Source organism: Bacillus sp. TCT6, from assembly GCF_056033845.1.
This window is the reverse complement of record NZ_JBVYHX010000001.1, coordinates 5205001-5261412: the sequence shown is the minus strand read 5'-3', so window position 1 is coordinate 5261412 and position 56412 is coordinate 5205001. Positions and strand designations below refer to the sequence as shown.

The window sequence follows — 56412 nt, the reverse complement described above, 5'->3', positions numbered from 1 at the left end:
TTTTAAATCCTCCGCTTTACGTCTACTATATGACTTTGTATCTTTGTTAGCTAAATCATAATCTCCCTCACGCGTTAAAATAACTAGTGCACCTTGTTCTTGTAAATAGTCTTGTACCTTTTTTGTAATTTCAAGCGTAATATCCTTTTCTATAATATCCTTTCCACCAACAGCCCCTCCATCTGGTCCACCATGCCCAGCATCTAATACGATTACTTTCCCTGATAAGGGTAAATTCCAAGCTCGCCACGATTTTGTGATTTGAAATTCTTGTTTGACTAAAAAAAACAAAACAACCGCAGCGAGTGCAAAAGAGATAATTCGAATTCTCTTCATACCTTTCCTCCTCCAGCTAGTCCCTCTAATTACTTATATGGGACAAGAGGAAAGTTTATGCTTGTCTTAATGAAGCTTTAATCGATATCTTCTTTCACCTTTTTCATACCCTTCTTGCCACCACAATCCTATAAACTGCTGACAAGATTCAAAAAGTAATTCCTCATCTTTCAACTTTATTTCTCGCATAGTCATACTCGTTAAAAATTGAAATAGCGTTTCAGTTAATTGTTGTTCTTCTTCTAAAGCTCTATATTTCACATCAAAAAACGATTCACCATAATAACCAAATTTACTATATCTCGCTCCTAATAAATAAGATTCTATCCCTAATTCAATACAGTAATCTTCATACTGACGATGAAGCTCTTGCATTTGAAAGGCATCACGAATATTTGAGCGCAATGTTTTTAATGATAATTCTCGCAGCATCTTCCGCTCGTATTTTAACTGCTTTTCTTTTTGTTTTTCTTGTAAGCTGACAATGACATTCATAGTACTTATAAACCTCCCTAATACGTATTAGTCTAAACTTCTAAAGAAGAAGCATACGCGAGGCCGTAGCACTAAAATATTCCAAGCTAAAAAAATTGTAAAAGAGGAATGAAACACAAAAAAACCCCAACCAAAATGGTTGGGGTTTGTAGTTCGCAAAAATTAACGTTTTGAGAACTGAGGTGCACGACGTGCGCCTTTAAGACCGTATTTTTTACGCTCTTTCATACGTGCGTCACGAGTTAATAGACCTGCACGTTTTAGTGTTAGACGGTATTCTGGATCAGCTTTTAATAAAGCGCGAGAAATACCGTGACGAATAGCACCAGCTTGACCAGTGTATCCACCACCATTTACGTTTACAAGTACATCGTAGTTACCTAAAGTTTCTGTTGCAACTAGAGGTTGTTTCACTACTTCACGTAATGCAGCAAATGGGATATAGTTTTCAAAATCACGACCGTTAATGATAACGCGTCCTTCGCCTGGAACTAGGCGTACGCGCGCTACTGAACTCTTACGACGTCCAGTGCCATAGTATTGAACCTGTGCCAAAGTAAGCCCTCCTTTAATTAATTATCCGCGAAGTTCGTAAACTTCTGGTTTTTGTGCTTGGTGTGGATGCTCTGCTCCAGCATACACGTTAAGTTTCTTAGAAACTTGACGGCCTAAGCGTCCTTTTGGAAGCATGCCTTTAATTGCAAGCTCTAACATTTGTACAGGGTAGTTTGTACGCATTTCAAGAGCTGTTCTTTGCTTAAGTCCACCTGGGTGGTTAGTGTGACGGTAGTAAATTTTATCGTTTAATTTATTACCTGTTAAATGAATTTTCTCAGCGTTAATAATAATTACATGATCACCCGTGTCAACGTGTGGTGTAAATGTAGGTTTGTTTTTACCACGTAAAATGGATGCTACTTCAGTAGATAGGCGACCTAAAGTTTGACCTTCAGCATCAACCACATACCATTTACGCTCAACTTCGTTAGCTTTTGCCATAAAAGTCGTACGCATGTGTTTCCCTCCTCGTTATCTTTTCCATAGAAAAAATCTATTGTTTATCTTAAACACGATTTCCTTCCGGGGCTAATCGTGGTTTTAGAAACAATACCATATGTTATGATATACTTTTGAGTTTCTAATGTCAAGCAAATGTTACACCAGGATTAGTTGTTATAGTTTACCTCCCATAGGTAAAGCCCATGACCTGGAGCCATCTTTCCAGCAAACTGACGATTTTGTTTCGCTAAAATCTCTGGAATGCTATCAGGATCAAGCTTTCCTTGCCCTACGTTAAGTAACGTACCAACAATAATTCTGACCATATTATATAAAAATCCATTACCTACAAAACGAAAAATTAATTCATCATCTTGCTCAATTAACTCGATTTCATAAATTGTTCGCACTTTATCTTTTTTGTCAGTTTTTGCCGAGCAAAAAGAAGTGAAATCATGCGTTCCAATAAAATAAGGAATTGCTTTTCTTATAGAATTGATTTCGAGCGGATATGGATATTGATATACGTAATTTCTACGGAATACATCCGCAGTCTTTGATAATAATACACGATAACGATATTCTTTTTTCTCAACACCGTAACGTGCATGAAATTCTTCTGTTTTTTTCTCTACTCGCCTAATAACAATATCATCTGGCAACATTGTATTTAAAGCGTTATTCCATTGCCACTCCTCAAGAGACAAAGGAGTATCAAAGTGTATTACTTGCCCTTTTGCATGAACCGTAGAATCTGTTCTACCAGACGCCTGAACACGAACAAGTTCTCCCTTATGCAATTTCTGTAATGCTTTTTCTATCTCCTGTTGAACAGTACGATGCTTCGGCTGAATTTGATAACCACAAAAATGCATACCATCATATGCAACCGTACATTTTATTCTATCCATTTCTCTATTCTCCATTACGATCGCACCCATGCCAAAATACAAGCTAAACAAAATAAGCTTACAATCGTTACTGTATCGCTTGTTTTCCAGCGTAGTTGCCTAAATTTAGTACGTCCTTCACCACTTTGATATCCACGAGCTTCCATCGCAATAGCTAAGTCCTCTGCACGCTTAAAAGCACTGATAAACAGAGGAACGAGCAGTGAGATAATAGCTTTCATTCTATCTTTTATCGGTCCACCAGCGAAATCAATACCACGTGATGCTTGTGCTTTCATTATTTTACTCGTTTCATCCATTAATGTCGGGATAAAACGAAGAGAAATTGACATCATTAATGCGATTTCATGAACAGGAACCTTTATACGCTTCAATGGCTTTAATAACGTCTCCAAACCATCTGTAATTTCAATAGGTGTCGTCGTTAACGTTAATAATGTCGTCATTAAAATAATAACGAAGAACCGTACAGAAATGTATATCCCTTGCTCTAATCCTTTTTCATGTATCGAAAACCAACCAAGCTGGAGTAGTACATCCCCCTCTTTATTTGTAAAAATATGCAGGAAAAATGTAAAAAGAAAAATCCATAAAATTGGTTTTAAGCCCGAAAGTACATAACGAATCGGCACTTTTGCAAAAAATAAAGCAATGAGTGCATATAAAAATAAAAATCCATATGAAATCGCATTATTTGCTAAGAAAACAACAAATACATATAAAAAGACAATCAGCAGCTTCGTACGTGGATCAAGTTGATGAATAAGTGAATTCCCCGGGATATATCTCCCAATAATCAACTGCTGCATGATTCATGACCACCTTTTCGTAACACCTGCACAACTTCATGAGTAAGATCCTCTAAAGATAAGGTAGCCTTTGGAATTGAAATACCAAACTTCTCTTCAATTGCACGTTTATACTTTAATGACATAGGAAGATCCACACCAATTTTCTCTAGTTCATCAGCATGTGAAAATACTTCCTCTGCACTTCCTTGCAAAAAGACCGTTCCTTTATGCATAACTACAATTTGTTCCGCATACTGAGCAGCATCTTCCATATTATGCGTTACAAGGATAACTGTAAGCCCTTTCTCCTTATGCAACTTATAAAACATCTGCATAAGTTCGTTCTGCCCTTTTGGATCTAGACCTGCTGTAGGTTCATCTAATACAAGCACTTCAGGTTCCATTGCCAGTACACCCGCTATAGCAACACGTCTCATTTGTCCACCACTTAATTCGAACGGAGAACGTGTTAACAGTTCCGGTTCTAGCCCTACAAGTTCTATTGCCTCTCTAGCCTTTTGCTTCGCTTCGTCTCCAGATACCCCGAAATTAGTAGGTCCGAAGCAAATATCTTTCTCCACAGTTTCTTCAAACAACTGATGTTCCGGGAATTGAAAGACAACCCCTACTTTTTTACGTAGTGGCTTTAGCTTTTTTTCTTTCTTTCCTGCCGAAATCAAATGTTCACCAATTTGAACTGTACCATTTGTCGGCTGCAATAAACCATTTAAATGTTGAATCATCGTCGACTTACCTGAACCAGTATGACCGATAATGGCATAATAGCCCCCACTTGGAAACGACACGTCTACATCATAAAGTGCGCGTCTTTCAAATGGAGTTTTATATTGATAACGATGTTCTACTTTTTGGAATGTAATCTCCAAAGTTCGTTCACCAAGCTTTCCATTGTAAGATGCGTATTTTGCAAAAGAATTTCATTTCTTTTTAATAATTCTGCTATTTTCACCGAAAACGGTACATCTAAGCCAATTTCTTGGAGCATATGAGAGGACTTGAAAATTTTCTCTGGAGTCCCTTCCTCTAATATTTCTCCCTTATTTAAAATAATGACACGATCTGACTGCGCCGCTTCTTCTAAATCGTGCGTAATTGATAACACGGTAATACCTTTTTGATTAACAAGTTGTCTAACCGTTTCTACTACTTCACGTCTTCCTTGAGGATCTAACATTGACGTTGCTTCATCTAATATTAAAATAGATGGCTGAAGTGCTAAAACGCCCGCTATTGCCACTCGCTGTTTTTGCCCACCAGATAAGGAATGAGGCTCATCATTAAGAAAATCTTCCATACGGACAAGTCGTAAGGCCTGTTCTAATCTTTCAATCATTTGTTCTCTTGGCATTCCGATATTCTCTAAACCAAATACAACATCATCTTGCACTGTTGTTCCAACAAATTGATTATCTGGATTTTGAAATACCATTCCAATTTGTTTTCGAACATCCCATACCGTTTCCTCTGATAAAACCATTGAATCATTTACTGTAATAGTCCCTGCTTCCGGCAAAAACAAACCATTCAATAATTTTGCAAGTGTAGACTTTCCTGAACCGTTTTGTCCAATAATAGATACCCATTCTCCCTCATATAAGGAAAATGAAACATCTTTTAATGCATACGTGGCTGCCCCAGGATATTGAAATGATATATTTCCTATCCGAAGTTTCTCTTTTTTCAATAGAAGGCACCCTTTCCTTCGCCAAGCTCGCCTATTTTTATATTTAAAAAAAAGGGCCATGACCAGTTTCTTGAAAAGAACTGTCCTGCCCTTTTAATTATCATTATACTAACTCGATAATTACCATTGGTGCTGCGTCTCCGCGACGTGGACCAATTTTTGCAATACGAGTGTATCCGCCTTGGCGCTCAGCATAGCGTGGAGCTACATCAGCGAATAATTTTTGAAGTGCATCTTGACCAGTCTCAGCGTTAGCTACTTCATTGCGAATGAAAGCTGCTGCTTGACGACGAGCATGAAGATCTCCGCGTTTACCTAAAGTGATCATTTTTTCCACTACAGAACGAAGTTCTTTTGCACGAGTTTCTGTCGTTTGGATGCGCTCGTTGATAATTAAATCAGTAGCTAAGTCACGTAACATAGCTTTACGTTGCGCACTTGTACGGCCTAATTTTCTGTATGCCATTCGTAGTTCCCTCCTTTGTTCATGGGTTTAAATCCTCAGTCGTCTTTACGTAAACCTAAACCTAATTCCTCAAGTTTATGTTTAACTTCTTCTAAGGATTTACGTCCTAAGTTACGAACTTTCATCATATCTTCTTCTGTTTTGTTCGCAAGCTCTTGTACAGTATTAATTCCTGCACGTTTTAGGCAATTATAAGAACGAACAGAAAGGTCTAGTTCTTCGATAGTCATCTCAAGAACTTTCTCTTTTTGATCTTCTTCCTTCTCGACCATAATCTCAGCATTTTGTGCTTCATCAGTTAAACCAACAAAGATATTTAAATGCTCAGTTAAGATTTTGGCACCTAAAGAGATAGCTTCTTTTGGCCCGATGCTTCCATCCGTCCATACATCAAGCGTAAGCTTATCATAATTAGCCACTTGTCCGACACGTGTCTTTTCCACTTGGTAAGTCACACGTGATACTGGAGTATAAATAGAATCAATAGGAATTACTCCTATTGGTTGATCTTCGCTTTTATTTGCATCAGCTGGCGTATACCCACGGCCACGCTTTGCAGTTAAACGCACGCGGAAATGCGCATCTTTTGCTAACGTTGCAATGTGTAAATCTGGATTTAAGATTTCTACATCACTATCGTGAGTAATATCAGCAGCTGTGACAATACCTTCGCCCTGCACATCAATTTCCAACGTCTTCTCTTCTTCAGAGTAGATTTTAAGAGCTAACTTTTTCAAGTTTAAGATGATCGTCGTAACGTCTTCTACTACGCCCTCAACTGTTGAAAATTCATGTAATACGCCATCGATTTGGATAGCAGTAACAGCGGCACCAGGGAGTGAGGATAAAAGAATACGACGTAAGGAGTTACCCAAAGTAGTACCATATCCACGCTCAAGCGGTTCAATTACGAATTTACCATATTTAGCATCTTCGTTAAGTTCAACCGTTTCGATTTTCGGCTTTTCGATTTCAATCATTAACTAAACCCTCCTTCAAAACGTCGAAACCCCGGTTAAACAAAGGTATAACCCCTGTCTAACCGAAAGTCCCCCTTAGGCAGTTCCCGATTGTGCACAACAAGCGATGTTTCTGTACGAAATTTCTCGATAATGCATCATATCCATTATAGACAAAAGGGAAAATTCTATACAGAAAAATTACACACGACGACGTTTTGGCGGACGACATCCATTATGAGGAACTGGAGTAACATCTCTAATTGCTGTTACTTCTAGACCTGCAGCTTGAAGAGCACGAATTGCAGCTTCACGACCAGCACCAGGACCTTTAACAGTAACCTCTAAAGTTTTTAAACCGTGCTCCATTGCAACTTTAGCAGCAGCTTCAGCAGCCATTTGCGCAGCGAATGGAGTAGATTTACGAGATCCACGGAAACCAAGTGCACCAGCACTAGACCAAGAAAGTGCGTTACCGTGAGTATCTGTAAGTGTTACGATTGTGTTGTTGAAAGTAGAACGAATATGAGCTATACCAGCTTCGATATTCTTTTTCACACGTTTTTTACGAGTGTTTGTTTTACGTGCCATTGTTAGTTCAACCTCCTTTACTTATTATTTCTTTTTATTTGCTACTGTACGACGTGGACCTTTACGTGTACGAGCATTGTTTTTAGAATTTTGACCACGAACTGGTAAACCACGACGGTGACGAAGACCACGGTAAGAACCGATCTCCATTAGACGTTTAATGTTAAGAGATACTTCACGACGAAGGTCTCCCTCAACTTTAATACGATCGATAACATCACGGATACGTCCTAATTCGTCTTCCGTTAAATCACGAACTCGTGTTTCTGAAGAAATACCAGCTTCAGTAAGAATTTTTTCAGCAGTTGTGCGACCAATGCCGAATACGTAAGTTAAAGAAATAACAACGCGTTTGTCTCGAGGAATATCTACACCTGCGATACGTGCCATTCTGAATGCACCTCCTTCTGATTAACCTTGTTTTTGTTTATGTTTAGGGTTTTCACAAATAACCATTACTTTTCCACGTCTACGAATAACTTTACATTTTTCGCAGATTGGTTTAACTGACGGTCTTACTTTCATGTCTCGAACCTCCTTAAAGATTACGGAGTGCTATATTATTTAAAACGGTACGTAATACGACCACGATTTAAATCGTACGGAGATAATTCTACCGTAACTTTGTCTCCTGGTAAAATACGAATGAAGTTCATACGGATTTTACCAGAAACGTGAGCCAATACGACATGCCCATTCTCTAATTCTACTTTGAACATAGCATTTGGCAACGTTTCAAGAACGGTACCTTCGACTTCAATTACATCATCTTTAGCCATTCAATAGTTCTCCCTTCTTCAAATCAGTAACATTTTACACTGCTCTGAAATCCCGGAGAGCCAGCTACTTATAAAGTGGTAAGGATTTCGTATCCTGCTTCTGTAAGAGCAATCGTGTGCTCAAAATGGGCACACCATTTACCATCTACCGTTACCACTGTCCAGTCATCAGATAGTGTTTTTACATATCGTCTTCCTTGATTCACCATCGGCTCAACACAGATGACCATTCCCGGCTTTAATCTAGGGCCTCTATTTGGTGGACCATAGTGCGGGATTTGAGGGTCCTCATGTAAGTCTTGCCCGATTCCGTGACCAACATACTCCCTAACGATCGAGAATCCATTCTCTTCAGCATGGGTTTGAACCGCATGTGAGATATTTGATAATCTCTCGCCTGGTTTTACTTGTTCTAGACCAAGATACAACGATTTTTCTGTGACATCAAGTAGCTTTTGAACAGATTCAGAAATGTTTCCAACTGGATACGTCCATGCAGAATCTCCATGGTACCCATTGTATTTCGCACCAATATCGATACTGATGATATCGCCCTCTTTGAGCTTGCGCTTTCCTGGAATTCCGTGTACAAGCTCTTCATTTACAGAAGCACATATGCTCCCCGGAAATCCGTTGTATCCTTTAAAAGATGGCGTAGCACCATATTTTTGAATCGTCTTTTCCGCTATTTGATCGAGCTCTTTCGTTGTAATTCCTGGAGTAATGTGCTGTTTCAACTCTTGATGAGTTAAAGCAACGATTCTGCCAGCTTCTCGCATGATTTCTATCTCGCGAGGAGTTTTGCAGATGATCATTACGCTAAGCCTCCGATGAGAACATCGATATCAGCAAATACTTTATTGATATCTTGCTCACCATTAATGCTTTTTAAGTAACCAAGCTCGTCGTAGAAATCAAGCAAAGGTTTTGTTTGCTTAATATTTACATCTAAACGATTTGCTACAGTTTCTTCATTGTCATCAGAACGTTGGTATAATTCGCCACCACATTTATCGCACACATCAGCTTTTGCTGGTGGATTGAATTCTAAGTGGTAAGTCGCACCGCACTCTTTACAAATGCGACGGCCTGTAAGGCGTTTTAATAACAACCCTGAATCCACATTAATGTTTAAAACATAGTCGATTTTTTTGCCAAGATCTTTCATAATCTCTTCAAGAGCTGATGCTTGTGCAACAGTTCGTGGGAAACCGTCTAGTAAGAAACCTCTTACGCAGTCTTCTTGACTTAAACGTTCACGAACAATTCCGATTGTAACTTCATCTGGAACAAGTGCACCTTTATCAATAAAAGATTTTGCTTGTAGACCCATTTCAGTTTCAGCCTTCATAGCTGCACGGAACATATCTCCTGTTGAAATGTGAGGGATGTTATACTTGGCTACAATCTGTTCGGCTTGTGTACCTTTACCAGCACCAGGAAGCCCCATTAAAATTAAGTTCATCCTTGTTCCCCCTCAGTACATGAGCATGTAGGGAAGATAGTTCTTCCCACTTACTCACTGCTTGATAAACCCTTTGTAATGGCGTTTTACCAGTTGGCTTTCTAGCTGCTTCATTGTTTCTAAAGCAACGCCGACAACGATTAACATACTCGTTCCACCAATCTGTGCAGATGGAGGAAGATTTCCCAATTTCGTAAAAATAACTGGTAAGATTGCAATCGCTGCTAGGAAAATTGATCCTACAAAGGTCAAACGATACAAGATTTTTGTTAGATATTGTTCTGTATTCTTACCCGGACGAATACCTGGAACATATCCACCTTGCTTGTTTAGATTCTCTGACATTTGCTCTGGATTAACCTGAACAAATGCATAGAAATATGTGAAGGCTACAATGAGCGCAACATATATGATCATTCCCACTGGGTGAGAATAGTTAAAGTTTGCAATAATCCACTGCGATACATCATGTTTCGGGAAGAACTGTGCAATAGTTGGAGGCGTAATTAAGAATGAAACAGCAAAAATGACTGGAATAACACCCGCACTATTTACCTTAAGCGGTAAATGTGTGTTTTGTGCTCCAGCATGATTCCCATTCCCTCCTGTTACACGCTTCGCGTATTGAATTGGGATCTTTCTAACAGCTTGTTGAATGAAAATAACACCAACAATAACTGCTAGCACAGCTAGTAAAATCAATGCAACTTTAACGATACTCATGAACAATTGATCTCCGATATTTTGAAACTGTTGTTGATACACTTGAGATATAACACTTGGGATCGCTGCAGCAATACCGCCAAAGATAAGGATGGAAATACCATTACCTACACCTTTAGCTGTAATCTGTTCGCCTAACCACATTAAAAATGCAGTACCAGCAGTCAGTACCGTAGCAATGTATAAATAAGTGCTCCAACCAGGATTCAAAATTAATTGCCCACCTACCATACCGTTAAAACCGATTGACATACCAAACCCCTGAATAAACGCAAGAACAATTGTAAAGTAACGCGTGAATTGCGTTAGTTTACGACGGCCCATTTCACCTTGCTTCGACCATTCCGAAAATTTAGGAACAACATCCATCTGCAATAATTGCACGATGATGGATGCTGTAATATACGGCATGATTCCCATCGCGAAGATGGAGAAGTTTTTCAAGGCGCCACCGCCAAATGTATTTAGGATGCCTAAAGCATTTAATTGGTCTTGTGCTTTCAGTACGTCTCCATTTGTAAATGGCACTGGGATAAACGTGCCAATCCTGAATACGATTAACATCGCTAAAGTGAATAATATTTTACGTCTTATCTCAGCAACGCGCATAAAGTTGGAGATTGTACGAAACATTAGATCACCTCAACTGATCCGCCAGCTGCTTCAATTGCTTCTTTAGCACTTGAAGAGAACTTGTGCGCTTTAACAGTTAGTTTTTTCTCTACTGCTCCGCTTGCAAGAATTTTAACACCGTCGTTTAACTTGCTGATAACGCCAGTTTCCAGCAATAATTCAGGTGTTACTTCTGTACCATCTTCAAAACGATTTAACGTTGATAAGTTTACAATAGTAAACTCTTTACGGTTAATGTTTGTGAAGCCGCGTTTTGGTAAACGACGGAATAATGGAGTTTGACCACCTTCGAAGCCAAGACGAACACCGCCACCAGAACGTGCGTTTTGTCCTTTATGACCTTTACCAGCAGTTTTACCGTTACCAGAACCGATACCACGACCGACACGGTTACGTACTTTACGAGAACCTTCTGCAGGTTTTAATTCATGAAGTTTCATTCCCAGGCACCTCCTTATATTAATGAGTTATCCTTAAGCTTCTTTTACAGTTAAAAGGTGAGAAACTTTGTTGATCATACCAAGAATAGCAGGAGTTTCTTCCTTAACTACAGTTGAATTCAACTTTTTAAGACCTAAAGCTTCTACCGTCGCACGTTGATCTTGTGGACGACCAATTACACTACGAGTGAGGGTAATTTCTAACTTTTTCGCCATTTGTTTTCCCTCCTTAACCTAGTAGCTCTTCTACAGATTTACCGCGTAATTTTGCAACATCTTCAGCGCGCTTAAGTTCGCTTAATCCGTTCACAGTAGCGCGAATCATGTTGATTGGTGTGTTAGAACCAAGAGATTTCGAAAGAATATCTTGTACACCAGCTAATTCAAGAACCGCACGAACAGGTCCACCAGCAATAACACCAGTACCCTCAGCAGCAGGTTTTAAGAATACTTCACCAGCTCCAAAGTGACCGTTGATTGTGTGTGGAATTGTTGTACCAACTAATGGTACAGCGATTAAATTTTTCTTAGCGTCTTCGATAGCTTTGCGAATTGCGTCTGGTACCTCTTGTGCTTTACCAGTACCGAATCCAACATGACCGTTTTTATCGCCAACTACAACTAGTGCAGCAAAGCGGAAACGACGACCACCCTTAACAACTTTCGCGACACGATTTATCGTAACTACACGTTCTTCAAGTTCTAATTTACTTGGGTCAATGCGATGCATCAATTTTCCCTCCTTTGACCATTAAAATTGTAATCCAGCCTCACGAGCAGCTTCAGCTAGAGCTTTAACACGGCCATGGTATAAGTAACCACCGCGATCGAATACTACTTCTTTAACGCCTTTCTCTACAGCACGCTTAGCAACTGATTCTCCAACTTTCGTAGCAGCTTCAGTATTGCTAGTACCGTTAAGAGCAAGGTCTTTATCAAGAGTAGATGCACTTACTAACGTTACACCATTCACATCATCAATAACTTGAGCGTAAATATGTTGGTTAGAACGGAACACGTTTAAACGTGGACGCTCTGCAGTACCAGTAAGTTTAGCACGTACACGTGCATGTCTTTTCTTACGAGTCGCATTTTTATCAGCTTTAGTGATCATTTTCTTGTCACTCCTTTCTCTCACCTAACGGGTTTACTTAGCAGTTTTACCTTCTTTACGACGAACAACTTCGCCTTCGTAACGAATACCTTTACCTTTGTAAGGCTCAGGAGCACGTACAGCACGGATGTTAGCAGCAAATTCGCCAACACGTTGCTTGTCGATACCTTTAATTACGATTTTAGTTGGTGCAGGTACTTCAACTTCAAGACCTGCTTCCGGAGTCATTTCTACTGGATGAGAATAACCTACGCTTAAAACAAGTTTATCTCCTTGTTTTTGAGCACGGTAACCAACACCGACTAATTCAAGTCCGCGTGCGAAACCTGCAGTTACACCTTCAACCATGTTTCCGATTAAAGCACGAGTTGTACCGTGTAATGCACGGTGTTCCTTCTGTTCAGATGGACGCTCAACTGTTAGTGTATTTTCTTCAATTTTGATAGACATATCAGCATTGAATTTACGAGTTAATTCACCTTTAGGGCCTTTTACTGTTACAGTATTGTCTTCTGCAATTGTAATAGTAACACCTGCAGGGATTTCAAGAATCTTTTTACCAATACGAGACATGTGGTCACACCTCCGTTCGTTTTAAATATATATTACCAAACGTATGCTACTACTTCTCCACCAGTTTGTAATTGACGAGCGTCTTTGTCTGTCATTACTCCCTTAGATGTAGAAACAAGAGCGATACCTAATCCGTTAAGTACACGTGGTACTTCGTCAGCTTTAGCGTAAACGCGTAAGCCAGGTTTACTGATACGTTTTAATCCAGTGATTACACGTTCATTGTTTGCACCATATTTCAGGAAAATACGAAGGATACCTTGTTTGTTATCCTCGATGTATTCTACATCACGAATGAAACCTTCACGTTTTAAAAGTTCAGCGATCTCTTTTTTGATTTTAGAAGCAGGAACCTCTAATTTCTCATGACGTACCATGTTCGCATTACGGATGCGAGTAAGCATGTCTGCAATTGGATCTGTCATCACCATGTGTTTTACCTCCTTCCCATTTGTGGGTTTTACCAACTAGCTTTTTTAACACCAGGAATTTGACCTTTATATGCAAGTTCACGGAAACAAATACGGCAAAGTTTAAATTTGCGGTATACAGAATGCGGACGACCGCAGCGTTCGCAACGTGTATACTCTTGTACTTTAAACTTAGGAGTACGCTTTTGTTTCGCTATCATAGATTTTTTAGCCACGTTTTCGCCTCCTCTACTTAGCGTTGGCTTCCATTATTTTTGGAATGGCATACCGAATTGTGTTAAAAGTTCACGAGCTTCTTCATCAGTTTTCGCTGTAGTAACGATTACGATGTCCATACCGCGTACTTTGCTTACTTTATCATAATCAATCTCAGGGAAGATAAGTTGCTCTTTAACACCTAATGTGTAGTTCCCACGACCATCGAATGATTTCTTAGAAACACCACGGAAATCACGTACACGTGGTAAAGAAACCGATACTAATTTGTCGAAGAACTCATACATTTGCTCGCCGCGTAAAGTTACTTTCGCACCGATTGGCATACCTTCACGAAGACGGAAACCAGCGATTGATTTTTTAGCACGAGTTACAACAGGTTTTTGACCTGCGATTTGTGTTAATTCTTCTACTGCATTGTCTAAAGCTTTTGAGTTAGATACCGCGTCACCAACACCAGTGTTGATTACGATCTTTTCGATTTTCGGTACTTCCATCACAGATTTATAGTTAAACTTGCTCACTAGAGCAGGAGTAATTTCCTTTTGGAACTTCTCTTTAAGGCGATTCAATGAAGTGACCTCCTTTCTTAAGAAAATTATTTATCTAATAATTCACCAGATTTTTTTGCAATACGAACTTTTTTACCATCTTCTACTTTGAAGCCTACGCGAGTAGGTTCACCTGTTTTCGGATCTAAAATCATAACGTTAGAAACGTGAATAGGTGCTTCTTTAGTAATAATTCCACCTTGTGGATTTAATTGAGATGGCTTAGAGTGTTTTTTAACGATGTTAACACCCTCAACGATAACACGGTTTTGCTTTGGGAAAGCCACAAGGATAACGCCTTGTTTTCCTTTGTCTTTACCAGTGATTACCTGTACTTTATCACCTTTTTTTACATGCATCTTAATTCTGCACCTCCTTAGCAAGGCAATACCTTAAATTATAGAACTTCTGGAGCTAAAGAAACGATCTTCATGAAGTTGCTATCACGTAATTCACGAGCTACTGGTCCGAAGATACGAGTACCACGTGGGCTCTTATCGTCTTTAATGATAACCGCTGCGTTTTCATCAAATTTGATGTAAGAACCGTCCGGACGACGAGCTCCGCTCTTCGTACGTACTACTACTGCTTTAACAACGTCACCTTTTTTAACAACGCCACCTGGTGTTGCTTGTTTTACCGTAGCAACGATAATGTCACCAATGTTAGCATATTTACGACCAGAGCCGCCTAATACTTTAATTGTTAAAAGTTCACGTGCACCAGAGTTGTCAGCAACTTTCAAACGAGATTCTTGTTGGATCATGTTATGAAACCTCCCTTCGGACTAAAAATTCCGATTCGTCTATTTAGATAATAACCGCTTCTTCAACGATTTCAACTAAACGGAAACGCTTAGTAGCAGAAAGCGGGCGAGTTTCCATGATTTTAACGATATCGCCAAGTTTCGCTTGGTTTTGCTCATCATGGGCTTTGTACTTCTTAGAATACTTAACACGTTTTCCGTACAAGGAATGAGTTTTGTAAGTTTCAACTAAAACTGTAATCGTTTTGTCCATTTTGTCAGACACTACACGACCAGTATAAACTTTGCGTTGGTTACGTTCGCTCACTATGCAAACCTCCCCTCAATTTATCGATTAATTCCGATCTCTCTTTCACGAACTACAGTTTTCATACGAGCAATTGCTTTACGCACTTCACGAATGCGAGTTGGATTCTCTAATTGTCCTGTAGCAAGTTGGAAGCGAAGATTAAACAACTCTTCCTTTAAAGCTTTAACTTTTGTTTCGATTTCGGCAGTGGTTAATTCACGAATATCATTAGTTTTCATTAGATTCACCACCATTTTCTTCACGTTTTACGAATTTACATTTCACAGGTAACTTGTGAGCTGCAAGACGTAATGCTTCGCGTGCTACCTCTTCAGATACACCCGCGATTTCGAACATAATTTTCCCAGGTTTTACTACTGCTACCCAGCCTTCTGGTGCCCCTTTACCGGAACCCATACGTACTTCTAGAGGTTTTGCAGTGTAAGGTTTAGAAGGGAAAATTTTAATCCATACTTTACCGCCACGTTTCATGTAACGAGTCATTGCACGACGAGCAGCTTCGATTTGACGGTTTGTAATCCATGAAGCAGCTTGTGCTTGTAAACCGAATTCACCGAAAGCAATTTCAGTTCCACCTTTAGCACGACCACGCATTTTACCACGATGCTCTCTACGATATTTTACGCGTTTTGGCATTAACATATTATTTTCCTCCTTCCTCAGAAGCTTTCTTTTTTGTAGGAAGGACTTCTCCACGGTAGATCCATACTTTTACGCCTAATTTACCGTATGTTGTATCAGCTTCAACTGCTGCATAGTCAATATCAGCGCGAAGTGTATGAAGTGGAACAGTTCCTTCACTGTAAGATTCTGCACGAGCGATATCAGCTCCGCCAAGACGACCAGAAACCTGTGTTTTAATACCTTTAGCACCTGCACGCATAGCACGTTGAATAACTTGCTTTTGTGCACGACGGAATGATACACGGTTTTCTAATTGACGAGCGATGTTTTCGCCTACTAATTTAGCGTTAAGATCAGCTCTCTTAACTTCTAAAATGTTGATGTGTACACGCTTGCCTGTTAATTGGTTAAGAGCTTTACGAAGTGCTTCAACTTCAGTACCACCTTTACCAATTACCATACCAGGTTTTGCAGTGTGAATTGTAACATTTACACGATTTGCTGCACGTTCGATTTCTACTTTAGCAACAGCAGAATCTTTTAAGCGTACATTAATGTACTCACGGATTTTGATGTCTTCATGTAATAATGTAGCGTAATCTTTCTCAGCGAACCAACGAGATTCCCAGTCACGGATAACACCGACACGAAGACCAATTGGATTAACCTTTTGACCCATCGATTATCCCTCCTTCTTTTCTGATACCACAACTGTGATGTGGCTTGTGCGTTTGTTAATTTGGCTTGCACGACCCATTGCACGTGGACGGAAACGTTTCAACGTTGGACCTTCGTCAACGAAGACTTTTTCAACAACTAGGTTGTTAATATCCATCTCATAATTGTGCTCTGCATTTGCGATTGCAGATTTTAAAACTTTTTCTACAACTGGAGAAGCAGTTTTTGGTGTGTGGTTAAGGATAGCAATCGCTTCACCCACTTGCTTACCTCGGATTAAGTCTACTACTAAACGAACTTTACGAGGAGCAATACGAACTGTTCTCGCTACTGCTTTAGCTTGCATTGAAGTGCCTCCTCTCATTATCTTCTAGTTTTCTTATCGTCAGCAAGGTGACCTTTATACGTACGAGTTGGTGCGAATTCACCTAACTTATGGCCAACCATATCCTCAGTGATGTACACAGGTACGTGTTTACGACCATCATATACAGCGATTGTGTGTCCGATGAACTGAGGGAAGATTGTTGAACGGCGAGACCAAGTTTTAACAACTTGTTTTTGCTCAGATGCAACTAATTTTTCCATTTTGCTCATTAAGTGATCATCGACAAATGGTCCTTTTTTTAAGCTACGAGCCATTTTGGTGCCTCCCTTCGTGATTGGCGTACGGTTCTAGAAATGAACCGTACTACAATCCCATTATTTTTTACGACGACGAACGATAAATTTGTCAGACGCTTTGTTTTTCTTACGAGTCTTGAATCCAAGAGTTGGTTTACCCCATGGAGACATTGGAGACTTACGTCCGATTGGAGAACGACCTTCACCACCACCGTGTGGGTGATCAACCGGGTTCATTACAGAACCACGAACTGTTGGGCGTTTACCTAACCAGCGAGAGCGACCTGCTTTACCGATTTTGATAAGTTCATGTTGTTCGTTACCTACTTGACCGATTGAAGCGCGACAAGCAGATAATACAAGACGTACTTCACCAGAAGTTAAACGTACAAGTACGTATTTACCTTCTTTACCAAGTACTTGAGCAGATGTACCAGCAGAACGAACTAATTGTCCGCCACGACCAGGCTTAAGCTCGATGTTATGAACAACAGTACCTACTGGAATGTTGATTAATGGTAATGCGTTACCGATTTTGATGTCAGCTTCTGGGCCAGACATAACTTCCATACCTACTTCTAATGATTTAGGAGCAAGAATGTAACGTTTTTCACCGTCAACGTAGTTAATTAATGCGATATTCGCAGAGCGGTTTGGATCGTATTCGATCGTAGCAACGCGTCCTGGAATTCCATCTTTGTTACGCTTAAAGTCGATGATACGGTATTGACGCTTATGTCCGCCACCTTGATGACGTACAGTAATTTTACCTTGGTTATTACGACCAGCCTTCTTGCTTAAAGGAGCAAGTAAAGACTTTTCGGGTCTGTCAGTCGTGATTTCAGCGAAATCATTCGTAGTCATATTACGACGACCGTTAGTAGTTGGATTATACTTTTTAATTCCCATCTCAATTTCCCTCCTTCTTTAGTAAGAATTAAACGCCTTGGAAGATTTCGATTTCTTTGCTGTCAGCAGTTAGCTTAACGATTGCTTTACGACGACGGCTAGTAAAACCAGCGTGACGACCAACGCGTTTTGCTTTCGGCTTGTAGTTCATGATGTTCACTTTTTCTACTTTAACACCAAAGATCGCTTCAAGAGCATCTTTAACTTCTGTTTTATTAGATTTAACGTCCACATCGAACGTGTATTTTTTTTCAGCCATCATTTCCATAGAACGTTCAGTGATAACTGGGCGCTTAATGATATCACGAGGATCTCTCATTATGCAAGCACCTCCTCTACTTTTTCCACTGCCGCTTTTGTCATGATTAGCTTATCATGATGAAGCACGTCTAAAACGTTTACGCCATCAGCAGTGATTACTGTTACTCCAGGGATATTGCGAGCAGATAACTCTACAGATTCGTTTGCATCAGCAGTTACGATAAGAGCTTTCTTCTCAACAGTTAATCCTTTAAGTACTGCTAGCATGTCTTTTGTTTTTGGTGCATTTAATACTAGGTCTTCAAGAACTACAATGTTGTTCTCAACTACTTTAGTAGCTAATGCAGATTTAATTGCTAAACGACGAACCTTCTTAGGAAGTTTGTACGCATAGCTTCTTGGTGTAGGTCCGAATACCGTACCACCACCACGCCATTGAGGAGAACGGATAGACCCTTGACGAGCACGTCCAGTTCCTTTTTGACGCCATGGTTTACGACCACCACCGCGAACTTCAGAACGAGTTTTTACTTTGTGTGTACCTTGACGTAAAGATGCACGTTGCATCATTACAGCTTCGAAAAGTACAGCTTCATTTGGTTCGATACCGAAAATAGCTTCAGCTAATTCGATTTCACCAACCTGTGAACCAGTTTGGTTATATACAGTAACTTTTGGCATTGGAATTCCTCCTTCCTATTGTGAATTATTTGCTAACCTTCACAGCGCCTTGAACAACTACAAGAGATTTCTTAGCACCTGGAACGTTACCTTTTACTAGTAATAAGTTGCGCTCAGTGTCAACTTGAACGATTTCTAAGTTTTGGATAGTAACTTGGTCTCCACCCATACGTCCAGCAAGTTTTTTGCCTTTGAATACACGGTTCGGAGCAACTGGGCCCATTGAACCTGGACGACGGTGATAGCGAGAACCATGAGACATAGGTCCGCGAGATTGTCCGTGGCGTTTGATAACACCTTGGAAACCTTTACCTTTAGAAATTCCTGTTACGTCAACGATTTCACCTGCAGCGAAAACTTCAACTTTTACCTCTTGACCAACCTCTAATCCGTCCACGTCTGCATCGCGGATTTCGCGAATGAAGCGCTTAGGAGTTGTAGATGCTTTAGCAGTGTGGCCTTGTTCAGGTTTGTTAGTTAACTTTTCACGTTTATCTTCAAATCCTAACTGGATTGCATTGTAGCCATCAGTTTCAGTTGTTTTCTTTTGAAGAACAACGTTTGGATTAGCAGCGATAACTGTTACTGGGATTAACTCACCGTTCTCAGCAAATACTTGAGTCATACCGATCTTTCTTCCTAAGATTCCTTTGGTCATGAGTTACACCTCCTACATTTTTAAGTTATATAATTTATAGTTTAATTTCGATATCTACACCAGACGGTAAGTCTAAACGCATTAATGAATCTACTGTTTGTGGAGTAGGACTCACGATATCGATTAAACGTTTGTGTGTGCGCATTTCGAATTGCTCACGAGAATCTTTGTACTTATGAACAGCACGAAGAATTGTGTAAATAGTCTTCTCAGTTGGTAATGGGATCGGACCAGAAACTGTTGCCCCAGAACGCTTAGCTGTTTCTACAATTTTCTCAGCTGATTGATCAAGAATACGGTGATCATAAGCTTTTAAACGGATACGAATTTTTTCTTTTGCCATTATTTTCCCTCCTTCGTTCGCCTATTTCTAAAATAGACCTTCTCCATGGAAATTTCCCCACACCATGCCATGGCAAAGCGGCCGGGTGTGTCAGCAACCTTCCACTTCATCGCAGTCAAAGACCAACATTGTCTATTATACAATGTTATTAGTCTAGATGCAAGCATCTTTTTGTTTGCATCTGCTTTTCTCTACTTTTGCTATTATACATGGCACTTTAAAGAATTTCAAGTTTTCATCTACTAGAATTCATTTTACAGTTTTTGGGTTTCGTTTTAATGTTTTTATATACTATAGAAGAAACTCGTCAAAACATAAAGATATCATCCAATTCATTATATAAACACAAACAAAACCCCCCAAGGGAAATCCCTTGGGGGGTTTTTATATCAGTTAAGATTACTCAACGATAGTAGCAACTACACCGTAACCTACTGTACGTCCACCTTCACGAATAGAGAATTTAGTTCCCTCTTCGATAGCGATTGGAGCGATAAGTTCGATAGTCATTTCGATGTTGTCACCAGGCATTACCATTTCAGTACCTTCTGGTAATTGGATGATACCAGTTACGTCAGTTGTACGGAAGTAGAACTGAGGACGGTAGTTAGCGAAGAATGGAGTGTGACGTCCACCTTCTTCTTTAGATAATACGAAAACTTCAGCTTTGAATTTAGCGTGTGCTTTTACAGAGCCAGTTTTAGCAAGAACTTGTCCACGTTGGATGTCTTCACGAGCAACCCCACGAAGAAGAGCACCGATGTTGTCTCCAGCTTGAGCTTGGTCAAGAAGTTTACGGAACATTTCTACACCAGTTACAGTTGTAGAAGCATTCTCTTCAGCAAGACCGATGATTTCTACTACGTCACCAACTTTAACGATTCCGCGCTCTACACGACCAGTTGCAACTGTACCACGACCTGTGATAGAGAATACATCCTCGATAGGCATTAAGAATGGTTTGTCAGTTTCACGTTCTGGAGTTGGGATGTAAGCATCAACTTCAGTCATTAATTCAATGATTTTTGCTTCCCAATCAGCTTCTCCTTGAAGAGCTTTAAGAGCAGAACCTTTGATTACAGGAATGTCGTCGCCTGGGAATCCGTATTCAGATAATAGGTCACGAACTTCCATTTCTACTAATTCTAATAATTCTTCGTCGTCAACCATGTCGCATTTGTTTAAGAATACAACGATGTAAGGAACACCTACTTGACGAGAAAGAAGGATGTGCTCACGTGTTTGAGGCATTGGGCCATCAGCAGCAGATACTACTAAGATACCGCCGTCCATTTGAGCAGCACCAGTGATCATGTTTTTAACATAGTCAGCGTGACCTGGGCAGTCAACGTGTGCATAGTGACGAGTTTCAGTTTCGTACTCAACGTGTGCAGTTGAGATTGTGATTCCGCGCTCTCTTTCTTCTGGAGCAGCGTCGATTTGATCGTATCCGCGTGCTTCAGCACCACCAGCTTTTGCAAGAACTGTAGTGATCGCAGCAGTTAATGTAGTTTTACCATGGTCAACGTGGCCGATTGTACCGATGTTAACATGGGGTTTAGAACGTTCGAATTTAGCTTTAGCCATTCTAAATTCCTCCTTAGTTTATATAGGTTATTTTATATTTAGACTAGAAAGCGAAACTTACGTCCCACTTTCTAAGCTTACATAAGTAGTTATACTCGAACAATTGATAAAAATCAATTATTCGCCTTTATTTTTTTTAATAATTTCTTCTGAAACAGACTTCGGTACTTCTTCATAATGATCAAATGTCATTGAGAATGTTCCGCGTCCTTGAGTGTTAGAACGTAATGCTGTCGCATAACCGAACATTTCAGAAAGCGGAACCATAGCGCGAACAACTTGTGCGTTACCGCGAGCTTCCATACCTTCTACACGTCCACGACGAGATGTTACGTCACCCATGATGTCTCCCATGTATTCTTCAGGGATTACAACTTCAACTTTCATCATTGGCTCAAGAATTACTGGGTTACATTTAGAAACCGCAGCTTTAAGTGCCATAGATGCAGCGATTTTGAACGCCATCTCAGATGAATCGACATCATGGTAAGAACCGTCAACTAATGCTGCTTTAATGTCAACTAGTGGGTAACCAGCTAGTACACCATTTTTAAGTGAGTCTTCAAGACCCGCTCCAACAGCTGGGATGTATTCACGTGGAACTACACCGCCGACGATTTTGTTTTCGAATTCAAATCCTTTACCTTCTTCGTTAGGTGCAAACTCAATCCAAACGTGACCGAATTGTCCACGTCCACCAGATTGACGAGCAAACTTACCTTCAACTTTCGCAGCAGCGCGGAAAGTTTCACGGTATGCTACCTGAGGAGCACCAACGTTTGCTTCGACTTTGAATTCACGGCGCATACGGTCAACGATGATATCAAGGTGAAGTTCACCCATACCAGCGATGATAGTTTGGCCAGTTTCTTGGTCAGTGTGAGCACGGAATGTTGGATCTTCTTCAGAAAGCTTAGATAATGCTGTACCCATTTTATCTTGGTCAGCTTTAGATTTTGGTTCGATAGCTACAGAGATAACTGGCTCTGGGAATTCCATAGACTCAAGGATAACAAGACTCTTCTCGTCACAAAGAGTATCACCAGTAGTAGTATCTTTTAAACCTACAGCAGCAGCGATATCACCAGCGTAAACTGTTGAAATCTCTTCACGGCTGTTAGCGTGCATTTGTAGGATACGTCCTACACGCTCACGCTTACCTTTAGTTGAGTTTTTCACGTATGATCCAGAGTTTAACACACCAGAGTACACACGGAAGAACGTTAACTTACCAACATAAGGGTCAGTCATGATTTTGAATGCTAGAGCTGCGAATGGTTCTTCATCGCTAGACTTACGTTCTACTTCTTCATCTGTATCCGGAAGAGTACCTTTAATAGCAGGTACATCTAATGGAGATGGTAGGTAGTCGATAACTGCGTCTAACAGGATTTGAACACCTTTGTTTTTGAATGCAGAACCACAGATTACTGGGAAGAATTCTACAGAAGTTGTAGCCTTACGGATACCAGCTTTAAGCTCTTCTACAGTGATTTCTTCACCTTCTAGGTACTTCATCATCATTTCTTCATCAAGCTCAGCTACCGCTTCAATAAGCTTTCCACGGTATTCTTCAGCTAGTTCTTTGTGCTCTTCAGGAATTTCGACACGCTCGATGTCTGTTCCTAAATCGTTACCGTACATGTAAGCACACTCTTCAACAAGATCAATGATACCATTGAACTCATCTTCAGCACCGATTGGTAACTGAATTGGATGTGCGTTTGCTTGTAAACGATCGTGGATTGTTCCTACAGAGTATAAGAAATCTGCACCGATCTTATCCATTTTGTTAACGAATACGATACGAGGTACACCGTAAGTAGTAGCCTGACGCCAAACAGTTTCTGTTTGTGGTTCTACACCAGATTGTGCATCAAGTACTGCTACCGCACCATCAAGTACGCGTAAAGAACGTTCTACTTCTACTGTGAAGTCTACGTGTCCTGGAGTATCAATGATGTTTACACGGTGACCTTTCCATTGAGCTGTAGTTGCAGCAGAAGTAATTGTGATACCACGCTCTTGCTCTTGCTCCATCCAGTCCATCTGAGATGCACCTTCATGAGTTTCACCGATTTTATGAATACGTCCTGTGTAATACAGAATACGCTCAGTTGCTGTTGTTTTACCAGCATCGATGTGAGCCATGATACCAATATTACGAGTGTTTTCTAAAGAGAACTCTCTTGTCATTTGGTGTCTTGCTCCTTCCATATATGGATTGGATTTTTTATTTTAAGTAGCAAAAAAGCCACTTTATATTGTTACATATGCCAGTGTCCAGTACCCTCATTATGTAAAACGAGCGCCCAACGAAAGGGAGAGGCATTCTCCCTCTCCACACTTCCATAAGCGACAAATAAAGCGGTTTATGCTTACATTTATTTTACGTTGAATCCTACCAACGGTAATGAGCAAACGCTTTGTTAGCTTCTGCCATTTTATGAGTGTCTTCACGTTTCTTAACAGATGCACCAGCGTTGTTAGCTGCATCTAAGATTTCGTAAGCTAGACGCTCTTCCATAGTTTTTTCACCACGAAGACGAGCATAGTTTACTAACCAGCGAAGACCTAAAGTTGTACGGCGTTCTGGACGAACCTCAACTGGAACTTGGTAGTTAGCACCACCAACACGACGAGCGCGTACTTCAAGAACAGGCATGATGTTCTTAAGAGCTTGCTCGAATACTTCCATTGGTTCTTTATCTGAACGTTCACGAACGATATCGAAAGCGTTATAAAGAATTGTTTGAGATTTACCTTTTTTACCGTCAACCATCATTTTGTTGATAAGGCGTGTTACTAGCTTAGAATTGTACATTGGATCTGGTAACACGTCACGTTTCGCAACAGGTCCTTTACGAGGCATATTGAGTTCCTCCTTTCATTATAAGTTTATTATTTTTTAGCAGGTTTTGGTCGCTTAGTACCATATTTAGAACGTCCTTGCATACGTTTGTCAACACCAGCTGTATCAAGCGCTCCACGAACGATGTGGTAACGTACCCCTGGTAAATCCTTTACTCGACCACCGCGAATTAATACTACGCTATGCTCTTGTAAGTTATGACCGATACCTGGGATGTAAGCTGTAACTTCAATCCCGTTTGTTAAACGTACACGAGCGTATTTACGTAACGCTGAGTTAGGTTTCTTTGGAGTCATTGTACCAACACGAGTACATACACCACGTTTTTGAGGTGCAGAGATATCAGTTGATTTTTTCTTTAAAGAGTTAAAACCTTTGTTTAACGCAGGTGATTTAGATTTCCATACTTTATCAGTACGACCATTTCTCACTAATTGGTTAATAGTAGGCATTTGATTATCCTCCCTTCGCATGTTTGTATGACCACATATCCAGGTGGTTCATTATTAGTTGAAAACAAAGTTTTTGCAAGGAAGAGCAAATGCTCTCTCCTCACAAAAACAGTTTTAACTTATTATTCCTATTGCTGAAGCTCCCACTTGAATCCCCGAAACTTTTCCAAGCTTACGAACTGATTCAACTTTTGTTATGGGTATGTTATGTTGCAAAGCAGTGCGAATGATAACATGGGTTAACCGCACATCAGCATCTTCTGCAATAACAACTTCTTTAACTATACCATTTTTGATTGCTTCCAATGTTCGTTTATGACCAACGACTACATTTTCAGCATTTGACACTTTTTGATAAGACATATAAATATCCTCCAAAGCATCGTTCAGGAGCAACCTTGATTATAGTAACATTTTGACTCATACAATGTCAACTAGGATTAGCTGTTTTTATACAAAATTTACGACGGAAAATTTTACTGTTCCACATAAACTTCATCGTTTTCTACATTCATGTTATCTTGTGTTGTTTTTACAAGATCCACTTTACGATAACGATTCATACCTGTTCCAGCAGGAACAAGCTTACCGATAATAACATTCTCTTTCAATCCTAGAAGCTCATCGCGTTTACCTTTAATTGCTGCATCCGTTAAAACACGAGTTGTTTCTTGGAACGAAGCTGCAGATAAGAACGAATCTGTTTCAAGTGAAGCTTTTGTAATACCAAGTAGAACAGGTCTAGCTGTCGCTGGTTGTTTACCTTTCAGTAACACCTTCGCATTCGCATCAGTAAACTGATGGATATCTAGTAATGTTCCTGGTAATACATCTGTTTCACCTGCATCACTTACACGAACTTTACGTAGCATTTGGCGTACCATTACTTCTACGTGTTTGTCACCAATTTCTACCCCTTGCATACGGTATACTTTTTGAACTTCACGTAATAAGTATTCTTGCACTGCTGTAATGTCCGTTACTTTTAGTAATTCTTTCGGATCAATAGAACCTTCTGTTAACTCTTTACCGTGGCTAATTGGCTGTCCTGGAGTTACTTTCAGACGAGCACCGTAAGGAATAGCATACGTACGAGCTTCAACTTCACCCTGTACAACTACTTCTTGGCGATCTTTAACATCGTTGATCGCTGCGATAACACCGTCGATTTCACTGATAACTGCCTGACCTTTCGGATTACGAGCTTCGAAGATCTCTTGGATACGAGGTAAACCTTGAGTGATATCATCTCCGGCAACCCCACCTGTATGGAATGTACGCATCGTTAACTGTGTACCTGGCTCACCGATAGATTGAGCTGCGATAATACCTACCGCTTCTCCTACTTCTACGTCTGTACCAGTTGCTAAGTTACGACCGTAACACTTCTTACATACACCGTGGCGAGTGTTACACGTGAACGCTGAACGAATGTTTACAGTTTCAACACCCGAATTTTCAACGATATGAGCGATATCTTCAGTAATTAATTGGTTTTCACTAACTAATACTTCACCTGTTTCAGGATGTTTTACAGTTTTTCTTGCAAAACGTCCAACAAGACGATCATATAATGACTCAATTACTTCATTACCCTCTTTAATCGCACCAATTAATAGACCACGATCTGTTCCACAATCATCTTCACGGACAATTACATCTTGTGCAACGTCTACAAGACGACGCGTTAAGTAACCAGAATCGGCAGTTTTAAGTGCTGTATCGGCAAGACCTTTACGCGCACCATGCGTAGAGATGAAGTACTCAAGTACTGTTAAACCTTCACGGAAACTTGATTTAATTGGAAGTTCGATAATACGACCAGATGGATTGGCCATCAGACCACGCATACCAGCAAGCTGAGTAAAGTTCGATGCGTTACCACGGGCACCGGAATCACTCATCATGAAGATTGGGTTGCGTTTATTCAAGGATTTCATCAGTTTTCCTTGGATAACATCTTTTGCATTACTCCAAATAGAGATAACGCGATCGTAACGTTCTTCTTCCGTGATTAAACCGCGACGGAATTGTTTAATTACATTATCTACTTTTGCTTGTGCTTCATGGAGAATTTCATCTTTTTCACCTAATACAAGAATGTCAGATACCCCAACTGTAATACCAGCCTTTGTAGAGTACTTAAATCCTAAGTTTTTCATACGGTCAAGCATGCGAGATGTTTCCGTAATTTGGAAACGTTTGAATACTTCCGCAATGATGTTACCAAGGATCTTCTTGCTAAATGGTGCCACTTCTTCGCGACTAGCAATAATTTCTTTAATGTTCGCACCTTTTTCAACGAAATATTCCGCTGGTGTTTCTTTTTCAAGGTTTGAGTTTGTCGGTTCATTAATATAAGGGAACGACTCTGGTAAGATTTCGTTAAATATTAATTTACCAACTGTTGTTAATAGAAGCTTACCCTTTTGCTCTTCAGTAAACGTTACGTTATTTACTGAACTTGCAGCAACTGCAACACGTGTGTGCAGATGTACATATCCATTTTGGTATGCAAGTATTGCTTCGTTTGCATCTTTGAAGACCATACCTTCACCGATTGCGCCTTCACGCTCAAGTGTTAAGTAGTAGTTACCTAATACCATATCCTGAGATGGAGTAACAACTGGTTTTCCGTCTTTTGGATTCAAGATGTTTTGTGCCGCTAACATAAGAATACGAGCTTCTGCTTGTGCCTCTGATGATAACGGAACGTGAACCGCCATTTGGTCACCGTCAAAGTCCGCGTTGTATGCAGTACATACAAGTGGATGAAGACGAATTGCGCGACCTTCTACTAATGTAGGTTCAAACGCCTGGATACCAAGACGGTGAAGTGTTGGTGCGCGGTTTAGAAGTACTGGATGCTCTTTAATCACAGATTCTAAAACGTCCCAAACTTCAGGGTGTACACGCTCAATTTTACGTTTCGCACTCTTAATATTGTGTGCTAAGCCTTTTCCAACTAACTCTTTCATAACGAAAGGTTTGAACAGTTCAAGCGCCATTTCTTTCGGTAATCCACACTGGTACATCTTTAAGTTCGGTCCTACAACGATTACAGAACGGCCAGAGTAGTCAACACGTTTACCTAATAAGTTTTGACGGAAACGTCCTTGTTTACCTTTAAGCATGTGAGATAGTGATTTTAATGGGCGGTTACCTGGTCCAGTAACCGGACGGCCACGACGGCCATTATCGATTAATGCGTCTACAGCTTCTTGTAACATACGTTTTTCGTTTTGAACGATGATGCTTGGAGCACCTAGGTCCAATAGACGTTTTAAACGGTTGTTACGGTTAATTACACGACGATATAAGTCGTTTAAGTCAGAAGTAGCAAAACGTCCACCATCTAACTGTACCATTGGGCGTAGTTCTGGTGGGATTACTGGTAGAACATCTAAGATCATCCAAGATGGTTCATTTCCAGAGTTGCGGAATGCTTCTAATACTTCTAGACGTTTAATAGCACGAGTACGGCGTTGTCCTTGTGCTGTTTTTAATTCTTCTTTTAAGAAGTCTACTTCTTTATCTAAATCGATGTCTTGTAGTAGCTTTTTAATCGCTTCTGCACCCATAGCAGCTTGGAATGTGCTACCATATCGATCACGATATGCACGGTATTCTTTTTCAGAAAGTAATTGCTTCTTATCAAGTGGTGTATCTCCACTTTCTGTTACAACATAAGAAGCGAAATAAATTACTTCTTCAAGCGCGCGAGGGGACATGTCTAAGACAAGTCCCATGCGGCTCGGGATACCTTTGAAATACCAAATATGAGATACAGGAGCAGCTAATTCAATATGACCCATACGTTCACGACGTACTTTTGCACGCGTTACTTCAACGCCACATCGATCACAAACTACACCTTTATAACGTACACGTTTGTATTTTCCGCAATGACATTCCCAGTCCTTTTGTGGTCCGAAAATACGCTCACAGAACAAGCCATCTTTTTCAGGCTTTAACGTACGATAGTTAATAGTTTCTGGTTTCTTAACTTCACCGTATGACCAAGAACGAATCTTGTCAGGTGAAGCAAGTCCAATCTTCATATATTCAAAGTTATTTACATCTATCAAGGGGCCTACCTCCCTTTTAGTCTACAGGTTATCCCAATTATTCCTTAGTTGTCTCAACTTCAACATTCAATTTATCTGCTGATTGATGATCATCATCATCTTCTGTATCACGCATTTCAATTTCTGTATCGTCGCTAGACATCATTTTAACGTCCATACCTAAACTTTGCAGCTCTTTAATCAATACTTTGAATGATTCAGGAACGCCTGGTTCTGGAACATTTTCGCCTTTAACAATTGCTTCATAAGTCTTAACACGTCCAACAACATCATCAGACTTCACTGTTAAGATTTCTTGAAGAGTATAAGCAGCACCGTAAGCTTCAAGTGCCCAAACCTCCATCTCACCGAAACGCTGTCCACCGAACTGAGCTTTACCTCCAAGAGGTTGCTGCGTTACAAGTGAGTATGGTCCAGTAGAACGAGCATGAAGTTTATCGTCAACCATGTGCGCAAGTTTGATCATATACATGACACCAACAGATACGCGGTTATCGAATGGTTCACCAGTACGTCCGTCATACAGGATTGTTTTCGCGTCATTTGCCATACCAGCTTCTTCAATTGTGCCCCAAACATCTTCCTCACGAGCACCATCGAATACTGGTGTTGCAATGTGAATGCCCAGGTATCTTGCTGCCATACCAAGATGAAGCTCTAATACCTGACCGATATTCATACGAGATGGTACCCCTAATGGGTTTAACATAATATCGATTGGCGTACCGTCTGGTAAGTAAGGCATATCTTCTTCTGGTAAAATACGAGAAATAACACCTTTGTTACCGTGACGTCCGGCCATCTTGTCACCTTCAGAAATTTTACGTTTTTGAACGATATATGCACGTACAAGTTGATTCACACCTGGTGGCAATTCATCGCCATCTTCACGGTTGAATACTTTTACGTCTAAGATAATACCGCCACCACCGTGTGGTACACGTAGTGATGTATCACGTACTTCACGCGCTTTTTCTCCAAAGATAGCATGTAATAGACGTTCTTCAGCTGTTAATTCTGTTACACCTTTAGGTGTTACTTTACCAACAAGTAAATCTCCATCTTTTACTTCAGCACCAACGCGAATGATACCGCGCTCGTCAAGGTTACGTAATGCGTCTTCCCCAACGTTTGGAATGTCACGTGTAATTTCTTCTGGTCCAAGCTTCGTATCACGAGCTTCTGATTCATATTCTTCAATATGAATAGAAGTGTACACATCATCTTTTACAAGGCGCTCACTCATGATAATCGCATCCTCGTAGTTATAACCGTCCCAAGTCATGAAGCCAACAAGCACGTTACGTCCAAGTGCTAGTTCACCTAATTCCATAGAAGGACCATCCGCAAGGATTTCACCTTTTACAACTTCATTTCCAACACTTACGATTGGACGTTGGTTGTAACAAGTTCCTTGGTTAGAACGAATGAATTTTTGCATTTTGTAGCGATCTAAGTCGCCTTTTACTGTTTGACCGTCAACTTCTACATAGCGACGTACCCAAACTTCACGTGCTTCTACGCGCTCAACAACACCAGGATGTTTACAGATTACTGCAGCACCCGAGTCTTTTGCTGATACGTACTCCATACCTGTACCTACAATCGGAGATTCCGGATTCATTAACGGAACCGCCTGACGTTGCATGTTCGCTCCCATAAGTGCGCGGTTAGAGTCATCGTTTTCTAAGAACGGAATACAAGCTGTCGCTGCCGACACTACTTGTTTTGGAGATACATCCATGTAGTCGATGCGTTCTCTATTTGTGACAATATTTTCGCCACGGAAACGAGCTACGATATCTTCACTTAGGAATTCACCTTCATCAGATAATTTCATATTCGCTTGGGCTACAACATAGTTATCTTCTTCATCTGCTGTTAAATAATCAACATGCCCTGTTACAAGACCAGTTTCTGGGTCAACACGACGGTATGGTGTTTCAATGAAACCAAACTCATTTACTTTCGCGAACGAAGATAATGAGTTAATCAAACCAATGTTTGGTCCCTCTGGTGTTTCAATCGGACACATACGACCATAGTGGGAGTAATGAACGTCACGTACTTCAAAGCCTGCGCGCTCACGCGTTAAACCACCAGGTCCTAATGCAGATAGTCTTCGTTTGTGAGTTAACTCTGCTAATGGATTTGTTTGGTCCATGAACTGAGATAACTGAGAACTTCCGAAGAACTCTTTAATAGATGCAATAACAGGACGAATATTAATTAGTGCCTGTGGTGTAATTGCATTTGTATCTTGGATCGACATTCTCTCACGAACAACACGTTCCATACGAGAAAGGCCGATACGGAATTGGTTTTGTAATAGTTCTCCAACAGAACGCAGACGACGGTTTCCTAAATGGTCAATATCATCTGTATCTCCTACTTTGTATAGTAGGTTGAAGAAGTAACTGATAGAAGCAAGGATATCACCTGGTGTGATGTGTTTCACATCACGAGTAATGTTTGCATTACCAATTACATTAATTACGCGTTCGCCTTCCGACTCAGGAGCATAAATCTTAATAGATTGCAGCTCAACATCGCCTTCTACCACTCCACCCATTGGTTTCGCTGTTTTGAATCCAATGTTTTTCTCTAAGTAAGGTAAAATGCGATCAAGTGTACGACGATCTAAGATTGTTCCTTCTGCCGCTAAAATTTCACCAGTTTCTGGATCCACTAATGTTTCAGCTAAACGTTGATTAAACAATCTGTTTTTAATGTGTAACTTCTTGTTGATCTTATAGCGACCTACATTTGCTAAATCGTAGCGCTTTGGATCGAAGAAACGAGACACAAGTAAGCTCTTAGCATTTTCTACTGTTGGTGGTTCACCAGGACGTAGACGCTCATAAATTTCAAGCAATGCTTTTTCTGTGCTATCTGTGTTGTCTTTTTCTAATGTGTTGCTTAAGTATTCGTTATCACCTAAAAGCTCGGTGATTTCTTGATCAGAGCCAAACCCTAATGCGCGTAACAAAACAGTTACAGGAAGTTTACGCGTACGGTCAATACGCACATATACAACATCCTTAGCATCTGTCTCATACTCTAACCAAGCTCCGCGGTTTGGAATTACAGTAGCAGTAAAACCACGTTTTCCGTTTTTATCCACTTTGCCACTATAGTATACGCTTGGAGAGCGAACTAACTGGGAAACGATAACACGTTCTGCACCGTTAATTACGAATGTTCCAGTCTCTGTCATGAGTGGGAAATCTCCCATGAACACATCTTGTTCTTTTACTTCACCAGTTTCCTTGTTGATTAGACGCACTTTTACACGAAGTGGTGCTGCATACGTCACATCACGCTCTTTGCATTCGTCTACAGAGTATTTAGGTTCACCTAAGCTGTAGTCGATAAATTCAAGCGATAGATTTCCCGTAAAGTCTTCAATCGGAGAAATGTCTTGGAACATTTCTCGCAAACCCTCATCAAGAAACCACTGATAAGAAGAGGTTTGAATTTCGATAAGATTTGGTAACTCTAATACTTCACTAATACGGGCATAACTTCTTCGTTGGCGGTGGCGTCCGTATTGAACTAGTTGACCTGTCAACTGCTTCACCCCTCAAATCATGAGTATTATAAATGCACAAAAAAATTTGTGCAAAATCACAAATAAATACAACTACTGCTATTAGCGTAGTCTTTTTCTCTTAAAGATAAATACGTTGAGTCTTTCTACCTGCTCAAAAAAGAAAAATGGCTTCTATAAGAAAACCATCATTCTGTTTCATAATCTGCTGATTTTACTATCTTTTCCAAGAGAAACAAAAATATACATCTTTCTCAACGCAGAAAATCATATATTGGCATTGTATAATGTTAACATAGCCAAAAATAACCGTCAACGTTTTTTTGATTTTATGATATAATATCCTTTTTTCTTTTCTACAACCTCAACTTCAGAAAATACTTCCTCTAGTTTTTTCAGCGCAGATGGTGCACCTTGCTTCTTTTGAATAACAATCCAAAGTTCTCCACCTGGAACTAAATACTCCACAGCTTTTTCTAAAATTTCATGTACGACATCTTTACCCGCACGAATTGGAGGGTTAGATAGAATAGCAGCATACTTGCCATCTACATTTTCATAGACGCTACTTTGAAAAATACGTATATTCTCGATTTTGTTATTAGCGGCGTTTTCTTTCGCAAGTCCAAGCGCCCTTTCATTCACATCCACCATGTGAACTTCACGACCTTGAAACTCTTTCGCTAGCGACAAACCAATAGGACCGTATCCGCAACCTACATCTAATATATTACCTTTAATATCTGGCATTTGAAAAGCTTCAATTAAAAGACGGGAACCAAAGTCCACTTCGTTTTTCGAGAACACCCCATGGTCGGATAAGAAAGTAAATTGAGATCCACGAAGTGCAAATTCCCATCGCTTACGATCACTTTTACTAGAAGGGTCGTTAGAAAAATAATGGTCTGCCATATGGCCACCTCTCTTCTTTACAGTTAAAAAAAAAGCTCGCATGAGAGCGAGCTTTTTTTAAAGCATCAAAAGTTAATTACTTAACTTCTACAGCAGCGCCAACTTCTTCAAGTTTAGCTTTGATTTCTTCAGCTTCTTCTTTAGCAGCAGCTTCTTTGATTACTTTTGGAGTGTTGTCAACTAATTCTTTAGCTTCTTTTAAGCCAAGACCAGTGATTTCACGAACAACTTTGATAACTTTGATTTTTTGTGCACCAGCGCTAGTTAGTTCCACATCAAATTCAGTTTTCTCAGCAGCAGCTTCTCCAGCGCCACCAGCAACAGCTACAGGAGCAGCAGCAGTTACGCCGAATTCTTCCTCGATAGCTTTTACTAAGTCGTTAAGTTCTAATACAGTCATAGATTTAACTGCTTCAATGATTTGTTCTTTAGTCATTGTAAATATCCTCCCTTAAATAGGTTTGTATTGTTTTATCGATAATACGTAATTATCTTTTAAAAAATTAAGCGCCTTGCTCTTCCTTTTGTTCTGCAACTGCTTTAGTAGCAAGTGCAAGGTTACGGATTGGAGCTTGAAGAACGCTAAGAAGCATAGAAAGTAAGCCTTCACGTGATGGAAGAGTAGCGATTGCTTTAACCTCATCAAGTGTTACAAGTTTACCTTCGATTACGCCCGCTTTAATTTCTAAAGCTTCATGATTTTTAGCGAAGTCGTTTAATACTTTCGCAGGAGCAACTACATCCTCGTTACTGAACGCGATTGCGTTTGGTCCTGTTAAGAATTCGTTTAACTCAGCCATTTCAGCAGATTCTGCAGCACGACGAGTTAGAGAGTTTTTGTAAACTTTGAACTCAACGCCAGCTTCACGTAATTGCTTACGTAATTCTGTTGCTTCAGAAACTGTTAAACCACGGTAGTCAACAACGATCGTAGATTTACTAGCACGAAGTTTGTCCGCGATTTCAGTTACAACTTGTTGTTTAGTTTCGATTACTTTGCTCATGTTATTACACCTCCTGTAGATTATATAGAAGATGTACCGAAAGTGCACTAAAAACCTCCATGCCCAACTTGTAGACATGGAGGCATATAGTCACAGAAAAAAATTCCGTTTCGTATATTAACACCTAGGTAGGAAATTAAGTCTATTGACACCTACTGTCTACGGTACACTATTTAAATTCACAACATAAATGATTATATTAAATCTTCTTTATGAAGTCAACTTCCAATTTTTACGCTAATGTAGAAACGTCTACACGTACGCCAGGTCCCATTGTAGAAGCAACTGTTACGTTCTTCATGTAAGTACCTTTCGCAGCAGATGGCTTAACTTTTAATAAAGTATCAGCGATTGTTTTGAAGTTTTCTACTAATTTAGCATCTTCGAAAGATACTTTACCGATTGGAACGTGGATGTTACCAGCTTTATCAACGCGGTATTCAACTTTACCAGCTTTGATTTCGTTAACAGCTTTAGTTACATCGAAAGTAACTGTTCCAGTTTTAGGGTTTGGCATTAAACCTTTAGGTCCTAATACGCGACCAAGTTTACCAACTTCACCCATCATGTCAGGAGTTGCTACTACTACATCGAAATCGAACCAACCTTGTTGGATTTTACCGATGTAATCAGTATCGCCTACGAAGTCAGCTCCAGCAGCTTCAGCTTCTTTAGCTTTTTCACCTTTAGCGAACACTAATACACGTTGTACTTTACCAGTACCGTGCGGAAGAACAACTGCACCACGGATTTGTTGGTCAGCTTTCTTAGGGTCAACACCTAAACGGAATGCAGCTTCTACAGTTGCATCAAATTTAGCTGTGTTTGTTTTCTTTACTAATTCTACTGCTTCTGTTGCAGAGTAAGCAGCTGCACGGTCAACAAGCTTTGCAGCTTCTACGTACTTTTTACCTCTTTTAGCCATTTTTATTTCCTCCTCGAATGTGGTTTTAGCGGAATAACCTCCCACGTTTACGCCTGTTTTCAGGTATAACCTGAGGATGAGCGCCATCCATTTATTTAAAAACGATAATCATTTACGATAATAAAGGTTGCGAATTGGAATTCCAGACCCGCAACCTTTTTTTAAAAACAAATCGAATTAGTCTTCGATAACGATGCCCATACTGCGTGCAGTACCTTCAACCATACGCATTGCAGCTTCTACGCTAGCAGCGTTTAGGTCAGGCATTTTAGTTTCAGCGATTTCGCGTACTTTATCACGCTTAACAGTTGCCACTTTATTACGATTTGGTTCACCAGAACCAGACTCAATACCAGCTACTTTCTTAAGAAGAACAGCAGCAGGAGGAGTTTTAGTAATGAAAGTGAATGAACGGTCCTCAAATACCGTAATTTCAACAGGGATGATAAGACCAGCTTGATCTGCTGTACGAGCGTTAAACTCTTTACAGAAGCCCATGATGTTAACACCTGCTTGTCCTAATGCTGGACCAACTGGTGGAGCTGGGTTAGCTTTACCTGCAGGAATTTGAAGCTTTACCATTTTAATTACCTTTTTAGCCACGAGACACACCTCCTTAAGTCCGTGATGTGGTCAATTGGACAGTGATTTGCCCTCCCACGTCATATTTTATCTGTAAGGATAAAATCTTTCAAAAAACGCCTCCGATAATGAAGACGTACTGACTTAAAAGATATTATCACTTTTTACAATTCATTTCAAGTTTCATTTTATAATTTTTCAATTTGATGGAAGTCAAGTTCAACTGGAGTCTCGCGACCAAACATGTCCACAAGTACACTAACTTTTTTCTTCTCCACATCAATTTCTTCAATAGCACCTGTATAATCTGCGAATGGCCCCTCATTTACACGTACTGTCTCATGAAGTTCAAAGTCGAAATCAACCACTTCGTTGTCCATTCCCATATGTTTCATAATGGTAACAACTTCCTCTTCTAATAGAGGCGATGGCTTAGATCCAGAACCAGAAGAACCAACGAACCCAGTTACACCCGGCGTGTTACGTACAACATACCAAGAATCATCAGTCATGATTAATTCTACTAATACATAACCTGGGAACACTTTTCTTTTCATTAATTTTTCTTTTCCGTTTTTCATTTCTACTTCTACTTCTTCCGGGACAACAACACGGAAAATTTTATCTTGCATACCCATTGATTCTACACGCTTCTCTAGGTTTGCTTTTACTTTATTTTCATATCCAGAATAAGTATGGACAACATACCAACTTTTTTCCATTCATTTAGGACGAGCGTCCTTCCCTCCCTGACGTACATTTTTTTGCGCAAATGAAAAAACCCGTTCACCGGGCTTTTACACAGTTCTTATAAATAACATTATATCATGGATAAGTGCTTCTTATTCAAGAATTAACCAAGAATTAACCGAATTAAAGAAGAAATGCCCATATCAACTACTGCGAAGAAAATCGCAAAGAACACAACTGTAGCAACAACAGTCGCTGTTGAGCGGAGTAATTCATCTTTTTTAGGCCAACTTACTTTTTTCATTTCGCGACCTACATCGCCGAAAAAGTTCGTTAAACGCATCTGCGGGACCTCCAGTGTATTATTTCAATTATTTATTTTGTTTCCTTGTGAACTGTATGCTGATTGCATGTTTTACAAAACTTTTTTATTTCAAGTCGCTCTATTGAGCTCGTATCTTTCATAGTAGAGTAGTTTCGATTTTTACACTCTTCACATGAGAGTACAACTTTTTTCCTCATTAGTTACACCAACCTTGTAACATTATGTCCCTAAAAATGTATCATACAATAAAAGACAATGTCAATGACATGCATTTTGTACGCTCTACAAAAGAAAACAGGTGATTTATTTTACACCTGTTGCACTTGTTATTTGTTATGAATTTAAAGTTGTACTTTCTCGCATTTCCATATATCGTTCCAATTTCCTCTTCACCCGCTGTAAAGCGTTATCAATAGATTTCACATGTCTGTTTAACTGTTCTGAAATCTCTTGATAAGAACGCCCATCTAGATATAAAGAAAGTACTTTCCTTTCTAAATCGCTTAATAATTCTGATATTTTTGATTCTATGTCTGTATATTCTTCTTGGCTAATAATCATCTCTTCAGGATCAGTTACCTTCGCTTCAGAAATAACATCCAATAATGTTCGATCAGATTCCTCATCGTAAATCGGCTTATCTAAAGACACATATGAATTTAAGGGAATATGTTTTTGTCTTGTTGCCGTTTTAATAGCGGTAATAATTTGTCGAGTGATACACAGTTCAGCAAATGCTTTGAATGAAGACAGCTTGTCCTCTTTATAATCACGAATTGCTTTAAACAACCCTATCATACCTTCTTGAACAATGTCTTCTCGATCGGCACCCACTAAAAAGTAAGATCTTGATTTCGCGCGAACAAAGTTCTTATACTTGTGAATTAAATATTCTAGAGCGTCAGTATTACCTTTTCGAACTAACTCAACGATTGCCTCATCCTCTAAATCACGAAATGTAACGTCGCCTACACTTACGAAGCCTGCTTCCACCTTGATCCCTCCGACCGCTATTTATTTAGCAATATTATACAGTAAAAAGACAAAGAGCGTCAATGCTTCAACGCTCTCCTCTTCTTAATTTTTCTAATTTTTCTGTAATATCTTTACTAAATATCTTTCGCATGGCGGGTTGCTGTTCTTTCGTGTCTTTTGTACGCCTTCTTACTTGTTGCTCCATTGCCTGTACTTCCAACTCTAATTCACGCGCAGATTTCCGAAGGGCACCTTGCGCAAATATAACCCATTGTTCCGTGTAATCAGAAGTCGCAACATATATTCGTGTATTTATATTTCTAAGCTCTATCGCAAGTTGCTCTATCTTTTCATCTGCAGTTTGATTCTTTCGTGTGAATATTACTTCCACACGAGATTGTTTCATCTTTTTTTCAATACCATGTACTGTATAGGCATCAAAGACTATCATCACTTTTGTGCCTGTATAACCTTGATAATCCGCCATCTTATCAATAAGTGCATCTCTTGATGATTGTAAATCTACATCCCGCAGTTTCTTCAAATCTCCCCAAGCTCCGATAATGTTGTAACCGTCAACGATTAAAATATCGTTCATCTTTTATTTACCAATTTCGTGACGTTTACGATATACCTCATACATTAACAAACTTGCGGCTACGGAAGCATTTAAGGATGTAACTTTACCAACCATCGGTAGAGTGATTAGGAAATCACACTTTTCACCAATAATACGGCTCATACCTTTTCCTTCACTACCAATTACTAACCCAATCGGCATTTTACCATCTAAATTACGATAATCCGTTTTTCCTTTGGCATCTGTACCAGCAATCCAAAGTCCACGTTCTTTTAATTCATCAATTGTACGGGATAAGTTCGTTACGCGTGCAACAGGAATGTATTCAATTGCTCCTGTTGATGCTTTCGCAACTGACGCTGTAAGCCCCACAGCCCTTCTCTTTGGAATAATAATCCCATGAGCTCCTGTCGCATCAGCAGTACGCATAATAGAACCTAAGTTATGCGGATCTTCAATCTCATCTAAAATTAAGAAGAATGGATCTTCATTACGTTTTTCTGCCACTTTGAATAAATCTTCTAACTCCGCATACTGATATGCAGCTACTTGAGCGATTACACCTTGATGATTACCCTCAACTAATTGATCTAACTTTTTCTTTGGTGCATGTTGTAAAATAACCTTATTTTCTTTCGCTAACGCTAGTACAATCTGCACTTGTCCTTTGGCAGCACCTTCTGCGATCCAAATTTTATTAATATCTCTCCCTGATCGTAACGCTTCAATTACAGGGTTACGTCCGATAATATATTCACTACTCATGATGATGTGCCCCCTTCCTTTTCTTCTAAAACTGCAATTGCCTTATATACAATTTCGTCTAATCTTTCACGGTTATTTAATAAATGATGATAACCAATTAGCGCTTCAAAGGCTGTACTATGTCGATATGTTTGTACATCCGTATTTTTCGGAACCGTACCTGAATTTGCATTACGTCCTCTTCTTAATACCGCCTCTTCTTCCTCTGTCAAAAACGACGTCTCTAATAAATGATAAACAACTTTCGCCTGTGCTTTTGCTGAAACAAAGCTCGTCCCTAAGCGATGTAATTGATTAGGGCGAACCTTTCCTTTTTGAAGGAGGTGATAGCGGATATATTGTTCATATACCGCATCACCCATATACGCTAACGCCAAGCTGTTTAATTGCTTTGCATCAATCATCCTTATCCTCTTTTCCATCTTGTACCTTGAGCGGTATCTTCTAAAATAATATTACGTCCTTTTAAATCGTCACGAATTTGATCAGACAATGCGAAATCGCGATTTTTACGAGCCTCAATGCGCTTTTGGATAAGTTCTTCAATTTCTTCATCCAGCAATTCTTCTTGCGTTAATTCTAATCCTAAAATATCAAATAACGTTTCCAATTGTTTTACGTATGCTTCGATCACAACTTTAGATGTATGCTCTTCAAGTAAATATTGATTTGCATGATTGGCTACATTGTATAATTCGGTAATTGCATTCGCAGTGTTAAAGTCATCATTCATTGCCTCTTCAAATGCAGTCTGGAATTTCTCTATTTCAACTAACCATTTCTCATTATGGTCTGTTAAATCCGTACTGCTTTCCATACGATGCTTTAAGTTTCCATAAGCTGTTTTAATTCTTTCCAGCCCATTATTCGTACTTTGTAATAACTCTTCACTAAAGTTAATCGGATGACGATAGTGTACTGATAACATAAAGAATCTAATTAACTGTGGGTCGTATTGCTTAATAATATCGTGAACTAAAATAAAGTTACCAAGCGATTTAGACATCTTCTCATTGTTAATATTAATATATCCATTATGCATCCAGTAACGTGCAAACGTTTTTCCAGTCAATGCTTCCGACTGCGCAATTTCATTTTCATGATGCGGGAACGCCAAGTCTTGACCACCAGCATGAATGTCAATTGTATCCCCTAAGTACTTACGTGCCATTGCTGAGCATTCAATATGCCACCCTGGACGCCCTTGCCCCCAAGGGCTTTCCCAGAAGATTTCTCCTTCTTTCGCAGCTTTCCATAAAGCAAAATCAAGAGGGTCTTGTTTCTTTTCCCCTACCTCAATACGAGCACCGTGACGTAAATCTGCGATTGGTTGATGTGATAATTTACCGTAACCTTCGAATTCCTTCGTTTTAAAGTACACATCTCCCTCTGATTCGTATGCATACCCTTTATTCACAAGTTCTTGAATAAATTCAATAATGATATCCATATTTTCTGTTACACGAGGATGGACTGTTGCGTGTTTGCAACCTAGCGCTGTTACATCTTCAAAGTACGCTTCAACAAAACGATCAGCAATTGTCGGTACATCTTCACCTAATTCATTTGCCGCTTTAATTAATTTATCATCTACGTCCGTAAAGTTCGATACGTATTGCACATCGTACCCTTTATATTCTAGATAGCGACGTACTGTATCGAATACCATAGGAGGTCTTGCATTGCCAATATGAATGTAGTTATAGACTGTAGGTCCGCATACATACATCTTTACCTTATTTTCTTCTAATGGAACAAACTCTTCTTTTTGACGTGTTAACGTATTATAAATGTGAATAGTCATTTTTATCCTTCCTTTCTACCTTTACTTCCAGTTGTTTCTTCAATTTATCAAGTTCTACTTCCATAGCCTTTAATTTATCAAAAATTGGATCCGGAAGGTCAGAGTGATTTAATTCTTGACCAATCTTTACTCCATTTTGAATAACGACTCGGCCAGGTATACCTACAACTGTAGAATGTGCAGGAACTTCTTTTAATACGACAGACCCTGCCCCGATTTTAGAATTCTCTCCCACAGTAATAGAACCAAGGACTTTAGCACCCGTCGCAATTAATACATTATCCTGAATTGTTGGATGCCTCTTGCCTTTTTCTTTTCCTGTACCACCTAATGTAACCCCTTGATAAATTGTTACATTATCACCAATTTCACAAGTTTCTCCAATTACAACTCCCATTCCATGGTCTATGAAAAAGCGTCGACCAATAGTTGCTCCTGGATGAATCTCAATGCCAGTAAAAAAACGACTAACTTGTGAAACAAAACGTGCAAGAAAGAAAAAATCCCTTTTATAAAAAGCATGTGCAATTCGATGAGCCCAAACTGCATGTAATCCAGAGTAAGTTAAAATGACTTCGAAATAACCTCTTGCCGCTGGATCCTGTTCAAAAACGACTTCAATATCTTCCCGAAGCCTCTTAAACATCGATGTTCCCTCCCCTTTATGGGCTGCTTTTTCGAGTGAACTAACTCCCTACTTATCTCCCTAAATCTTTATACACGTAGATAAAATTTATACTCATACCCAGTTTTACGGTATAAAAAAAGACGCCTCTGTCATATTGACAGAGACGCCTTTTAAGCGCGGTTCCACTCTGTTTAGGCTAAAAAAGCCTCAAACTCATCTCTGATAACGGTGTACACCGCTTCTGCTTACTTTAACGCCTTAAGATGTTTCACAAAACATTTTGCTGTTCAGCAGAAGACTCGAAGGGGCATTTCAAAAACCCGCTTATAAACCACTTCCAGCCTAAAGGTGGTTCTCTCTGTAAAAAGCCTGATTTTCTACTTCTCCTTCTCGTCGCTTTTCCTTATTAGGTTTTAAGTATACTTATTATATTTCTAAACCTAGAAAATGTTAACCAATTACTTTTTGAAGACGATTTAAAACTTTTTCTTTTCCAAGAAGTGCAATAGCATTAGGAAGCTCTGGGCCATGTGTTTGACCAGTAGTTGCAACACGGATTGGCATAAATAAGTTTTTACCTTTATGACCTGTTTCCTTTTGAACTGCTTTAATAGCCGCCTTAATTGCTGCTGGTTCCATCGCCTCTAGTGCTTCTACTTGACCAGCAAATGCACGAAGTACTTCTGGTACTTGTTCACCTTTTAATACTTCTTGTCCTTCTTCTTCATGATCAACATGATCTTTGAAGAACATTTCAGAAAGCTCTACAATTTCAGCTCCAAAACTCATTTGTTCATGATATAACGCAATTACATCACGAATCCAAGCTTGCTCTTGTTCACTTAAAGTTTCACCTATACGTCCAGCTTTCACTAGATGCGGTAAGCTTAATTCTACCACCGTATCTAAATCTTGCTTTTTCATATATTGGTTGTTCATCCATTTTAATTTTTGAGAATCAAATAATGCAGGTGATTTTGATAAACGAGCTGCATCGAACATTTTGATAAACTCTTCTTTAGAGAAGATTTCTTCTTCTCCTACCGGCGACCAACCTAGTAGTGCAATAAAGTTAAAGATTGCTTCTGGAAGATATCCAAGCTCTTTATATTGCTCAATAAATTGAATAATAGATTCATCACGCTTACTTAATTTTTTACGGCTTTCATTTACAATTAAAGTCATATGGCCAAATTGCGGGATATCCCAACCGAAAGCTTCATAAATCATCATTTGTTTTGGCGTATTTGAAATATGGTCATCACCACGAAGTACATGTGTAATTTCCATTAAGTGATCATCTACTGCTACCGCAAAGTTATAAGTTGGAATTCCATCTTTTTTCACGATAACGAAATCACCGAAATCATTTGAATGGAATGCTACTTCATCTTTTACGATATCTTTAAATGTGTAATCACGATCAGCTGGTACACGGAAACGAATACTTGGAATACGTCCCTCAGCTTCAAATTCTTTCATTTGTTCTTCAGTTAAATCACGGTGGTTACCTGCATAACGAGGTGTTTCACCACGAGAAATTTGTCCTTCACGCTCTGCTTCTAGCTCTTCTTCTGTCATATAACATTTGTAAGCTAAACCACGCTCTAATAAATCTAGATATAATTTTTTATAAATATCTAAACGCTCTGTTTGACGATATGGTCCAAATTCACCACCAACATCAACACCTTCATCCCAGTCCATACCGAGCCATTTCAAGTATTTTAATTGGCTTTCTTCTCCACCAGCCACGTTACGTTTTACATCAGTATCTTCAATACGAATAATAAACTTGCCATCTAAATGACGAGCAAATAAATAATTAAATAATGCCGTACGCGCATTTCCGATATGTAAGTGTCCTGTTGGACTTGGCGCATAGCGCACTCTCACTTGCTTTTCCATAATTGGTACACCTTCCATTCTTAATGTCTACACATTCTATAATTGTACAACAAAAAAATGTGATTATCCATCTTACGAATTAAAAACCATTATTTTTTCTGTAATAATACCACTGCTTGAGAAGCAATTCCTTCTTCTCTACCTGTAAATCCTAATTTCTCTGTTGTTGTTGCCTTTACATTAATGTTATCTATAGACGTTTCTAACAGTTCACTAATACGTTTACGCATACTTTCAATATGCGGTGCCATTTTTGGCTTTTGAGCAATAATTGTACAATCTAAGTTCCCTAACTCGTAACCTTGTTCACGCACAAATTCCCAAACTTTTTGTAACAATACAGCTGAATCTGCATCTTTAAAAGCTGGGTCTGTATCAGGAAAATGCTTTCCAATATCTCCTGCTGCAATGGCACCTAAACATGCATCAGCAATCGTATGTAACAATACATCTGCATCTGAATGACCGATTAATCCTTTCTCGTGTGGAATTGTAATTCCGCCAATAATTAACGGTCTACCTTCCGCAAATTCATGCACATCAAAACCTTGTCCAATTCGAAACATTCTTTACATCCTCCTTGAGCTAAACCACTGAGCTTTATGACTCTATATTATATTGATATCCCTACAAAGAAAAGCCCGGCCATTGCCGAGCTTTCCTTTGTTATACACCATCACGGCTATTTTTTCTGAACATGAAGGAAACTTTCAGCAATTAGTAAATCCTCTGGAGTCGTCACTTTAATATTATAGTAACTCCCCTCTACTACACCTACTTGCTTACCAATACGTTCCACGAGACTTGCATCATCTGTACCAAGAAAACAACTCTGTTTTGCACTTCTATGAGCTTCTAACAAAAGAGAAACAGAGAACCCTTGCGGTGTTTGTACAGCCTTAAGCTGAGATCGTTCTACCGTTTCGACAACAACACCTTGCTCTACTTTCTTAACTGTATCCTTTACTGGCACTGCACAAATGGAAGCTCCATATTTTTCTGCTGCTGTTAATACGTCTTGAATCACTTTATTCGTTACGAATGGGCGCGCTCCGTCATGTACAAGAACGTATTCAACATCACTCGCATGCTGAATCGCGTTATATACACTATCTTGTCTTTCGGCTCCACCCTGAATAAATTGTACCTGTTTTTCAATCGGATACTTCTGCATTAATTCCTCAAAATACGGGCGTTCCTCTTCGTTAATTGCCATAACAATACTTTTGCACTCTTTATCTCTTTCAAAAGCACGTAATGTATGAACGATAATCGGTACTTCGTTTATAAGTAAGAACAACTTATTTTTGCCAGCACCCATCCGCTTTCCTTGGCCGGCTGCCGGAATAATTAATGTATACATATTAATAATCCTCTACCTATAATGCTTTTTCTAATAATTTACGTTTTGCGAAAATCATACGACCAGCCGATGTTTGTAATACGCTAGTAACCAGTACATTAAGTTGCGAACCTACATACTCTCTACCATCTTCTACTACAATCATCGTACCATCATCTAAGTACGCAACACCTTGGTTTTGCTCTTTACCATCTTTCACAACATAAACATTTAATTCTTCGCCAGGGAGTACAACTGGTTTAATTGCATTAGCTAAATCATTAATGTTTAACACCGTTACTCCTTGTAATTCAGAAACTTTATTTAAGTTGAAATCATTCGTTACTACAGTTCCACCGGTGATTTTTGCTAACTTTACAAGTTTGCTATCCACCTCTTGGATATCCTCGAAATCGCCTTCATAAATTTCTACCGGAATCGGCATCTCTTTTTGAATACGATTTAAAATGTCTAGTCCTCTGCGACCACGATTACGCTTTAAAGCATCGGAAGAATCGGCAATATGCTGAAGCTCTTCTAATACGAATTGTGGAATCACAATTGTTCCTTCCAAAAACTTCGTTTGGCAAATATCAGCAATACGTCCATCGATAATTACACTCGTATCGAGAATTTTCCAATGAGTCGTAGATTTTTCTGCTTCTACCTCTTCGTTCTCGCTATTATTTTTCTTCTTACCTCCGCGTTGGGGTAATGTAAATAATCCTAGCAATTCATTCCTCTTTTTAAATCCTACTTGGAATCCTAAATATCCAAGTAAAAGAGTGAAGAACACTTGCAACACCGTACTAATAACCGGAATTGTAAATTCACGAATCGGTATTAAAATTAAATATGCAACAATAAGACCAGAGATCAATCCTAATGTACCAAATAAAACATCTGCTACAGGCGCCTTTACAAGAGCCTCTTCAATATGCTTAATAAGTTGAACAATATAATCTACAAGCCAAAATGTTGTTAAAAATAAAATAATTGCACCAATAATCGCACGAACATACGATCCTTCCAATAAAGGAACAGCACCGATGTCTAATACATTAATAACTTTTGGGATTAAGTAAATCCCTAACGCTCCCCCGATTACTAGAAAGAAGAGCTGTACGATCCGTTTTAACATCCAACCACCTCCTACTCATTATTAACCATTGTTTCGCTAATCAAAACGCCGAATGCAAAAGCGGACGTGTTTTTTTTTATAAATAGTTTTATTTACCAATATATCATATCATATACCAAAAATGTTCTAGTGTCGTTATATTATGGAATCAATGTAATATTCTTAATTGTGTCTACTCATATAGAGATGCTCTTGAATTCTTTTTAGGCCTTCTCGTATTTTCTTCGCCCTTACTTCCCCAATTCCTTCCACATCATCCAATTCATGAATCGTCGCGCGACAAACTCCTTGCAACGTTTTGAATCGATTAATTAAATTTTCAATAATAAGTGGCGGAACACGAGAGATTTTGCTTGTAATTCGATATCCCCTTGGCGTCACACTTTCTTCTAAACTAGTTTGCCCTGGATAGCCAAGTAATTTAACTAAATCACTATCCTCTAAAAGTTGTGTATTTGCAAGGTCCTGTAACTTTTTCAAAATTTGATGATGGTCTTGTGTTTTCTCCTGATGGTAATCTTTAATTAACAATGCTGCCTCTGCTTCTAAATCAGCTAGTAATTCTGTAAGCTGTAAACGAATTAACCTACCTTCTGTTCCGAGCTCATGAATATAGCTCAATATTTCATTTTTAATACGCAGTACCATTTCAACACTATGTAAAACGTGAACTACCTCAGACATTGTAACGACCTCTTCAAATTCTAGAATGCCCAAATTCGTAATACCATCATTCCATACAGCCTTATATTTTTCTAACGTTTGAATAGCTTGATTTGCTTTTGTTAAAATAACCCCTATATCTTTTAGTGTATAACGTAAGTTCCCTTGATATAGCGTAATTACGTTACGTCTTTGTGAAATGGCCACAACAAGGCTGCCCGTCTGCTTCGCTACACGTTCTGCTGTTCGGTGACGCATACCGGTTTCAATAGAATCAATAGATGCCTCTGGAACTAACTGTGCATTCGCTATTAAAATTTTACTTCCCGTTTCATTTAAAATAAGTGCCCCGTCCATTTTTGCTAATTCATATAAACTAGCAGGAGAGAATGCACAATTAATGTGAAAACCACCATCCACAATACTTTTAATCTGCTCATTATATCCAAGAACAATTAGCCCCCCTGTTTGTGCGCGAAGTACATTATCTATCCCTTCACGCAGTGGTGTTCCTGGGGCCACGAGCTGTAAAATATTAATCATACTTTTGACACGTTGCTTATTTTCTTCCATAGCCTAGCCTCCTAATGTCAAACGAAGCGCTTCTCCTAAATTAGAAACACCTACAACCTCAATCCCATCCGGAATTGTCCATCCTCCTAAGTTTTTTCTAGGAATAATAACACGTTGAAATCCTAATTTAGCCGCTTCTTGTACACGTTGTTCGATTCTTGATACTCTTCTTATTTCTCCAGTTAATCCTACTTCTCCTATTACTGCATCAGTTGGTGCCGTAGATTTATCCCTAAAACTTGAGGCTATACTTAAAGCCACTGCTAAATCAATTGCCGGTTCGTCTAATTTCAAACCACCAGCTACTTTTAAATATGCATCTTGATTTTGCAATAGTAAACCTGTTCTTTTTTCTAATACTGCCATAATAAGCGAAACACGGTTATGATCAATTCCCGTCGCCATTCTTCGAGGATTTCCAAAACTAGTAGGGGAGATTAATGCTTGTATTTCTACTAAAACCGGTCTTGTTCCTTCCATTGAAGCAACTACTGTTGATCCTGCAACACCAACCGGCCTTTCCTCAAGGAAGATTTCAGAAGGATTTAAAACTTCCGCAAGACCAAGCTCTTTCATTTCAAAGATACCCATTTCATTCGTGGAACCAAAACGGTTCTTCACAGCCCGTAAAATACGATACGTATGGTGTCGATCTCCTTCAAAGTAAAGAACTGCATCGACCATATGTTCTAACATACGAGGTCCTGCAATTGCTCCTTCTTTTGTCACATGCCCGACAATGAAAATAGGGATTCCTTTTGTTTTTGCAAGTTTCATTAATTCCGCTGTACATTCACGTACTTGTGCCACACTTCCTGGTGCTGACGTCACTTCAGGTAAATGTATCGTTTGAATAGAATCAATAACAACAAAAGCTGGATTCATCTCTTCAATATGTGCTGCAATACGCTGCAGGTCTGTCTCTGCTACAACAAATAGATTGCTACCCTTTACATGCAAACGATCTGCACGAAGTTTAATCTGCTTTGCCGACTCCTCACCCGATATGTATAATACATCATATGAAGAATCTGCTAATTGTGATGAAATCTGTAATAGTAATGTTGATTTTCCAATCCCAGGGTCTCCACCAATAAGCACTAAGGACCCATCTACAATTCCACCACCAAGCACACGATTAAACTCTTGAAATTCCGTTTCAATACGTGCCTCAGACTTTGTTTCTACTTCGGTAAGACGTCTTGGTTTTGTTACTTCCGTTTGAATTGCATTCGCGTAATTAAGGCGCCTAGATGATACAACTGGCTCCATTTCTTCAACAAGTGTATTCCATTGACCACATCCAGGACATTTACCCATATATTTTGGTGACTGATAACCACATTCTTGACATATAAATTTCGTTTTCTTTTTAGCCATACCTTTTTATAGTTCACTTCACTTTCGTCTATAAACGTTTATCCTTCTCGTACAAGAAAGAGGGCTATCGCGTAGCCCTCTTTGTTTGTCTATACTTATTTTACCTTTTCCGCACTATGAATGACAAATGATTCTCCTTCTACATCAAAGATAACTTTTTGTCCTTTCTCAATAGCACCTTTTAAAAGTTCTTCTGATAGTCTATCTTCTACATGTTTCTGAATTGCTCTACGAAGTGGACGAGCGCCATACTCACGATCAAATCCTTTATCTGCAATAGCTGAAATTGCCCCTTCCGTTAAGTGCAATTCGATTTCTTGTTCTTTTAAGCGATTTACTAACTGATTTACCATAAGAGTTACAATCTCTTGAATATGTTTTTTCTCAAGCATATGGAATACGATAATTTCATCAATACGGTTTAAGAATTCTGGACGAAATGCCTTTTTCAACTCATCCATTACTTTACCTTTCATATCCGAATAATCACGGCTTTCATCTTGGACATTAAATCCAAGATGTTTGTTACGTTTTAACGCCTCGGCACCAACGTTAGACGTCATAATAACAATTGTATTACGGAAATCAACTGTACGTCCTTTAGAATCTGTTAAACGACCATCTTCTAATACTTGTAGTAGAATATTAAATACATCCGGATGAGCTTTCTCTACCTCATCTAATAATACAACTGAATATGGCTTGCGACGAACTTTCTCTGTTAATTGTCCACCTTCTTCATATCCAACATATCCTGGAGGAGAACCAACTAAACGGGAAGTAGAATGCTTCTCCATATACTCTGACATATCGATGCGAATCATTGCATCTTCATCACCGAACATAGATTCTGCTAGTGCTCTTGCAAGTTCTGTTTTACCTACACCTGTTGGTCCTAAGAAAATAAATGAACCAATCGGGCGCTTCGGATCTTTTAATCCTGCTCTTGCACGACGAACAGCTTTTGCTACTGCTACTACTGCTTCATCTTGACCAATCAAACGATCATGAAGAATGGATTCTAAATTTAATAATTTATCAGTCTCTGTTTGTGCAAGTTTAGAAACTGGGATACGCGTCCATGTAGAAACGACATTTGCAATATCTTCTACCGTAACCTCTGAATTTTCTTTTCCTTGTTGCTCTTTCCATTGACGTTTTGTATCTTCTAACTTCTCACGTAAGCGTTGCTCCATATCACGTAAGGATGCAGCCTTTTCAAATTCTTGACTTTGTACAGCTGCATCTTTTTCTTTTCGAATCTCCTCAAGCTTCACTTCAAGCTCTTTTAAGTTTGGTGGTGTTGTATAAGAACGTAAGCGAACTTTTGAAGCAGCTTCATCAATTAAATCAATTGCTTTATCCGGTAAAAAGCGATCTGTAATATAACGATCTGAAAGTTTTACAGCTGCATCAATAGCGTCATCTGTAATAGATACACGGTGATGCGCCTCATAACGATCACGTAAACCTTTCAAGATTTGAATCGATTCTTCTAAACTTGGCTCATCAACATGAATTGGTTGAAAACGTCTTTCTAAAGCCGCGTCTTTTTCAATATATTTACGATACTCATCTAAAGTTGTTGCCCCAATACATTGTAGCTCTCCTCGTGCTAAAGATGGTTTTAAAATATTCGATGCATCGATTGCACCTTCTGCTCCACCTGCACCAATTAATGTATGAAGCTCATCAATAAATAGAATAATATTGCCTGCTTGGCGAATTTCATCCATCACTTTCTTTAAACGATCTTCAAATTCACCGCGATATTTTGTTCCAGCTACCACTGTACCCATATCTAGTGTCATAACACGCTTATCTCTTAAAGTTTCAGGAACTTCATTATTTACAATTTGCTGTGCTAATCCTTCTGCAATTGCCGTTTTACCTACACCAGGCTCACCAATTAATACTGGGTTATTTTTCGTTCTACGGCTTAATACCTCAATTACACGTTGAATTTCTTTACCGCGTCCAATAACAGGGTCTAAGCGATTTTCACGTGCAACAACTGTTAAGTCCCTTGCTAAACTGTCCAGTGTCGGTGTATTTGCATTTGTTGCTGAACCACCTTGATGACCTGAACTAGCTTCATTACTTCCAAGAAGTTGTAACACTTGTTGTCTTGCTTTATTTAGACTTACACCTAAATTATTTAAAACACGTGCGGCTACACCTTCACCTTCACGGATTAAACCGAGTAAAATGTGTTCTGTTCCAACGTAAGAATGGCCTAGCTTACGCGCTTCATCCATAGATAATTCAATAACCTTTTTAGCACGAGGTGTATAATGTACAGTTTGAGAAGCTTCTGTTCCTCGCCCAATTAACGCTTCTACTTCTTTTTGAACTTTCTCTGGACTTAATCCAAGAGCAATTAATGCTTTTGCTGCAATTCCTTCACCTTCGCGTACAAGCCCAAGTAAAATATGTTCTGTTCCAATATTATTATGCCCAATACGAATTGCTTCCTCTTGAGATAAAGCTAACACTTTCTGTGCTCTTTCTGTAAATCTTCCAAACATCATAGAAATCGCCTCCTACTTGCGCTTAGTTTTTTTCAATACGTAATCGCTCACGGATTAAGGTTGCTCTTCGATAATCTCTTTCTTCTGGCCCTAAAGGTCCACCTGCGTATTGTTGTAAAATACCTGGTTGCGTAAGAACCATTAGCTCAGTCAAAATATTTCTCGATATACCTTTTATATATCCTAGATCAATACCAAGTCGTACATCTGATAAGCAATTGGCTGCTTCTGCAGATTGAATTAAACGACTGTTTGCTAGTATGCCGTAAGAACGATAAACCTTATCTTCAAGTTCAATACTTGAATTTTGTACAATTAATTCTCTAGCCATTTTTTCTTGCTGTATAATTTGTTGAATGACACTCTTTAAATCTGCAATAATATCTTCTTCAGACTTTCCTAGCGTCATTTGATTTGAAACTTGAAATATATTACCTAACGCTTCGCTACCTTCACCGTATATTCCTCTTACTACTAACCCTAATTTTTGAATTACTTGTATAATACGGCTAATTCTTTTTGTTAAAACCAGTCCCGGTAAATGTATCATCACAGAAGCTCTTAACCCTGTGCCAACATTAGTAGGACAACTCGTAATATATCCAAGTGATTCATCAAAAGCGTATTCAACTTCTTTCTCAATCCAATTATCTATTTGATTGGCACTTTGAAGTGCCTCTGATAACTGTAATCCTGAAAATAGGCACTGAATCCGAATATGGTCTTCTTCATTAAGCATAACACTAATATGTTCACTTTCTGATAGTAGACATGCTCCATATTCTGTCCCTGCAAGATTTGGACTAATTAAATGCTTTTCGACTAAAACTCTCCTTTGAAGAGGGGTTAATTCATTCATCTTTAATAGTCCAAACTCCCCAAAAGACCCTACTGCTTTATTTATGAATTTCTTTTTGAATAATTCATGAATCTGTTTAGCTTCTTCTTCGTTTTGCATAGTGGAAAATTGATATTGTTTAAAGTTACGAGCCAAACGAATTCGACTACTTAAAACAATATCAGAATCAGGGCCATCCCCCTTCATCCATGGACTAATTGCTTCGTTCATAATTTTGTCCAGTGACATAGAACTATTCCCCCTCTCTATGCTCACTAAGCTGTATTTCAAGACCTCGGATCTTATCTCTTACTTCTGCAGCTTTCTCAAATTCCTCTTTCTGTACGTATTGTTTCAGAATAAGTTTTAGTTCATCTAATTCTTTCTTTAAGTGGATATTTCCTTCTATACGTTCCGGAATTTTCCCACAATGTTCTGTATGCCCACCGTGAAGGCGTTTTAATAATGGCTTTAAATGCTCCTTAAATGTATCGTAACAAGAATAACAGCCAAAACGTCCGACTTTTGTAAATTGTTCATATGTCATCTTACAATCTGGACATCTTACTATATCTGCATTTGAAAATCCATTTTTTCCTTCTTCAAACATTGTTGATTCACCGTGTAATAAACCAGCAAATAAATCATGAAATGAAAAGTTAGACTGCGATGATGGAAAGAAAGACGTATAGCCACTTTGCTCTGCACATTGCTCACAAAGATGAACTTCCGCCTTCTTCTCGTTAATTACTTTTGTATAATGTAAAGTTGCTGGTCTTATATTACAGTTTTGACAAGTCATCACTATCCCCACCTTTACAACAGGAACGCTCTATCTCATGGTACTTTTCATACATTACTAGATTGTTCGCTTTCCTGAATCCGTTTAAATAAAAGTGCATGTTCTTTTTCAAAACTTCTACAATATTTAACTGCTTTATCTTAGTTATCAATCTTTTACAAAAGTTATATTTATTTATATTTCAGTGTTCTTAACATTGCGCATAATATTCGAGCCCTAAGTTCATCTCGAGAAGGAACATCCATTGATAATACAGAACGATCTATTACGCTTAACATCAGTTTCGCTTCACGATTTGTTATAATTCCCTCTTCTATTAAACGTATAATCATACTTTCTGCATTCCCTTGCGCAACGCTATGATCAATCATATGAAGCATTTGATCAATAATATCTATATCGTCATGCAGTTTGACTTTTATAATGCGAATGTAACCTCCTCCACCACGTTTACTTTCTACTACAAATCCTCTTTCTAACGTAAAACGGGTATTGATTACATAATTGATTTGAGATGGTACGCACTCGAATCGATCCGCAATCTCATTTCTCTTGATTTCAATCACATTATTATTACTTAAGTCAATAACTTGCTTTAGATATTGCTCAATGATATCAGATATATTTCTCATTTATCCGCCACCTTTATTGACTTTGACTATCTTTGACTTTAATTATATACGTATTAATAAAATTTGCAACTCTTTTGCTTATTCACTATCCTAGCCACATTCCCCTGTATTTAAACAAAATATGAATACTTTAAACACATTTTTTATTACTATGGATTATAAAATAAAACACGAAAAAACACGAGTCATTTGACTCGTGTTTTAGTTGCTTGGCGACGTCCTACTCTCACAGGGACAAGGTCCCAACTACCATCGGCGCTAGAGAGCTTAACTTCCGTGTTCGGTATGGGAACGGGTGTGACCTCTCTGCCATCATCACCAAACTATTGAAGGCATATTCCTTCAAAACTAGATAACATTTGCTACATATTATATGGTTAAGTCCTCGATCTATTAGTATTCGTCAGCTCCACATGTCACCATGCTTCCACCTCGAACCTATCAACCTGATCATCTTTCAGGGATCTTACTAGCTTACGCTATGGGAAATCTCATCTTGAGGGGGGCTTCATGCTTAGATGCTTTCAGCACTTATCCCTTCCGCACATAGCTACCCAGCTATGCCCTTGGCAGAACAACTGGTACACCAGCGGTGCGTCCATCCCGGTCCTCTCGTACTAAGGACAGCTCCTCTCAAATTTCCTACGCCCACGACGGATAGGGACCGAACTGTCTCACGACGTTCTGAACCCAGCTCGCGTACCGCTTTAATGGGCGAACAGCCCAACCCTTGGGACCGACTACAGCCCCAGGATGCGATGAGCCGACATCGAGGTGCCAAACCTCCCCGTCGATGTGGACTCTTGGGGGAGATAAGCCTGTTATCCCCGGGGTAGCTTTTATCCGTTGAGCGATGGCCCTTCCATGCGGAACCACCGGATCACTAAGCCCGACTTTCGTCCCTGCTCGACTTGTAGGTCTCGCAGTCAAGCTCCCTTATGCCTTTGCACTCTACGAATGATTTCCAACCATTCTGAGGGAACCTTTGGGCGCCTCCGTTACACTTTAGGAGGCGACCGCCCCAGTCAAACTGCCCACCTGACACTGTCTCCCGGGTCGATAAGACCCGTAGGTTAGAATTTCAATACAGTCAGGGCGGTATCCCACCAGCGCCTCCACCGAAGCTAGCGCTCCGGTTTCAATGGCTCCCGCCTATCCTGTACAAACTGTACCAAAATTCAATATCAGGCTACAGTAAAGCTCCACGGGGTCTTTCCGTCCTGTCGCGGGTAACCTGCATCTTCACAGGTACTATAATTTCACCGAGTCTCTGGTTGAGACAGTGCCCAAATCGTTACACCTTTCGTGCGGGTCGGAACTTACCCGACAAGGAATTTCGCTACCTTAGGACCGTTATAGTTACGGCCGCCGTTTACTGGGGCTTCAGTTCAGAGCTTCGCTTACGCTAACCCCTCTCCTTAACCTTCCAGCACCGGGCAGGTGTCACCCCCTATACTTCGCCTTACGGCTTCGCAGAGAGCTGTGTTTTTGCTAAACAGTCGCTTGGGCCTATTCACTGCGGCTTTCCGTTAAGAAAGCACCCCTTCTCCCGAAGTTACGGGGTCATTTTGCCGAGTTCCTTAACCAGAGTTCTCTCGCACACCTTAGGATTCTCTCCTCGCCTACCTGTGTCGGTTTGCGGTACAGGCACCTTTTATCTCGCTAGAAGCTTTTCTTGGCAGCGGGGAATCAAAGACTTCGCTCCATAAGGAGCTTCCCCATCACAGCTCAGCCTTTACGATAAGCGGATTTGCCTACTTATCAGCCTAACTGCTTGGACGTGCACAACCAATCGCACGCTTCTTCTATCCTTCTGCGTCCCTCCATTGCTCAAACGATAAAGAGGTGGTACAGGAATATCAACCTGTTGTCCATCGCCTACGCCTGTCGGCCTCGGCTTAGGTCCTGACTAACCCTGAGCGGACGAGCCTTCCTCAGGAAACCTTAGGCATTCGGTGGACGGGATTCTCACCCGTCTTTCGCTACTCATACCGGCATTCTCACTTCTAAGCGCTCCACCAGTCCTTCCGGTCTGACTTCACTGCACTTAGAACGCTCCCCTACCACTGATACCATTGGTATCAATTCGCAGCTTCGGTGGTGTATTTAGCCCCGGTACATTTTCGGCGCAGAGTCACTCGACTAGTGAGCTATTACGCACTCTTTAAATGGTGGCTGCTTCTAAGCCAACATCCTAGTTGTCTAAGCAACTCCACATCCTTTTCCACTTAATACACACTTTGGGACCTTAGCTGGCGATCTGGGCTGTTTCCCTCTTGACTACGGATCTTATCACTCGCAGTCTGACTCCTAAGGATAAGTCATTGGCATTCGGAGTTTGACTGAATTCGGTAATCCGATGAGGACCCCTAGTTCAATCAGTGCTCTACCTCCAAGACTCTTACACTTAAGGCTAGCCCTAAAGCTATTTCGGGGAGAACCAGCTATCTCCAGGTTCGATTGGAATTTCTCCGCTACCCACACCTCATCCCCGCACTTTTCAACGTGCGTGGGTTCGGGCCTCCATTCAGTGTTACCTGAACTTCACCCTGGACATGGGTAGATCACCTGGTTTCGGGTCTACGACCACGTACTAAACGCCCTATTCAGACTCGCTTTCGCTGCGGCTCCGCCTCTTCAGCTTAACCTCGCACGGGATCGTAACTCGCCGGTTCATTCTACAAAAGGCACGCCATCACCCATTAACGGGCTCTGACTATTTGTAGGCACACGGTTTCAGGATCTCTTTCACTCCCCTTCCGGGGTGCTTTTCACCTTTCCCTCACGGTACTGGTTCACTATCGATCACTAGGGAGTATTTAGCCTTGGGA

69 protein-coding genes, 2 rRNA genes and 2 other annotated features (2 of these 73 cut by a window edge) are annotated in these 56412 nt (G+C 39.7%); all 71 genes read right to left on the bottom strand.

The genetic code is table 11. The annotated features are described in order from the left end of the window. Window positions 1-336 carry the beginning of an N-acetylmuramoyl-L-alanine amidase CwlD gene (gene cwlD, locus AC0ONG_RS27085; protein ID WP_000822437.1) on the bottom strand. It extends 378 nt beyond the left edge of the window, so the window shows 336 of its 714 coding nt (coding positions 1-336); its start codon is at window positions 334-336; its stop codon lies off the left edge, out of view. Between the two features lie 66 nt (window positions 337-402). Then, a complete protein-coding gene (locus AC0ONG_RS27080) occupies window positions 403-831 on the bottom strand; it encodes a DUF2521 family protein (protein ID WP_001101005.1) in 429 nt (142 codons plus the stop codon). A 162-nt stretch (window positions 832-993) separates the two neighbouring features. Further along, a complete protein-coding gene (gene rpsI / locus AC0ONG_RS27075; protein ID WP_000079986.1) occupies window positions 994-1386 on the bottom strand; it encodes a 30S ribosomal protein S9 in 393 nt (130 codons plus the stop codon). A gap of 21 nt (window positions 1387-1407) precedes the next feature. Further along, window positions 1408-1845, bottom strand: coding sequence for a 50S ribosomal protein L13 (gene rplM / locus AC0ONG_RS27070; protein WP_001260795.1), 438 nt, complete (start codon window positions 1843-1845; stop codon window positions 1408-1410). Between the two features lie 152 nt (window positions 1846-1997). Beyond that, window positions 1998-2741 carry a tRNA pseudouridine(38-40) synthase TruA gene (gene truA / locus AC0ONG_RS27065; protein WP_002084072.1) on the bottom strand — a complete coding sequence of 248 codons (744 nt, stop codon included), beginning with the start codon at window positions 2739-2741 and terminating at the stop codon, window positions 1998-2000. 14 nt (window positions 2742-2755) lie between these two features. Then, the gene (locus AC0ONG_RS27060; protein WP_001186530.1) at window positions 2756-3550 is read right to left on the bottom strand and encodes an energy-coupling factor transporter transmembrane component T family protein; all 795 of its coding nucleotides are present in this window, start codon (window positions 3548-3550) and stop codon (window positions 2756-2758) included. Further along, window positions 3538-4419, bottom strand: a complete 882-nt coding sequence (locus AC0ONG_RS27055) for an energy-coupling factor ABC transporter ATP-binding protein (RefSeq protein ID WP_000406529.1) — start codon at window positions 4417-4419, stop codon at window positions 3538-3540. Before AC0ONG_RS27055 ends, AC0ONG_RS27060 begins: the two co-directional genes overlap by 13 nt. Further along, window positions 4395-5237, bottom strand: a complete 843-nt coding sequence (locus AC0ONG_RS27050) for an energy-coupling factor ABC transporter ATP-binding protein (RefSeq protein WP_000711763.1) — start codon at window positions 5235-5237, stop codon at window positions 4395-4397. Before AC0ONG_RS27050 ends, AC0ONG_RS27055 begins: the two co-directional genes overlap by 25 nt. Window positions 5238-5340: 103 nt before the next feature. Then, window positions 5341-5703: a 50S ribosomal protein L17 gene (rplQ, locus tag AC0ONG_RS27045; protein WP_000331490.1), complete on the bottom strand. Its 363-nt coding sequence runs from the start codon at window positions 5701-5703 to the stop codon at window positions 5341-5343. Between the two features lie 35 nt (window positions 5704-5738). After that, the gene (locus AC0ONG_RS27040) at window positions 5739-6683 is read right to left on the bottom strand and encodes a DNA-directed RNA polymerase subunit alpha (protein ID WP_000569643.1); all 945 of its coding nucleotides are present in this window, start codon (window positions 6681-6683) and stop codon (window positions 5739-5741) included. 180 nt (window positions 6684-6863) lie between these two features. Next, complete coding sequence (gene rpsK / locus AC0ONG_RS27035) at window positions 6864-7253, bottom strand: 30S ribosomal protein S11 (protein ID WP_000101797.1); 390 nt, start codon at window positions 7251-7253, stop codon at window positions 6864-6866. Between the two features lie 24 nt (window positions 7254-7277). Next, window positions 7278-7643 carry a 30S ribosomal protein S13 gene (rpsM, locus tag AC0ONG_RS27030; protein WP_000090792.1) on the bottom strand — a complete coding sequence of 122 codons (366 nt, stop codon included), beginning with the start codon at window positions 7641-7643 and terminating at the stop codon, window positions 7278-7280. A 21-nt stretch (window positions 7644-7664) separates the two neighbouring features. Next, on the bottom strand, window positions 7665-7778 hold the full coding sequence (gene rpmJ / locus AC0ONG_RS27025; RefSeq protein ID WP_000868344.1) for a 50S ribosomal protein L36: 114 nt from the start codon (window positions 7776-7778) through the stop codon (window positions 7665-7667). Window positions 7779-7813: 35 nt separating this feature from the next. After that, window positions 7814-8032, bottom strand: coding sequence for a translation initiation factor IF-1 (infA, locus tag AC0ONG_RS27020; RefSeq protein ID WP_001029884.1), 219 nt, complete (start codon window positions 8030-8032; stop codon window positions 7814-7816). Window positions 8033-8100: 68 nt separating this feature from the next. Continuing rightward, entirely contained in the window at window positions 8101-8847 is a 747-nt protein-coding gene (gene map / locus AC0ONG_RS27015; protein ID WP_000582539.1) for a type I methionyl aminopeptidase, read from the bottom strand. Then, entirely contained in the window at window positions 8847-9497 is a 651-nt protein-coding gene (locus AC0ONG_RS27010; RefSeq protein WP_001048995.1) for an adenylate kinase, read from the bottom strand. Before AC0ONG_RS27010 ends, map begins: the two co-directional genes overlap by 1 nt. 54 nt (window positions 9498-9551) lie before the next feature. After that, complete coding sequence (gene secY / locus AC0ONG_RS27005) at window positions 9552-10853, bottom strand: preprotein translocase subunit SecY (RefSeq protein ID WP_000490118.1); 1302 nt, start codon at window positions 10851-10853, stop codon at window positions 9552-9554. Then, window positions 10853-11293 carry a 50S ribosomal protein L15 gene (gene rplO, locus AC0ONG_RS27000; protein ID WP_000766083.1) on the bottom strand — a complete coding sequence of 147 codons (441 nt, stop codon included), beginning with the start codon at window positions 11291-11293 and terminating at the stop codon, window positions 10853-10855. The genes secY and rplO overlap by 1 nt, the downstream gene beginning before the upstream one ends. Before the next feature lie 33 nt (window positions 11294-11326). Next, window positions 11327-11509 (bottom strand): 50S ribosomal protein L30, encoded by a 183-nt coding sequence (rpmD, locus tag AC0ONG_RS26995; protein WP_001085233.1) that lies wholly within the window; start codon window positions 11507-11509, stop codon window positions 11327-11329. A 13-nt stretch (window positions 11510-11522) separates the two neighbouring features. Then, the gene (rpsE, locus tag AC0ONG_RS26990; RefSeq protein ID WP_000554646.1) at window positions 11523-12023 is read right to left on the bottom strand and encodes a 30S ribosomal protein S5; all 501 of its coding nucleotides are present in this window, start codon (window positions 12021-12023) and stop codon (window positions 11523-11525) included. 21 nt (window positions 12024-12044) lie between these two features. After that, on the bottom strand, window positions 12045-12407 hold the full coding sequence (gene rplR / locus AC0ONG_RS26985) for a 50S ribosomal protein L18 (protein WP_000628818.1): 363 nt from the start codon (window positions 12405-12407) through the stop codon (window positions 12045-12047). A gap of 33 nt (window positions 12408-12440) precedes the next feature. Beyond that, window positions 12441-12980: a 50S ribosomal protein L6 gene (rplF, locus tag AC0ONG_RS26980; RefSeq protein ID WP_000086551.1), complete on the bottom strand. Its 540-nt coding sequence runs from the start codon at window positions 12978-12980 to the stop codon at window positions 12441-12443. Between the two features lie 32 nt (window positions 12981-13012). After that, a complete protein-coding gene (gene rpsH / locus AC0ONG_RS26975; RefSeq protein ID WP_000245511.1) occupies window positions 13013-13411 on the bottom strand; it encodes a 30S ribosomal protein S8 in 399 nt (132 codons plus the stop codon). Window positions 13412-13440: 29 nt separating this feature from the next. Then, entirely contained in the window at window positions 13441-13626 is a 186-nt protein-coding gene (gene rpsN / locus AC0ONG_RS26970) for a 30S ribosomal protein S14 (RefSeq protein ID WP_001085700.1), read from the bottom strand. A 33-nt stretch (window positions 13627-13659) separates the two neighbouring features. After that, entirely contained in the window at window positions 13660-14199 is a 540-nt protein-coding gene (gene rplE / locus AC0ONG_RS26965) for a 50S ribosomal protein L5 (RefSeq protein WP_001080829.1), read from the bottom strand. Window positions 14200-14225: 26 nt separating this feature from the next. Then, entirely contained in the window at window positions 14226-14537 is a 312-nt protein-coding gene (rplX, locus tag AC0ONG_RS26960) for a 50S ribosomal protein L24 (RefSeq protein ID WP_000558200.1), read from the bottom strand. Window positions 14538-14575: 38 nt separating this feature from the next. After that, entirely contained in the window at window positions 14576-14944 is a 369-nt protein-coding gene (gene rplN / locus AC0ONG_RS26955; RefSeq protein ID WP_000615912.1) for a 50S ribosomal protein L14, read from the bottom strand. A 43-nt stretch (window positions 14945-14987) separates the two neighbouring features. After that, window positions 14988-15251, bottom strand: coding sequence for a 30S ribosomal protein S17 (gene rpsQ, locus AC0ONG_RS26950; RefSeq protein WP_000004106.1), 264 nt, complete (start codon window positions 15249-15251; stop codon window positions 14988-14990). Between the two features lie 20 nt (window positions 15252-15271). Beyond that, entirely contained in the window at window positions 15272-15472 is a 201-nt protein-coding gene (rpmC, locus tag AC0ONG_RS26945) for a 50S ribosomal protein L29 (protein ID WP_000855718.1), read from the bottom strand. Continuing rightward, a complete protein-coding gene (gene rplP / locus AC0ONG_RS26940) occupies window positions 15462-15896 on the bottom strand; it encodes a 50S ribosomal protein L16 (RefSeq protein WP_000928969.1) in 435 nt (144 codons plus the stop codon). Before rplP ends, rpmC begins: the two co-directional genes overlap by 11 nt. A 1-nt stretch (window position 15897) precedes the next feature. Further along, window positions 15898-16557, bottom strand: a complete 660-nt coding sequence (rpsC, locus tag AC0ONG_RS26935) for a 30S ribosomal protein S3 (protein WP_000529956.1) — start codon at window positions 16555-16557, stop codon at window positions 15898-15900. Window positions 16558-16560: 3 nt separating this feature from the next. Beyond that, window positions 16561-16902 (bottom strand): 50S ribosomal protein L22, encoded by a 342-nt coding sequence (rplV, locus tag AC0ONG_RS26930; RefSeq protein WP_001148024.1) that lies wholly within the window; start codon window positions 16900-16902, stop codon window positions 16561-16563. A gap of 17 nt (window positions 16903-16919) precedes the next feature. After that, window positions 16920-17198 (bottom strand): 30S ribosomal protein S19, encoded by a 279-nt coding sequence (gene rpsS, locus AC0ONG_RS26925; RefSeq protein WP_000124454.1) that lies wholly within the window; start codon window positions 17196-17198, stop codon window positions 16920-16922. A 60-nt stretch (window positions 17199-17258) separates the two neighbouring features. Next, a complete protein-coding gene (gene rplB / locus AC0ONG_RS26920) occupies window positions 17259-18089 on the bottom strand; it encodes a 50S ribosomal protein L2 (RefSeq protein ID WP_000511583.1) in 831 nt (276 codons plus the stop codon). 28 nt (window positions 18090-18117) lie between these two features. Then, window positions 18118-18408, bottom strand: coding sequence for a 50S ribosomal protein L23 (gene rplW, locus AC0ONG_RS26915; RefSeq protein WP_001205558.1), 291 nt, complete (start codon window positions 18406-18408; stop codon window positions 18118-18120). Further along, window positions 18408-19031, bottom strand: a complete 624-nt coding sequence (gene rplD, locus AC0ONG_RS26910; protein WP_001127258.1) for a 50S ribosomal protein L4 — start codon at window positions 19029-19031, stop codon at window positions 18408-18410. The genes rplW and rplD overlap by 1 nt, the downstream gene beginning before the upstream one ends. Before the next feature lie 25 nt (window positions 19032-19056). Continuing rightward, complete coding sequence (rplC, locus tag AC0ONG_RS26905; protein WP_000160209.1) at window positions 19057-19689, bottom strand: 50S ribosomal protein L3; 633 nt, start codon at window positions 19687-19689, stop codon at window positions 19057-19059. 34 nt (window positions 19690-19723) lie between these two features. Then, window positions 19724-20032 carry a 30S ribosomal protein S10 gene (gene rpsJ / locus AC0ONG_RS26900; protein WP_001040595.1) on the bottom strand — a complete coding sequence of 103 codons (309 nt, stop codon included), beginning with the start codon at window positions 20030-20032 and terminating at the stop codon, window positions 19724-19726. A 399-nt stretch (window positions 20033-20431) separates the two neighbouring features. Further along, window positions 20432-21619, bottom strand: a complete 1188-nt coding sequence (tuf, locus tag AC0ONG_RS26895) for an elongation factor Tu (protein WP_001029617.1) — start codon at window positions 21617-21619, stop codon at window positions 20432-20434. Between the two features lie 117 nt (window positions 21620-21736). Continuing rightward, window positions 21737-23815, bottom strand: a complete 2079-nt coding sequence (gene fusA / locus AC0ONG_RS26890) for an elongation factor G (protein WP_000196384.1) — start codon at window positions 23813-23815, stop codon at window positions 21737-21739. 205 nt (window positions 23816-24020) lie between these two features. Further along, window positions 24021-24491: a 30S ribosomal protein S7 gene (rpsG, locus tag AC0ONG_RS26885; RefSeq protein WP_001137492.1), complete on the bottom strand. Its 471-nt coding sequence runs from the start codon at window positions 24489-24491 to the stop codon at window positions 24021-24023. A gap of 29 nt (window positions 24492-24520) precedes the next feature. Beyond that, entirely contained in the window at window positions 24521-24943 is a 423-nt protein-coding gene (rpsL, locus tag AC0ONG_RS26880; protein WP_001142341.1) for a 30S ribosomal protein S12, read from the bottom strand. Between the two features lie 114 nt (window positions 24944-25057). Next, complete coding sequence (locus AC0ONG_RS26875; protein WP_000121833.1) at window positions 25058-25306, bottom strand: 50S ribosomal protein L7ae-like protein; 249 nt, start codon at window positions 25304-25306, stop codon at window positions 25058-25060. A 113-nt stretch (window positions 25307-25419) separates the two neighbouring features. Further along, window positions 25420-29031 (bottom strand): DNA-directed RNA polymerase subunit beta', encoded by a 3612-nt coding sequence (rpoC, locus tag AC0ONG_RS26870; protein WP_000567944.1) that lies wholly within the window; start codon window positions 29029-29031, stop codon window positions 25420-25422. A gap of 37 nt (window positions 29032-29068) precedes the next feature. Next, window positions 29069-32602 carry a DNA-directed RNA polymerase subunit beta gene (gene rpoB / locus AC0ONG_RS26865; protein WP_000147553.1) on the bottom strand — a complete coding sequence of 1178 codons (3534 nt, stop codon included), beginning with the start codon at window positions 32600-32602 and terminating at the stop codon, window positions 29069-29071. A gap of 291 nt (window positions 32603-32893) precedes the next feature. After that, window positions 32894-33493 carry a class I SAM-dependent methyltransferase gene (locus tag AC0ONG_RS26860; protein ID WP_000763259.1) on the bottom strand — a complete coding sequence of 200 codons (600 nt, stop codon included), beginning with the start codon at window positions 33491-33493 and terminating at the stop codon, window positions 32894-32896. A gap of 76 nt (window positions 33494-33569) precedes the next feature. Next, window positions 33570-33929 (bottom strand): 50S ribosomal protein L7/L12, encoded by a 360-nt coding sequence (gene rplL, locus AC0ONG_RS26855; RefSeq protein ID WP_000159736.1) that lies wholly within the window; start codon window positions 33927-33929, stop codon window positions 33570-33572. A gap of 67 nt (window positions 33930-33996) precedes the next feature. After that, window positions 33997-34497, bottom strand: coding sequence for a 50S ribosomal protein L10 (rplJ, locus tag AC0ONG_RS26850; protein WP_000048717.1), 501 nt, complete (start codon window positions 34495-34497; stop codon window positions 33997-33999). A 39-nt stretch (window positions 34498-34536) separates the two neighbouring features. Further along, window positions 34537-34680, bottom strand: a sequence feature (ribosomal protein L10 leader region). Between the two features lie 49 nt (window positions 34681-34729). Beyond that, entirely contained in the window at window positions 34730-35422 is a 693-nt protein-coding gene (gene rplA, locus AC0ONG_RS26845) for a 50S ribosomal protein L1 (protein ID WP_002084079.1), read from the bottom strand. 177 nt (window positions 35423-35599) lie between these two features. Further along, window positions 35600-36025, bottom strand: coding sequence for a 50S ribosomal protein L11 (rplK, locus tag AC0ONG_RS26840; protein WP_001085872.1), 426 nt, complete (start codon window positions 36023-36025; stop codon window positions 35600-35602). Window positions 36026-36192: 167 nt separating this feature from the next. Further along, window positions 36193-36726 carry a transcription termination/antitermination protein NusG gene (gene nusG, locus AC0ONG_RS26835; RefSeq protein WP_000415794.1) on the bottom strand — a complete coding sequence of 178 codons (534 nt, stop codon included), beginning with the start codon at window positions 36724-36726 and terminating at the stop codon, window positions 36193-36195. A gap of 131 nt (window positions 36727-36857) precedes the next feature. Next, window positions 36858-37037, bottom strand: coding sequence for a preprotein translocase subunit SecE (gene secE, locus AC0ONG_RS26830; protein ID WP_001241323.1), 180 nt, complete (start codon window positions 37035-37037; stop codon window positions 36858-36860). Between the two features lie 32 nt (window positions 37038-37069). Next, complete coding sequence (gene rpmG / locus AC0ONG_RS26825; protein ID WP_014481927.1) at window positions 37070-37216, bottom strand: 50S ribosomal protein L33; 147 nt, start codon at window positions 37214-37216, stop codon at window positions 37070-37072. Window positions 37217-37352: 136 nt separating this feature from the next. Beyond that, window positions 37353-38012, bottom strand: coding sequence for an RNA polymerase factor sigma-70 (locus tag AC0ONG_RS26820; protein ID WP_000387198.1), 660 nt, complete (start codon window positions 38010-38012; stop codon window positions 37353-37355). A 67-nt stretch (window positions 38013-38079) separates the two neighbouring features. Next, on the bottom strand, window positions 38080-38592 hold the full coding sequence (locus tag AC0ONG_RS26815) for an NYN domain-containing protein (RefSeq protein ID WP_000997887.1): 513 nt from the start codon (window positions 38590-38592) through the stop codon (window positions 38080-38082). 3 nt (window positions 38593-38595) lie between these two features. After that, window positions 38596-39339 carry a 23S rRNA (guanosine(2251)-2'-O)-methyltransferase RlmB gene (gene rlmB, locus AC0ONG_RS26810; protein ID WP_000093762.1) on the bottom strand — a complete coding sequence of 248 codons (744 nt, stop codon included), beginning with the start codon at window positions 39337-39339 and terminating at the stop codon, window positions 38596-38598. Then, the gene (locus AC0ONG_RS26805; RefSeq protein ID WP_000564265.1) at window positions 39336-39743 is read right to left on the bottom strand and encodes a Mini-ribonuclease 3; all 408 of its coding nucleotides are present in this window, start codon (window positions 39741-39743) and stop codon (window positions 39336-39338) included. The genes rlmB and AC0ONG_RS26805 overlap by 4 nt, the downstream gene beginning before the upstream one ends. A gap of 2 nt (window positions 39744-39745) precedes the next feature. Then, complete coding sequence (cysS, locus tag AC0ONG_RS26800) at window positions 39746-41143, bottom strand: cysteine--tRNA ligase (RefSeq protein WP_000152279.1); 1398 nt, start codon at window positions 41141-41143, stop codon at window positions 39746-39748. After that, the gene (gene cysE, locus AC0ONG_RS26795) at window positions 41124-41789 is read right to left on the bottom strand and encodes a serine O-acetyltransferase (protein WP_000476495.1); all 666 of its coding nucleotides are present in this window, start codon (window positions 41787-41789) and stop codon (window positions 41124-41126) included. The genes cysS and cysE overlap by 20 nt, the downstream gene beginning before the upstream one ends. Before the next feature lie 138 nt (window positions 41790-41927). Then, window positions 41928-42174, bottom strand: a binding site (T-box leader). 47 nt (window positions 42175-42221) lie between these two features. Beyond that, window positions 42222-43679, bottom strand: coding sequence for a glutamate--tRNA ligase (gene gltX, locus AC0ONG_RS26790; protein ID WP_000415148.1), 1458 nt, complete (start codon window positions 43677-43679; stop codon window positions 42222-42224). Between the two features lie 89 nt (window positions 43680-43768). Continuing rightward, entirely contained in the window at window positions 43769-44245 is a 477-nt protein-coding gene (gene ispF, locus AC0ONG_RS26785) for a 2-C-methyl-D-erythritol 2,4-cyclodiphosphate synthase (protein ID WP_000488386.1), read from the bottom strand. A 116-nt stretch (window positions 44246-44361) separates the two neighbouring features. Then, complete coding sequence (gene ispD / locus AC0ONG_RS26780) at window positions 44362-45042, bottom strand: 2-C-methyl-D-erythritol 4-phosphate cytidylyltransferase (RefSeq protein WP_000288312.1); 681 nt, start codon at window positions 45040-45042, stop codon at window positions 44362-44364. A 16-nt stretch (window positions 45043-45058) separates the two neighbouring features. Next, complete coding sequence (locus AC0ONG_RS26775) at window positions 45059-46162, bottom strand: PIN/TRAM domain-containing protein (RefSeq protein WP_000919681.1); 1104 nt, start codon at window positions 46160-46162, stop codon at window positions 45059-45061. Between the two features lie 162 nt (window positions 46163-46324). Beyond that, complete coding sequence (gene disA / locus AC0ONG_RS26770; protein WP_000392164.1) at window positions 46325-47398, bottom strand: DNA integrity scanning diadenylate cyclase DisA; 1074 nt, start codon at window positions 47396-47398, stop codon at window positions 46325-46327. A 3-nt stretch (window positions 47399-47401) separates the two neighbouring features. After that, window positions 47402-48778, bottom strand: coding sequence for a DNA repair protein RadA (gene radA, locus AC0ONG_RS26765; RefSeq protein ID WP_001085199.1), 1377 nt, complete (start codon window positions 48776-48778; stop codon window positions 47402-47404). Between the two features lie 95 nt (window positions 48779-48873). Next, window positions 48874-51309 carry an ATP-dependent protease ATP-binding subunit ClpC gene (clpC, locus tag AC0ONG_RS26760; protein WP_000971173.1) on the bottom strand — a complete coding sequence of 812 codons (2436 nt, stop codon included), beginning with the start codon at window positions 51307-51309 and terminating at the stop codon, window positions 48874-48876. 22 nt (window positions 51310-51331) lie between these two features. Beyond that, window positions 51332-52396: a protein arginine kinase gene (locus tag AC0ONG_RS26755; protein WP_000050837.1), complete on the bottom strand. Its 1065-nt coding sequence runs from the start codon at window positions 52394-52396 to the stop codon at window positions 51332-51334. A 4-nt stretch (window positions 52397-52400) separates the two neighbouring features. Beyond that, window positions 52401-52949, bottom strand: coding sequence for a UvrB/UvrC motif-containing protein (locus AC0ONG_RS26750; RefSeq protein ID WP_000128376.1), 549 nt, complete (start codon window positions 52947-52949; stop codon window positions 52401-52403). Between the two features lie 170 nt (window positions 52950-53119). Next, the gene (ctsR, locus tag AC0ONG_RS26745) at window positions 53120-53581 is read right to left on the bottom strand and encodes a transcriptional regulator CtsR (RefSeq protein WP_001244560.1); all 462 of its coding nucleotides are present in this window, start codon (window positions 53579-53581) and stop codon (window positions 53120-53122) included. 207 nt (window positions 53582-53788) lie between these two features. Next, window positions 53789-53904, bottom strand: a 5S ribosomal RNA gene (gene rrf / locus AC0ONG_RS26740). A gap of 50 nt (window positions 53905-53954) precedes the next feature. Next, a 23S ribosomal RNA gene (locus AC0ONG_RS26735) occupies window positions 53955-56412 on the bottom strand; it runs 464 nt beyond the window's last position.

Excerpts from the sequence above, each read along its gene's own strand:
- AC0ONG_RS27080 (WP_001101005.1), bottom strand. The coding sequence starts at position 831 with ATGAATGTCATTGTCAGCTTACAAGAAAAACAAAAAGAAAAGCAGTTA.
- rplM (WP_001260795.1), bottom strand. The coding sequence starts at position 1,845 with ATGCGTACGACTTTTATGGCAAAAGCTAACGAAGTTGAGCGTAAATGG.
- truA (WP_002084072.1), bottom strand. The coding sequence starts at position 2,741 with ATGGATAGAATAAAATGTACGGTTGCATATGATGGTATGCATTTTTGT.
- AC0ONG_RS27060 (WP_001186530.1), bottom strand. The coding sequence starts at position 3,550 with ATGCAGCAGTTGATTATTGGGAGATATATCCCGGGGAATTCACTTATT.
- rplQ (WP_000331490.1), bottom strand. The coding sequence starts at position 5,703 with ATGGCATACAGAAAATTAGGCCGTACAAGTGCGCAACGTAAAGCTATG.
- AC0ONG_RS27040 (WP_000569643.1), bottom strand. The coding sequence starts at position 6,683 with ATGATTGAAATCGAAAAGCCGAAAATCGAAACGGTTGAACTTAACGAA.
- rpsK (WP_000101797.1), bottom strand. The coding sequence starts at position 7,253 with ATGGCACGTAAAACAAACACTCGTAAAAAACGTGTGAAAAAGAATATC.
- rpsM (WP_000090792.1), bottom strand. The coding sequence starts at position 7,643 with ATGGCACGTATCGCAGGTGTAGATATTCCTCGAGACAAACGCGTTGTT.
- rpmJ (WP_000868344.1), bottom strand. The coding sequence starts at position 7,778 with ATGAAAGTAAGACCGTCAGTTAAACCAATCTGCGAAAAATGTAAAGTT.
- infA (WP_001029884.1), bottom strand. The coding sequence starts at position 8,032 with ATGGCTAAAGATGATGTAATTGAAGTCGAAGGTACCGTTCTTGAAACG.
- map (WP_000582539.1), bottom strand. The coding sequence starts at position 8,847 with ATGATCATCTGCAAAACTCCTCGCGAGATAGAAATCATGCGAGAAGCT.
- AC0ONG_RS27010 (WP_001048995.1), bottom strand. The coding sequence starts at position 9,497 with ATGAACTTAATTTTAATGGGGCTTCCTGGTGCTGGTAAAGGTACACAA.
- secY (WP_000490118.1), bottom strand. The coding sequence starts at position 10,853 with ATGTTTCGTACAATCTCCAACTTTATGCGCGTTGCTGAGATAAGACGT.
- rplO (WP_000766083.1), bottom strand. The coding sequence starts at position 11,293 with ATGAAACTTCATGAATTAAAACCTGCAGAAGGTTCTCGTAAAGTACGT.
- rpmD (WP_001085233.1), bottom strand. The coding sequence starts at position 11,509 with ATGGCGAAAAAGTTAGAAATTACCCTCACTCGTAGTGTAATTGGTCGT.
- rpsE (WP_000554646.1), bottom strand. The coding sequence starts at position 12,023 with ATGCATCGCATTGACCCAAGTAAATTAGAACTTGAAGAACGTGTAGTT.
- rplR (WP_000628818.1), bottom strand. The coding sequence starts at position 12,407 with ATGATCACTAAAGCTGATAAAAATGCGACTCGTAAGAAAAGACATGCA.
- rplF (WP_000086551.1), bottom strand. The coding sequence starts at position 12,980 with ATGTCTCGTATTGGTAAAAAGATTCTTGAAATCCCTGCAGGTGTTACT.
- rpsH (WP_000245511.1), bottom strand. The coding sequence starts at position 13,411 with ATGGTGATGACAGATCCAATTGCAGACATGCTTACTCGCATCCGTAAT.
- rplX (WP_000558200.1), bottom strand. The coding sequence starts at position 14,537 with ATGCATGTAAAAAAAGGTGATAAAGTACAGGTAATCACTGGTAAAGAC.
- rplN (WP_000615912.1), bottom strand. The coding sequence starts at position 14,944 with ATGATCCAACAAGAATCTCGTTTGAAAGTTGCTGACAACTCTGGTGCA.
- rpmC (WP_000855718.1), bottom strand. The coding sequence starts at position 15,472 with ATGAAAACTAATGATATTCGTGAATTAACCACTGCCGAAATCGAAACA.
- rplP (WP_000928969.1), bottom strand. The coding sequence starts at position 15,896 with ATGTTAATGCCAAAACGCGTAAAATATCGTAGAGAGCATCGTGGTAAA.
- rpsC (WP_000529956.1), bottom strand. The coding sequence starts at position 16,557 with ATGGGTCAAAAGGTTAATCCAATTGGTCTTCGTGTCGGTGTTATCCGT.
- rplV (WP_001148024.1), bottom strand. The coding sequence starts at position 16,902 with ATGCAAGCTAAAGCAGTAGCGAGAACAGTTCGTATTGCTCCTCGTAAA.
- rpsS (WP_000124454.1), bottom strand. The coding sequence starts at position 17,198 with ATGGCTCGTAGCTTAAAAAAAGGACCATTTGTCGATGATCACTTAATG.
- rplB (WP_000511583.1), bottom strand. The coding sequence starts at position 18,089 with ATGGGAATTAAAAAGTATAATCCAACTACTAACGGTCGTCGTAATATG.
- rplW (WP_001205558.1), bottom strand. The coding sequence starts at position 18,408 with ATGAGAGATCCTCGTGATATCATTAAGCGCCCAGTTATCACTGAACGT.
- rplD (WP_001127258.1), bottom strand. The coding sequence starts at position 19,031 with ATGCCAAAAGTTACTGTATATAACCAAACTGGTTCACAGGTTGGTGAA.
- rplC (WP_000160209.1), bottom strand. The coding sequence starts at position 19,689 with ATGACCAAAGGAATCTTAGGAAGAAAGATCGGTATGACTCAAGTATTT.
- rpsJ (WP_001040595.1), bottom strand. The coding sequence starts at position 20,032 with ATGGCAAAAGAAAAAATTCGTATCCGTTTAAAAGCTTATGATCACCGT.
- tuf (WP_001029617.1), bottom strand. The coding sequence starts at position 21,619 with ATGGCTAAAGCTAAATTCGAACGTTCTAAACCCCATGTTAACATCGGT.
- fusA (WP_000196384.1), bottom strand. The coding sequence starts at position 23,815 with ATGACAAGAGAGTTCTCTTTAGAAAACACTCGTAATATTGGTATCATG.
- rpsG (WP_001137492.1), bottom strand. The coding sequence starts at position 24,491 with ATGCCTCGTAAAGGACCTGTTGCGAAACGTGACGTGTTACCAGATCCA.
- rpsL (WP_001142341.1), bottom strand. The coding sequence starts at position 24,943 with ATGCCTACTATTAACCAATTAGTGAGAAATGGTCGTACTGATAAAGTA.
- AC0ONG_RS26875 (WP_000121833.1), bottom strand. The coding sequence starts at position 25,306 with ATGTCTTATCAAAAAGTGTCAAATGCTGAAAATGTAGTCGTTGGTCAT.
- AC0ONG_RS26860 (WP_000763259.1), bottom strand. The coding sequence starts at position 33,493 with ATGGCAGACCATTATTTTTCTAACGACCCTTCTAGTAAAAGTGATCGT.
- rplL (WP_000159736.1), bottom strand. The coding sequence starts at position 33,929 with ATGACTAAAGAACAAATCATTGAAGCAGTTAAATCTATGACTGTATTA.
- rplJ (WP_000048717.1), bottom strand. The coding sequence starts at position 34,497 with ATGAGCAAAGTAATCGAAACTAAACAACAAGTTGTAACTGAAATCGCG.
- rplA (WP_002084079.1), bottom strand. The coding sequence starts at position 35,422 with ATGGCTAAAAGAGGTAAAAAGTACGTAGAAGCTGCAAAGCTTGTTGAC.
- nusG (WP_000415794.1), bottom strand. The coding sequence starts at position 36,726 with ATGGAAAAAAGTTGGTATGTTGTCCATACTTATTCTGGATATGAAAAT.
- secE (WP_001241323.1), bottom strand. The coding sequence starts at position 37,037 with ATGCGTTTAACGAACTTTTTCGGCGATGTAGGTCGCGAAATGAAAAAA.
- rpmG (WP_014481927.1), bottom strand. The coding sequence starts at position 37,216 with ATGAGGAAAAAAGTTGTACTCTCATGTGAAGAGTGTAAAAATCGAAAC.
- AC0ONG_RS26815 (WP_000997887.1), bottom strand. The coding sequence starts at position 38,592 with ATGAACGATATTTTAATCGTTGACGGTTACAACATTATCGGAGCTTGG.
- rlmB (WP_000093762.1), bottom strand. The coding sequence starts at position 39,339 with ATGAGTAGTGAATATATTATCGGACGTAACCCTGTAATTGAAGCGTTA.
- AC0ONG_RS26805 (WP_000564265.1), bottom strand. The coding sequence starts at position 39,743 with ATGATTGATGCAAAGCAATTAAACAGCTTGGCGTTAGCGTATATGGGT.
- cysS (WP_000152279.1), bottom strand. The coding sequence starts at position 41,143 with ATGACTATTCACATTTATAATACGTTAACACGTCAAAAAGAAGAGTTT.
- cysE (WP_000476495.1), bottom strand. The coding sequence starts at position 41,789 with ATGTTTAAGAGGCTTCGGGAAGATATTGAAGTCGTTTTTGAACAGGAT.
- gltX (WP_000415148.1), bottom strand. The coding sequence starts at position 43,679 with ATGGAAAAGCAAGTGAGAGTGCGCTATGCGCCAAGTCCAACAGGACAC.
- ispF (WP_000488386.1), bottom strand. The coding sequence starts at position 44,245 with ATGTTTCGAATTGGACAAGGTTTTGATGTGCATGAATTTGCGGAAGGT.
- ispD (WP_000288312.1), bottom strand. The coding sequence starts at position 45,042 with ATGTATACATTAATTATTCCGGCAGCCGGCCAAGGAAAGCGGATGGGT.
- AC0ONG_RS26775 (WP_000919681.1), bottom strand. The coding sequence starts at position 46,162 with ATGTTAAAACGGATCGTACAGCTCTTCTTTCTAGTAATCGGGGGAGCG.
- disA (WP_000392164.1), bottom strand. The coding sequence starts at position 47,398 with ATGGAAGAAAATAAGCAACGTGTCAAAAGTATGATTAATATTTTACAG.
- radA (WP_001085199.1), bottom strand. The coding sequence starts at position 48,778 with ATGGCTAAAAAGAAAACGAAATTTATATGTCAAGAATGTGGTTATCAG.
- clpC (WP_000971173.1), bottom strand. The coding sequence starts at position 51,309 with ATGATGTTTGGAAGATTTACAGAAAGAGCACAGAAAGTGTTAGCTTTA.
- AC0ONG_RS26755 (WP_000050837.1), bottom strand. The coding sequence starts at position 52,396 with ATGTCACTGGACAAAATTATGAACGAAGCAATTAGTCCATGGATGAAG.
- AC0ONG_RS26750 (WP_000128376.1), bottom strand. The coding sequence starts at position 52,949 with ATGACTTGTCAAAACTGTAATATAAGACCAGCAACTTTACATTATACA.
- ctsR (WP_001244560.1), bottom strand. The coding sequence starts at position 53,581 with ATGAGAAATATATCTGATATCATTGAGCAATATCTAAAGCAAGTTATT.